Annotated in this window: 56 protein-coding genes (2 of these 56 only partly in view); 31 read left to right on the top strand and 25 right to left on the bottom strand. The window is 63.6% G+C overall.

The window, feature by feature from the left end; translation table 11 throughout:
* Both ACY8GK_RS16610 and ACY8GK_RS16605 read left to right on the top strand, forming a co-directional pair.
* On the top strand, positions 1–287 hold the 3' end of the coding sequence (locus tag ACY8GK_RS16610) for an NAD(P)/FAD-dependent oxidoreductase (protein WP_196175182.1). 1,006 nt of this gene lie to the left of the window's left edge; 287 of the gene's 1,293 nt are visible here — the last part of the coding sequence; the start codon falls outside the window, past its left edge; it ends in the stop codon at positions 285–287.
* A gap of 88 nt (positions 288–375) precedes the next feature.
* Positions 376–1,929 (top strand): phospholipase D family protein, encoded by a 1,554-nt coding sequence (locus ACY8GK_RS16605; RefSeq protein ID WP_462401659.1) that lies wholly within the window; start codon positions 376–378, stop codon positions 1,927–1,929.
* On the opposite strand, the gene ACY8GK_RS16600 is transcribed toward ACY8GK_RS16605, so the two are convergent.
* Positions 1,895–3,055 (bottom strand): MFS transporter, encoded by a 1,161-nt coding sequence (locus ACY8GK_RS16600; RefSeq protein ID WP_462401658.1) that lies wholly within the window; start codon positions 3,053–3,055, stop codon positions 1,895–1,897. The two genes, ACY8GK_RS16605 and ACY8GK_RS16600, sit on opposite strands and share 35 nt — an antisense overlap.
* A 91-nt stretch (positions 3,056–3,146) precedes the next feature.
* On the bottom strand, positions 3,147–4,640 hold the full coding sequence (locus ACY8GK_RS16595; protein ID WP_196175188.1) for an aldehyde dehydrogenase: 1,494 nt from the start codon (positions 4,638–4,640) through the stop codon (positions 3,147–3,149).
* A gap of 192 nt (positions 4,641–4,832) precedes the next feature.
* Here ACY8GK_RS16595 and ACY8GK_RS16590 point away from each other — a divergent pair, with 192 nt between their 5' ends.
* Positions 4,833–5,192 (top strand): cupin domain-containing protein, encoded by a 360-nt coding sequence (locus tag ACY8GK_RS16590; protein WP_196175190.1) that lies wholly within the window; start codon positions 4,833–4,835, stop codon positions 5,190–5,192.
* A 106-nt stretch (positions 5,193–5,298) separates the two neighbouring features.
* On the opposite strand, the gene rpmG is transcribed toward ACY8GK_RS16590, so the two are convergent.
* Entirely contained in the window at positions 5,299–5,454 is a 156-nt protein-coding gene (gene rpmG / locus ACY8GK_RS16585) for a 50S ribosomal protein L33 (protein WP_012703270.1), read from the bottom strand.
* 10 nt (positions 5,455–5,464) lie between these two features.
* Entirely contained in the window at positions 5,465–5,701 is a 237-nt protein-coding gene (rpmB, locus tag ACY8GK_RS16580) for a 50S ribosomal protein L28 (protein WP_085987254.1), read from the bottom strand.
* A gap of 361 nt (positions 5,702–6,062) precedes the next feature.
* Here rpmB and ACY8GK_RS16575 point away from each other — a divergent pair, with 361 nt between their 5' ends.
* Complete coding sequence (locus ACY8GK_RS16575; protein WP_196175192.1) at positions 6,063–7,652, top strand: ABC transporter substrate-binding protein; 1,590 nt, start codon at positions 6,063–6,065, stop codon at positions 7,650–7,652.
* Here the strand turns inward: ACY8GK_RS16575 and radC are convergent.
* Positions 7,636–8,322, bottom strand: a complete 687-nt coding sequence (gene radC / locus ACY8GK_RS16570) for a RadC family protein (protein WP_462401657.1) — start codon at positions 8,320–8,322, stop codon at positions 7,636–7,638. The two genes, ACY8GK_RS16575 and radC, sit on opposite strands and share 17 nt — an antisense overlap.
* A 126-nt stretch (positions 8,323–8,448) precedes the next feature.
* Here radC and coaBC point away from each other — a divergent pair, with 126 nt between their 5' ends.
* The 4 genes from coaBC to argB all read left to right on the top strand — a co-directional run bounded on the left by coaBC (position 8,449) and on the right by argB (position 12,558).
* Entirely contained in the window at positions 8,449–9,660 is a 1,212-nt protein-coding gene (gene coaBC / locus ACY8GK_RS16565; protein ID WP_196175195.1) for a bifunctional phosphopantothenoylcysteine decarboxylase/phosphopantothenate--cysteine ligase CoaBC, read from the top strand.
* A gap of 5 nt (positions 9,661–9,665) precedes the next feature.
* The gene (gene dut / locus ACY8GK_RS16560; RefSeq protein WP_196175197.1) at positions 9,666–10,121 is read left to right on the top strand and encodes a dUTP diphosphatase; all 456 of its coding nucleotides are present in this window, start codon (positions 9,666–9,668) and stop codon (positions 10,119–10,121) included.
* A gap of 103 nt (positions 10,122–10,224) precedes the next feature.
* A complete protein-coding gene (locus tag ACY8GK_RS16555; protein ID WP_196175199.1) occupies positions 10,225–11,622 on the top strand; it encodes a phosphomannomutase/phosphoglucomutase in 1,398 nt (465 codons plus the stop codon).
* A gap of 30 nt (positions 11,623–11,652) precedes the next feature.
* Positions 11,653–12,558 (top strand): acetylglutamate kinase, encoded by a 906-nt coding sequence (argB, locus tag ACY8GK_RS16550; protein WP_196175201.1) that lies wholly within the window; start codon positions 11,653–11,655, stop codon positions 12,556–12,558.
* A 57-nt stretch (positions 12,559–12,615) separates the two neighbouring features.
* Here argB and pyrE read toward each other — a convergent pair whose 3' ends face one another.
* Positions 12,616–13,257, bottom strand: a complete 642-nt coding sequence (gene pyrE / locus ACY8GK_RS16545; protein ID WP_196175203.1) for an orotate phosphoribosyltransferase — start codon at positions 13,255–13,257, stop codon at positions 12,616–12,618.
* A 79-nt stretch (positions 13,258–13,336) separates the two neighbouring features.
* Between pyrE and ACY8GK_RS16540 the strand changes: the two genes are divergently transcribed.
* Positions 13,337–14,116: an exodeoxyribonuclease III gene (locus tag ACY8GK_RS16540; protein ID WP_196175205.1), complete on the top strand. Its 780-nt coding sequence runs from the start codon at positions 13,337–13,339 to the stop codon at positions 14,114–14,116.
* 67 nt (positions 14,117–14,183) lie between these two features.
* On the opposite strand, the gene rph is transcribed toward ACY8GK_RS16540, so the two are convergent.
* Complete coding sequence (gene rph / locus ACY8GK_RS16535; RefSeq protein WP_196175207.1) at positions 14,184–14,906, bottom strand: ribonuclease PH; 723 nt, start codon at positions 14,904–14,906, stop codon at positions 14,184–14,186.
* Positions 14,907–15,125: 219 nt separating this feature from the next.
* Between rph and ACY8GK_RS16530 the strand changes: the two genes are divergently transcribed.
* Positions 15,126–15,989 (top strand): YicC/YloC family endoribonuclease, encoded by an 864-nt coding sequence (locus tag ACY8GK_RS16530; RefSeq protein WP_196175209.1) that lies wholly within the window; start codon positions 15,126–15,128, stop codon positions 15,987–15,989.
* A gap of 13 nt (positions 15,990–16,002) precedes the next feature.
* Entirely contained in the window at positions 16,003–16,623 is a 621-nt protein-coding gene (gmk, locus tag ACY8GK_RS16525) for a guanylate kinase (protein ID WP_196175211.1), read from the top strand.
* Positions 16,624–16,754: 131 nt separating this feature from the next.
* Here the strand turns inward: gmk and ACY8GK_RS16520 are convergent, their stop codons facing one another.
* The 3 genes from ACY8GK_RS16520 to ACY8GK_RS16510 form a co-directional block, all read right to left on the bottom strand.
* Complete coding sequence (locus tag ACY8GK_RS16520; RefSeq protein WP_196175214.1) at positions 16,755–18,293, bottom strand: APC family permease; 1,539 nt, start codon at positions 18,291–18,293, stop codon at positions 16,755–16,757.
* A 116-nt stretch (positions 18,294–18,409) separates the two neighbouring features.
* The gene (locus ACY8GK_RS16515) at positions 18,410–18,607 is read right to left on the bottom strand and encodes a hypothetical protein (protein WP_196175216.1); all 198 of its coding nucleotides are present in this window, start codon (positions 18,605–18,607) and stop codon (positions 18,410–18,412) included.
* Between the two features lie 4 nt (positions 18,608–18,611).
* The gene (locus ACY8GK_RS16510; RefSeq protein ID WP_196175218.1) at positions 18,612–19,994 is read right to left on the bottom strand and encodes a glutamine synthetase family protein; all 1,383 of its coding nucleotides are present in this window, start codon (positions 19,992–19,994) and stop codon (positions 18,612–18,614) included.
* A gap of 210 nt (positions 19,995–20,204) precedes the next feature.
* On the opposite strand from ACY8GK_RS16510, the gene ACY8GK_RS16505 reads away from it, so the two are divergent.
* The 5 genes from ACY8GK_RS16505 (at position 20,205) to ACY8GK_RS16485 (ending at position 24,890) form a co-directional block, all read left to right on the top strand.
* Entirely contained in the window at positions 20,205–21,080 is an 876-nt protein-coding gene (locus ACY8GK_RS16505; protein ID WP_196175220.1) for a LysR family transcriptional regulator, read from the top strand.
* A gap of 189 nt (positions 21,081–21,269) precedes the next feature.
* A complete protein-coding gene (gene rpoZ / locus ACY8GK_RS16500) occupies positions 21,270–21,533 on the top strand; it encodes a DNA-directed RNA polymerase subunit omega (RefSeq protein WP_016394025.1) in 264 nt (87 codons plus the stop codon).
* Between the two features lie 60 nt (positions 21,534–21,593).
* A complete protein-coding gene (spoT, locus tag ACY8GK_RS16495) occupies positions 21,594–23,702 on the top strand; it encodes a bifunctional GTP diphosphokinase/guanosine-3',5'-bis pyrophosphate 3'-pyrophosphohydrolase (protein WP_196175222.1) in 2,109 nt (702 codons plus the stop codon).
* A gap of 23 nt (positions 23,703–23,725) precedes the next feature.
* Entirely contained in the window at positions 23,726–24,106 is a 381-nt protein-coding gene (locus ACY8GK_RS16490; RefSeq protein ID WP_196175224.1) for a RidA family protein, read from the top strand.
* Between the two features lie 46 nt (positions 24,107–24,152).
* Positions 24,153–24,890 (top strand): hypothetical protein, encoded by a 738-nt coding sequence (locus tag ACY8GK_RS16485; protein ID WP_196175226.1) that lies wholly within the window; start codon positions 24,153–24,155, stop codon positions 24,888–24,890.
* Positions 24,891–24,893: 3 nt separating this feature from the next.
* On the opposite strand, the gene ACY8GK_RS16480 is transcribed toward ACY8GK_RS16485, so the two are convergent.
* Positions 24,894–25,751 carry an SDR family oxidoreductase gene (locus ACY8GK_RS16480; RefSeq protein WP_196175228.1) on the bottom strand — a complete coding sequence of 286 codons (858 nt, stop codon included), beginning with the start codon at positions 25,749–25,751 and terminating at the stop codon, positions 24,894–24,896.
* A gap of 189 nt (positions 25,752–25,940) precedes the next feature.
* On the opposite strand from ACY8GK_RS16480, the gene exbB reads away from it, so the two are divergent.
* The 6 genes from exbB to ACY8GK_RS16450 all read left to right on the top strand — a co-directional run bounded on the left by exbB (position 25,941) and on the right by ACY8GK_RS16450 (position 32,667).
* Complete coding sequence (exbB, locus tag ACY8GK_RS16475; protein ID WP_196175230.1) at positions 25,941–26,933, top strand: tonB-system energizer ExbB; 993 nt, start codon at positions 25,941–25,943, stop codon at positions 26,931–26,933.
* 3 nt (positions 26,934–26,936) lie between these two features.
* Positions 26,937–27,365 carry a TonB system transport protein ExbD gene (gene exbD, locus ACY8GK_RS16470; protein WP_462401656.1) on the top strand — a complete coding sequence of 143 codons (429 nt, stop codon included), beginning with the start codon at positions 26,937–26,939 and terminating at the stop codon, positions 27,363–27,365.
* Entirely contained in the window at positions 27,362–28,090 is a 729-nt protein-coding gene (locus ACY8GK_RS16465; RefSeq protein ID WP_462401655.1) for an energy transducer TonB, read from the top strand. Before exbD ends, ACY8GK_RS16465 begins: the two co-directional genes overlap by 4 nt.
* A gap of 91 nt (positions 28,091–28,181) precedes the next feature.
* On the top strand, positions 28,182–29,108 hold the full coding sequence (locus ACY8GK_RS16460) for a hydrogen peroxide-inducible genes activator (protein ID WP_196175236.1): 927 nt from the start codon (positions 28,182–28,184) through the stop codon (positions 29,106–29,108).
* A gap of 2 nt (positions 29,109–29,110) precedes the next feature.
* Positions 29,111–31,189, top strand: coding sequence for an ATP-dependent DNA helicase RecG (recG, locus tag ACY8GK_RS16455; protein ID WP_196175238.1), 2,079 nt, complete (start codon positions 29,111–29,113; stop codon positions 31,187–31,189).
* Between the two features lie 74 nt (positions 31,190–31,263).
* Entirely contained in the window at positions 31,264–32,667 is a 1,404-nt protein-coding gene (locus tag ACY8GK_RS16450; protein WP_462401654.1) for an HDOD domain-containing protein, read from the top strand.
* 73 nt (positions 32,668–32,740) lie between these two features.
* Here ACY8GK_RS16450 and ACY8GK_RS16445 read toward each other — a convergent pair whose 3' ends face one another.
* Entirely contained in the window at positions 32,741–33,034 is a 294-nt protein-coding gene (locus ACY8GK_RS16445; protein ID WP_196175242.1) for an HU family DNA-binding protein, read from the bottom strand.
* 318 nt (positions 33,035–33,352) lie between these two features.
* Here ACY8GK_RS16445 and ACY8GK_RS16440 point away from each other — a divergent pair, with 318 nt between their 5' ends.
* Both ACY8GK_RS16440 and ubiA read left to right on the top strand, forming a co-directional pair.
* On the top strand, positions 33,353–33,910 hold the full coding sequence (locus ACY8GK_RS16440) for a chorismate--pyruvate lyase family protein (protein WP_196175244.1): 558 nt from the start codon (positions 33,353–33,355) through the stop codon (positions 33,908–33,910).
* Entirely contained in the window at positions 33,910–34,800 is an 891-nt protein-coding gene (ubiA, locus tag ACY8GK_RS16435; protein WP_462401653.1) for a 4-hydroxybenzoate octaprenyltransferase, read from the top strand. The genes ACY8GK_RS16440 and ubiA overlap by 1 nt, the downstream gene beginning before the upstream one ends.
* A gap of 48 nt (positions 34,801–34,848) precedes the next feature.
* Here ubiA and ACY8GK_RS16430 read toward each other — a convergent pair whose 3' ends face one another.
* A complete protein-coding gene (locus ACY8GK_RS16430) occupies positions 34,849–35,220 on the bottom strand; it encodes a COG4315 family predicted lipoprotein (RefSeq protein ID WP_462401652.1) in 372 nt (123 codons plus the stop codon).
* Between the two features lie 173 nt (positions 35,221–35,393).
* Between ACY8GK_RS16430 and phoB the strand changes: the two genes are divergently transcribed.
* From phoB to ACY8GK_RS16415, 3 genes are all read left to right on the top strand, one after another.
* On the top strand, positions 35,394–36,083 hold the full coding sequence (gene phoB / locus ACY8GK_RS16425) for a phosphate regulon transcriptional regulator PhoB (protein WP_196175250.1): 690 nt from the start codon (positions 35,394–35,396) through the stop codon (positions 36,081–36,083).
* A gap of 298 nt (positions 36,084–36,381) precedes the next feature.
* Entirely contained in the window at positions 36,382–37,653 is a 1,272-nt protein-coding gene (gene phoR / locus ACY8GK_RS16420) for a phosphate regulon sensor histidine kinase PhoR (protein ID WP_230375457.1), read from the top strand.
* Between the two features lie 112 nt (positions 37,654–37,765).
* Positions 37,766–39,106: a hemolysin family protein gene (locus tag ACY8GK_RS16415; protein WP_196175254.1), complete on the top strand. Its 1,341-nt coding sequence runs from the start codon at positions 37,766–37,768 to the stop codon at positions 39,104–39,106.
* A 102-nt stretch (positions 39,107–39,208) separates the two neighbouring features.
* On the opposite strand, the gene ACY8GK_RS16410 is transcribed toward ACY8GK_RS16415, so the two are convergent.
* The 7 genes from ACY8GK_RS16410 to ACY8GK_RS16380 all read right to left on the bottom strand — a co-directional run bounded on the left by ACY8GK_RS16410 (position 39,209) and on the right by ACY8GK_RS16380 (position 48,750).
* Positions 39,209–40,102 (bottom strand): response regulator, encoded by an 894-nt coding sequence (locus ACY8GK_RS16410; RefSeq protein ID WP_462401651.1) that lies wholly within the window; start codon positions 40,100–40,102, stop codon positions 39,209–39,211.
* A gap of 239 nt (positions 40,103–40,341) precedes the next feature.
* Positions 40,342–41,100, bottom strand: coding sequence for a phosphate signaling complex protein PhoU (gene phoU, locus ACY8GK_RS16405; RefSeq protein WP_196175258.1), 759 nt, complete (start codon positions 41,098–41,100; stop codon positions 40,342–40,344).
* A gap of 157 nt (positions 41,101–41,257) precedes the next feature.
* The gene (gene pstB, locus ACY8GK_RS16400) at positions 41,258–42,091 is read right to left on the bottom strand and encodes a phosphate ABC transporter ATP-binding protein PstB (RefSeq protein WP_196175260.1); all 834 of its coding nucleotides are present in this window, start codon (positions 42,089–42,091) and stop codon (positions 41,258–41,260) included.
* Positions 42,092–42,182: 91 nt separating this feature from the next.
* Positions 42,183–43,853 carry a phosphate ABC transporter permease PstA gene (gene pstA / locus ACY8GK_RS16395; RefSeq protein ID WP_462401650.1) on the bottom strand — a complete coding sequence of 557 codons (1,671 nt, stop codon included), beginning with the start codon at positions 43,851–43,853 and terminating at the stop codon, positions 42,183–42,185.
* A gap of 17 nt (positions 43,854–43,870) precedes the next feature.
* The gene (locus tag ACY8GK_RS16390) at positions 43,871–45,922 is read right to left on the bottom strand and encodes an ABC transporter permease subunit (protein WP_462403034.1); all 2,052 of its coding nucleotides are present in this window, start codon (positions 45,920–45,922) and stop codon (positions 43,871–43,873) included.
* 376 nt (positions 45,923–46,298) lie between these two features.
* Positions 46,299–47,297 carry a phosphate ABC transporter substrate-binding protein PstS gene (locus tag ACY8GK_RS16385; RefSeq protein WP_196175266.1) on the bottom strand — a complete coding sequence of 333 codons (999 nt, stop codon included), beginning with the start codon at positions 47,295–47,297 and terminating at the stop codon, positions 46,299–46,301.
* Positions 47,298–47,460: 163 nt separating this feature from the next.
* Positions 47,461–48,750, bottom strand: coding sequence for an MFS transporter (locus ACY8GK_RS16380; protein WP_196175592.1), 1,290 nt, complete (start codon positions 48,748–48,750; stop codon positions 47,461–47,463).
* Positions 48,751–49,012: 262 nt separating this feature from the next.
* On the opposite strand from ACY8GK_RS16380, the gene ACY8GK_RS16375 reads away from it, so the two are divergent.
* Together ACY8GK_RS16375 and ACY8GK_RS16370 are read left to right on the top strand one after the other, a co-directional pair.
* Complete coding sequence (locus tag ACY8GK_RS16375) at positions 49,013–49,411, top strand: acyl-CoA thioesterase (RefSeq protein WP_462401649.1); 399 nt, start codon at positions 49,013–49,015, stop codon at positions 49,409–49,411.
* A gap of 64 nt (positions 49,412–49,475) precedes the next feature.
* Positions 49,476–50,384 (top strand): D-hexose-6-phosphate mutarotase, encoded by a 909-nt coding sequence (locus ACY8GK_RS16370; protein WP_196175270.1) that lies wholly within the window; start codon positions 49,476–49,478, stop codon positions 50,382–50,384.
* A gap of 58 nt (positions 50,385–50,442) precedes the next feature.
* Here the strand turns inward: ACY8GK_RS16370 and ACY8GK_RS16365 are convergent, their stop codons facing one another.
* The 4 genes from ACY8GK_RS16365 to purE all read right to left on the bottom strand — a co-directional run bounded on the left by ACY8GK_RS16365 (position 50,443) and on the right by purE (position 52,950).
* Positions 50,443–50,976, bottom strand: coding sequence for a DUF3299 domain-containing protein (locus tag ACY8GK_RS16365; protein ID WP_196175272.1), 534 nt, complete (start codon positions 50,974–50,976; stop codon positions 50,443–50,445).
* Between the two features lie 48 nt (positions 50,977–51,024).
* Positions 51,025–51,270 (bottom strand): GlsB/YeaQ/YmgE family stress response membrane protein, encoded by a 246-nt coding sequence (locus ACY8GK_RS16360; protein ID WP_196175274.1) that lies wholly within the window; start codon positions 51,268–51,270, stop codon positions 51,025–51,027.
* 94 nt (positions 51,271–51,364) lie between these two features.
* The gene (locus tag ACY8GK_RS16355; protein WP_196175276.1) at positions 51,365–52,447 is read right to left on the bottom strand and encodes a 5-(carboxyamino)imidazole ribonucleotide synthase; all 1,083 of its coding nucleotides are present in this window, start codon (positions 52,445–52,447) and stop codon (positions 51,365–51,367) included.
* A gap of 11 nt (positions 52,448–52,458) precedes the next feature.
* Positions 52,459–52,950 carry a 5-(carboxyamino)imidazole ribonucleotide mutase gene (purE, locus tag ACY8GK_RS16350; protein ID WP_196175278.1) on the bottom strand — a complete coding sequence of 164 codons (492 nt, stop codon included), beginning with the start codon at positions 52,948–52,950 and terminating at the stop codon, positions 52,459–52,461.
* A gap of 260 nt (positions 52,951–53,210) precedes the next feature.
* Here purE and ACY8GK_RS16345 point away from each other — a divergent pair, with 260 nt between their 5' ends.
* On the top strand, positions 53,211–53,834 hold the full coding sequence (locus ACY8GK_RS16345; protein ID WP_462401648.1) for a hypothetical protein: 624 nt from the start codon (positions 53,211–53,213) through the stop codon (positions 53,832–53,834).
* Here the strand turns inward: ACY8GK_RS16345 and ACY8GK_RS16340 are convergent.
* Positions 53,823–54,743, bottom strand: a complete 921-nt coding sequence (locus ACY8GK_RS16340) for a LysR substrate-binding domain-containing protein (RefSeq protein ID WP_196175282.1) — start codon at positions 54,741–54,743, stop codon at positions 53,823–53,825. The genes ACY8GK_RS16345 and ACY8GK_RS16340 overlap by 12 nt on opposite strands.
* Before the next feature lie 180 nt (positions 54,744–54,923).
* Between ACY8GK_RS16340 and aspA the strand changes: the two genes are divergently transcribed.
* On the top strand, positions 54,924–54,971 hold the 5' portion of the coding sequence (gene aspA / locus ACY8GK_RS16335) for an aspartate ammonia-lyase (protein WP_196175284.1). Its footprint extends 1,377 nt past the window's final position; only the first 48 of its 1,425 coding nucleotides appear in the window; the start codon lies at positions 54,924–54,926; its stop codon lies off the right edge, out of view.

Raw genomic sequence — 54,971 nt, 5'->3', positions numbered from 1 at the left:
ACTACCAATGGGGTGGCATGATCGGCATCGGTGCCAATCGCCTGCCACAGATCGGCCGCCTCGCCAGCCATCCCAACGTTTTCTACGCCCAAGCCTATTCCGGGCACGGCGTGAATGCCACGCACCTGGCCGGACGGCTGCTGGGCGAGGCCATCAGCGGCCAGGCCAGTGGTCGTTTCGAGCTGTTCGCCAAGGTGCCACACATGACGTTTCCTGGCGGCAAGCTGCTGCGCTCGCCCCTCCTGGCGCTGGGCATGCTCTGGCATCGATTGAAGGAGCTGGCCTGACAGGTTTTCAGCGATCGAGCCTGGCCGATAACTTTCTGACCTGCTTGACGGTCCATATCGATTGTCCCGATCGCACAGGATGATCTTCTTGAAATTCCAGCACGCCTTGCTTGTCTTGCCGACGCTGTTGCTGGCCTTGGCCGGCTGCGCCCAGGTCACGCCTGCTCGTGACACCAGCCATGCCTTGCCCGCCAGCGAATCGGCGCTGGGCCGTTCGATCCAGCGCGAGGCGGCGGCCCACGACGGGCGCTCAGGCTTGCGGCTGCTACCCAACAGCACCGAAGCCTTCCACGCTCGCGCCGAACTGCTCCGCAACGCCCGTTCGAGCATCGACCTGCAATACTACATCGTGCATGACGGCCTGAGCACTCGCATGCTGGTGCATGAGCTGCTGCTGGCTGCCGACCGGGGCGTCAGGATACGCATCCTTCTCGACGACACCACCAGCGACGGGCTGGACAGCCTGATCGGCACGCTCGCCGTGCATCGCAACATCCAGATCCGCGTGTTCAACCCCTTGCACCTGGGGCGCAGCACCGTTATCACGCGGGCCATGGGGCGATTGTTCAACCTGTCGCTGCAGCATCGGCGGATGCACAACAAGCTGTTCCTGGTCGACAACAGCATGGCCATCGTCGGCGGGCGCAACCTGGGCGACGAATATTTCGATGCCGAACCCAACCTGAACTTCACCGATATCGACCTGCTCGGGGTCGGTCCTGTCGCCGAACAGCTGGGCCACAGCTTCGATCAGTATTGGAACAGTGCCTTGAGCCGGCCGATCGGCGAGTTTCTCTGGTCCACCCCGGATGCTGCTGACCTGCGTGCCAGCCGCCAGCGTCTCGAAGCCTCCCTGGACGAGGCGCGAGTCGAGCGCAAGCCGCTGTATGACCGCCTGATGGCCTATCGGTCGCAACCAAGGCTGGCGAAGTGGCGTCAGGAACTGATCTGGGCGCCGGCCCAGGCGTTATGGGATGCGCCCAGCAAGGTGCTGGCCGATGACGAACCGGACCCGCGGCTGCTGATGACTCGACAGCTCGCACCGCAGCTCAAGGACGTGCGGCATGAGCTGATACTGGTGTCCGCCTATTTCGTCCCCGGCAACTATGGCCTGTCGTACCTGACCAGCCAAGCCGATGCCGGCATATCGGTCAAGCTGCTGACCAACTCCCTCGAGGCCACCGACGTGCCGGCGGTACACGGCGGCTATGCGCCCTACCGCAAGGCCTTGCTCAGGCATGGCGTGCAGTTGTTCGAGCTGCGTCGTCAGCCTGGCGATCCAACCGGTTCCAGACTGAGTTTCCAGGGCAGTTCCAATTCCAGCCTGCACAGCAAGGCCATTGTCTTCGACAGACAGAAGACGTTCATCGGCTCGTTCAACTTCGATCCCCGCTCGGTGCTATGGAACACCGAAGTCGGCGTCATGGTGGACAGCCCGCGCCTGGCGGAGTACACCCGGGCCTTGGCACTGCAAGGCATGTCGCCGGCCTTGAGCTACCAGCCACGGCTGCAGGATGGTCAGCTGGTGTGGATCACCGAGGACGATGGCCAGCTCCATACGCTCGAGCGCGAGCCAGGCGGCGCCTGGCGACGCTTCAACGCCTGGATCAGCAAGGCCGTTGGCCTGGAGCGCATGCTCTAGGCTCGAAAGCGTCCTGGCGCCGGGTCAGCAGCACCAGACCGAACGCACCGGCAGCCATCAGCAATGGCAGGGCATGCCCGCTGATCCATTGGCCGCCCGCACCCGCCAACAGGGGCCCAAGCAGGCAGCCGATGCCCCACAGCTGCGCCACATGGGCATTGGCTCGCACCAGGGCATCATCGCGGTAGCGCTCACCGATCAGCACCAGCGACAAGGTGAACAGGCCACCAGCGCTGGCGCCGAACAGTACCCACAGCGGCCAGATCGCCGGCGTGTGCAGCAGCAGCGGGATCGCCAGGCTGGAGCACAGCAGCACCAGGGCACAGCCACTGAACAGGAGGCGACGCGATACCCGATCGGCCAGCGCGCCAATCGGCAACTGCAACACCGCATCGCCTACCACCACCGTGCTGACGACGAACATGGCCAGCTCGGCACTGAAGCCCTGCTGCAAGCAGTAGACCGGCAACAGCGTCAGGATCATCGCCTCGAAGGCAGCGAACAAGGCGATCGCCCAGGCGATCACCGGCAGACGTCGGCAGAAACCGAACAAGTCCCTGAACGACACGCTGCAGGCCTCGGTACTCGGTGCACCGCTGCGCCCGAACAGCAACAGCGGGGCAAAGACCAGCAAAACGGTCGCCGCCCAGAATCCGAAATCGTCATCGGACCCCAACAGCGCGAGCACCAGCGGGCCGGCCAACTGGCTCAGTGCGTAACTGCTGCCATAGAGCGCTACCAGCCGGCCGCGCCATTGCTCCACCACCAGCTGGTTGATCCAGCTTTCGCCGAGGATGAAGACCACCGTCAGGCTCATGCCGATCGACAGGCGCAGCAGCAGCCATAGCGCATAGCCAGGCAACAGCGCCAACAGGCCGATCGACACCGCCGCGCTCCACAGGCACAGCCGCATGGCCGCTGGCACGCCGACCCAGCCGGCCAGGCGACTGGCCAGGCTGGCACCGAGCAGGACACCGACCGCAGGCATGGCCGCCATCACGCCGATCGCGAAGGCCCCGTACCCCCATCCCTCCAGGCGCAACGACACCAGCGGCATGCTGACACCCAGCGCCAGCCCGACACTGAGCACCGCGCTCAGGACGGCGAAATAGGTCCCCCAACGCATGACTGCCTCCATTGCAGTGAAAGGTGACCGATAGACGCGATGCAGCCGGGGCGGCGGAACCGACCCGGCTGCGCGGTTGCCCCAGACGTGGTCAGAGCTTGATCCAGGTCGCCTTGAGCTCGGTGTACTTCTCCAGCGCATGCAACGACTTGTCACGACCGTTGCCCGACTGCTTGAAGCCGCCGAACGGAGCAGTCATGTCGCCACCGTCGTACTGGTTGACCCAGACACTGCCGGCACGCACGGCGCGCGCCGTCTGGTGCGCCTTGGAAATGTCGGCGGTCCAGATGCCCGCAGCCAGGCCGTAGGGCGTGTCGTTGGCAATGGCGACGGCTTCCTCGGCGGTGTCGAAGGTGATCACCGACAGCACCGGGCCGAAGATTTCTTCCTTGGCGATCTTCATGGCGTTGGTCACACCGTCGAAGATGGTCGGTTCGACATAGGTGCCACCAGTTTGCTCGAGGGTACGCTTGCCACCGGCCAGCAGCTTGGCGCCATCCTTGTGACCGGCATCGATGTAGGAGAGCACGGTGTTCATCTGCTGGGTGTCGACCAGCGCGCCGACATTGGTCGCCGGATCCAGCGGATTGCCTGGCTTCCAGGCCTTAAGGGCCTCGACCACCATGGGCAGGAAGGTGTCCTTGATCGAGCGCTCGACCAGCAGGCGCGAGCCGGCGGTGCAGACTTCGCCCTGGTTGAAGGCGATGGCGCTCGCGGCAGCCTCGGCGGCGGCCTTCAGGTCAGGCGCATCGGCAAAGACGATGTTCGGGCTCTTGCCGCCGGCCTCGAGCCAGACGCGCTTCATGTTCGATTCGCCCGCGTAGATCATCAGTTGCTTGGCGATCTTGGTCGAGCCGGTGAACACCAGGGTGTCAACGTCCATGTGCAAGGCCAATGCCTTGCCGACGGTATGACCATGGCCTGGCAGCACGTTCAGCACGCCGGCGGGGATGCCCGCCTCGATCGCCAGCTGGGCGACGCGGATGGCAGTCAATGGCGACTTCTCGGAAGGCTTGAGTACCACCGAGTTGCCGGTTGCCAATGCCGGACCCAGCTTCCAGCTGGCCATCAGCAACGGGAAGTTCCAAGGTACGATGGCGGCAACCACGCCTACTGGCTCGCGCGTCACCAGCCCCAGCTGGTCATGCGGCGTCGGCGCGACTTCATCATAGACCTTGTCGATGGCTTCGGCGGTCCAGTGAATGGCATTGGCGGCACCGGGAATGTCAATGGTCGAGGAGTCACCGATCGGCTTGCCCATGTCGAGGGTTTCCAGCAGCGCGAGTTCTTCGACATGCTCGCGCAGCAGGTTGGCGAAACGGATCAGTGTCGCCTTGCGCTTGGCTGGCGCCAGCCGCGACCATGCGCCGGACTCGAAGGTGGCCCTGGCATTCTCGACCGCGCGATTGGCATCGGCCAGATCGCAGCTTGCGATTTTGGCCAGGAAGCGACCATCGACCGGGCTGATGCAGTCGAAGGTTTCGCCGGATATGGCATGGGTGTATTCGCCATTGATGAAGGCACGACCTTCGATGTTCAGCTGCTGGGCACGCTGTTCCCAGTCTGCACGCGTCAGGGTGGTCATGTGAAACTCCTCCTCTTGTTAAGGTGCAACGCCATACCGAGGCATCATGGACGTTGTCGGAATGCTGGCCGGGCGGTATGCGCGCGGGTGCCAGCCACCCTAAACCAGGCCACTTAAACTATCAATATATTTGACAAAAAACGCTCAAGCACCATTCTACGTTCATTTTTTTAAACAAACGTGAGGCGTATCATGAGTATCCACACCCTAGTTGATTTCGCCCAGGTGATCACCGAAGCCGAACGCTACCGGCCGGCAGCGGAAAAGATCATCGCCGGGGACCCGCAGCAACTGGTCTACAACCACTATGCCAGCCCCTGTGGCCAGTTCGCGGCCGGGGTCTGGGAAGGTGCCGTCGGTCAATGGACCGTGAACTATACCGAGCATGAATACTGCGAAATCGTCCAGGGTGTTTCGGTGTTGCGTGATACCGAAGGCAATGCCAAGACTCTGCGGGCCGGCGATCGCTTCGTCATCCCTGCCGGATTCCAGGGCACCTGGGAGGTACTCGAGGCGTGCCGCAAGATCTATGTGATGTTCGAGTCGCGTTGAACGAAGTCGAGCCTGACCGACCTGAGCAAGGCAAGCGTCGACCTGTCGCCAGCCAGGCAAAAAAAAACCGCATCCGAGGATGCGGTTTTTTCTGGCAGCCGATCAATTACTTGATCTTGGCTTCCTTGTAGATCACGTGCTTGCGGACGACCGGATCGTATTTCTTGATCTCGATCTTGTCCGGGGTGGTGCGCTTGTTCTTGTCGGTGGTGTAGAAGTGGCCGGTACCGGCGCTGGACACCAAACGGATCAGTTCACGCATGACAGTCTCCTTAAACCTTTTCGCCGCGAGCACGCAGCTCGGACAGCACGACTTCGATACCACGCTTGTCGATGATGCGCATGCCCTTGGCGGAAACGCGCAGACGAACGAAGCGCTTCTCGGCCTCAACCCAGAAACGGTGATGCTGCAGGTTAGGCAGGAAACGACGACGGGTTTTGTTGTTTGCGTGGGAAATGTTGTTCCCGGTTACCGGACCCTTACCGGTAACTTGACAGACTCTCGACATGCCTCAGCCCTCTAAAACCACATGCCCAACCCGGCATGGGTTGGCCGCTTAATCTCTCAGTCTTTGGCGCCAGGCGCCGTGTTTCCCGAGGTCTTATCGACCGGAATCGCCAAGGCGACAGGCCGAGCCCCTAGAAAAGAGCGCTGCTTTATACCAGAAAGACCGCGCCACAACAACAGGCTATCTGCTTGCACCGCTGGCTGATCGAGTGCGGCCAGCATAGCGACAGGGTCGGATGAGTGTCGACCACTCGTCGCCGGATTTGTAAAAAAGGATGTGGTCATTTGCCGTCAGCCACTCTACGGTAGACCGTTTCCAGACTGCATCGGCAGATGGGCCATCGACCAGCCAAGGAGCACCCATGCGTTGCGCTGCCTTTTCCCTCTTGTTCGCTTCATTGTTCACCTCGGCCATGGTCCAGGCCGCGCCCTTGAGTGTCTGTACCGAAGCCAGTCCCGAAGGCTTCGATGTGGTGCAGTACAACTCCCTGACCACCACCAATGCCTCGGCCGACGTGCTGATGAATCGCCTGGTCGAGTTCGATGCCGGGCAAGGCAAGGTCGTGCCTGGTCTGGCCGAAAGCTGGACGGTGTCCGACAATGGCCTGGTCTATGATTTCAAGCTGCGCCAGGGCGTGAAGTTCCACACCACTGCCTATTTCAAGCCAACCCGCCCCCTGGACGCCGATGATGTCCTGTTCAGTTTCCAGCGCATGCTCTATCCGGCCCATGCCTGGCACAAGACCGCGCCAGGCGGCTATCCACATGCCCAGTCGCTGCAGCTGGGCAGCCTGATCAAGCTGATCGAGGCGCCGGATCCGGGCAGCGTGCGCTTCACCCTCGCTCATCCGGATGCCACCTTCCTGGCTACCTTGAGCATGGGCTTCGCCTCGATCTACTCCGCCGAGTACGCCGACAAGCTGCTCAAGGCCGGTACGCCTGAGAAGCTCAACAGCCAGCCGATCGGCACCGGCCCCTTCGTCTTCCAGCGTTTCCAGAAAGACGCCGTGGTGCGCTATCGCGCCAACCCGGACTATTTCGCCGGCAAGCCCGCGGTCGACCCGCTGATCTATGCGATCACCCCGGATGCCAATGTCCGGCTGCAAAAGATCAAGCGCAACGAGTGCCAGATCGCCTTGTCGCCGAAACCGCTGGATATCGCCGACGCGCGAGACAACGCCGACCTGAAGGTAGAGAGCACGCCGGCCTTCATGACTGCCTTCGTGGCGATCAACAGCGAGCACCCACCGCTGGACAAGCCCGAGGTGCGCCAGGCCATCAACCTAGCGTTCGACAAGGCCAGCTATCTCAAGGCCGTCTTCGAAGACACCGCGACAGCCGCCGAAGGCCCCTACCCACCCAACACCTGGAGCTATGCCAAGGATCTGCGCGGCTACGCCAACGATACAGCCAAGGCCAAGGCCCTGCTGGCCAAGGCAGGCCTTGCCGATGGCTTCGACACGACCATCTGGACACGTCCTTCGGGCAGCCTGCTCAACCCCAACCCCAACCTGGGCGCGCAGATGTTGCAGGCCGACCTGGCCAAGGTCGGCATCAGGGCCCAGATCCGCGTCATCGAATGGGGAGAGCTGATCCGGCGCGCCAAGGCCGGTGAACACGACCTGTTGTTCATGGGCTGGGCTGGCGACAATGGCGATCCGGACAACTTCCTGACCCCGCAGTTCTCCTGTGCCGCGGTGAAGTCGGGGACCAACTTCGCCCGCTATTGCGACAACCGTCTCGACCAGCTGATCAACGCTGGCCGTACCACCAACGACCAGAGCGTGCGCAGCCGCCTCTACCAGCAGGCCCAGACCTTGATCCAGCAACAGGCGTTGTGGCTGCCGTTGGCCCACCCCACGGCGGCGAGCCTGGTGCGCCAGAGCGTCGACGGCTACCAGGCCAGCCCGTTCGGCAGGCTGGACTTGGCCAAGGTCAAGGTGAGCCGCTGATCCAGCCGTGCTCGACCATCGACAACGGTTCGCCGTCGCCGACGATGACATGATCGAGCACGCGCACGTCGACCAGTTTCAAGGCGTCGCGCAGCATGCGGGTGAGCTGCACCTCCTCCCGGCTCGGCTCGCTGTTGCCCGAAGGATGGTTGTGGCAAAGGATCAGTGCCGCCGCGTTGTGCGCCAGCGAGCGGCGCACCACTTCGCGCGGGTAGACACTGGCGCGATCGATCGAGCCGCGAAACAGCACCTCGAAAGCCATCGGGCGGTGCCGCGTATCGAGGAACAGGCAGCCGAAGACCTCGCTGCGCTCGTGGCGCAGCATCGCCTTGAGGTAGCGGCGTACGGCCTGCGGCCCTTGCAGGGCGGGCTCGCGCTCGATCGACTCGGCCAGGTGGCGACGTCCGATCTCGAGCAATGCCTGCAGCTGCGAGTAGCGCACCGGACCAAGACCGGTCTCGCCGAGAAAGGCGGCGCGATCGGCCTCGAGCACCTGACGCAGGCTGCCGAAACGCACCAGCAGACCGCGGGCCAGCTCCACCACGTTTCGGCCCTTGACTCCGGAACCGAGCAGCACCGCCAGCAGCTCCGCATCCGACAGGCTGGCCGCACCGCGCTGCAGCAGCTTCTCCCTCGGCCGCTCCGTGATCGGCCATTCCCTGATGTTCATGCCCCCTCCTTGCGTGTACTGCGGCGCATTTGTGCGCTGTGTTAATCTATCCCGTCCCGTTCATGCGACGTTCTGCCGCAGGCAGCGCTCGTCGCCGCACGTTTTCACTGAACAAAAGGCAGGCCTATGCAGCGGCTGTATCGCAAGCGCATCGTCCTCGGCGTAGGTGGCGGCATTGCCGCCTACAAGAGTGCCGAACTGATTCGCCGACTCCTCGAACATGGCGCCCAGGTTCGCGTCGTCATGACCCGCGGCGGTGCCGAGTTCATCACGCCCCTGACCCTGCAGGCGCTGTCCGGCCACCCGGTCCACCTGGACCTGCTCGACCCGGCGGCCGAGGCCGCCATGGGCCATATCGAACTGGCCAAGTGGGCCGACCTGGTGCTGATCGCCCCGGCCACGGCCGATCTCATGGCCCGCCTGGCCCAAGGCATGGCCGACGACTTGCTGACCACCCTGGTGCTGGCCACCGACGCCGCGATCGCCGTGGCGCCGGCGATGAACCAGGCCATGTGGCGCGACCCGGCCACCCAGGCCAACCTGGACCTGCTGAAAAACCGTGGCATCAAGGTCTTCGGACCGGCGTCCGGCAGCCAGGCCTGTGGCGATGTCGGCCTTGGCCGCATGCTCGAACCTGCCGACCTGGCCTGGCATGCCGCCGAGAGCTTCAAGCGCCAGGCGCTGACCGGAAAGCACGTGCTGATCACCGCCGGTCCGACCCAGGAAAACATCGACCCGGTGCGCTACATCACCAATCATAGCTCCGGGAAGATGGGCTTCGCCCTGGCCGAGGCGGCGGTGGAAGCCGGTGCTCGGGTGACCCTCGTCACCGGCCCGGTGCACCTGCCGACCCCCGACCGGGCCACGCGGATCGACGTGGTGAGCGCGCGCGACATGCTCGCGGCCTGCGAGGCCGCCATGCCCTGTGACCTGTTCATCGCCTCGGCCGCGGTGGCGGACTACCGCCCCGAGGTCATCGCCCCACAGAAACTCAAGAAGGATCCCACCACCGGTGACGGCATGCTGCTGCAGATGGTGCGGAATCCGGATATCCTCGCCACTCTGGCCAGTCGTCCAGACCGGCCGTTCAGTGTCGGTTTCGCCGCCGAGACCGAACACTTGCTTGATTACGCCACCCGCAAGCTCAAGGACAAGAATCTCGACCTGATCGTCGCCAATGACGTGGCCAACCCCAGCATTGGCTTCAATAGCGAGGAGAACGCCTTGACCGTGATCGATCGCCAGCAGCACCAGACTCTTTTCGCGCAGACCAGCAAGGGCAAGATTGCCCGCCAACTGGTCGCCTTCATCGCCGAACGGCTCAACCAGGTTCCATAAGCTCCATGCACGCTCTTCAAGCCAAGATCCTCGACCCTCGCCTGGGCAACGAATTCCCCCTGCCCCACTATGCAACTCCTGGCTCCGCCGGGCTGGACCTGCGTGCCATGCTGCAACAGGACCTGATCCTGGAGCCTGGCCAGACCGTGCTGATCCCTACGGGCCTTGCGGTGTACATCGGCGACCCGGGCCTGGCCGCGCTGATCCTGCCCCGCTCGGGGTTGGGCCACAAGCATGGCATCGTGCTGGGCAACCTGGTCGGCCTGATCGATTCGGACTACCAGGGCGAGTTGATGGTCTCCTGCTGGAACCGTGGCCAGACCGCCTTCACCATCACCGTCGGCGAGCGCATCGCCCAGCTGATGCTGGTACCGGTCGTCCAGGCCCACTTCGATATCGTCCAGGACTTCGATGAAACCCAGCGTGGCACTGGCGGCTTCGGCCATTCCGGTACCCGCTGAACGGCACTGAAATTGCGCCAGGATGGCGAACCGTGCGTTCGATCCGTCGTCCAAGCGAGCTGTTCGCACCGCCCAACCTTCCAATGACTGGAGCCTGTTCGAGATGAAGCATCTGGCCCGCCCGATTCCGGCCTTGCCGCAAAGCATCTTCCGCGCCTATGACATCCGTGGCGTGGTGGGCCAGACGCTCGATGGCGAAACCGCCTACTGGATCGGCCGCGCCGTGGGCGCGCAAAGCCTGTCGCAAGGCGAGCCATGCGTGTCGGTCGGCCGCGACGGTCGCCTGTCCGGCCCGGTGCTGGTCGAGCAGTTGATCCAAGGGCTGGCCGATGCCGGCTGCCAGGTCAGCGATATCGGCCTGGTGCCCACGCCTGTGCTGTACTACGCGGCCCATGTGCTGGCTGGCAGGACGGCGGTGATGCTCACCGGCAGCCACAACCCGGCCGACTACAACGGCTTCAAGATCGTCATTGCCGGCGACACCTTGGCCAACGAGCAGATCCAGGCGCTGGCGCAACGCCTGCATGCCGGCGATCTGAGCGAAGGCCGAGGCGGGGTCGAACAGGTGGCGATCCTCGAGCGCTACCTTGCCCGCATCACTTCAGACGTGAGGCTGGCCAGGCCTCTGAAGGTGGTGGTGGACTGCGGCAATGGCGCTGCCGGAGTGATCGCGCCGCGCCTGCTCGAAGCCTTGGGTTGCGAGGTCGTTGCGCTGTTCTGCGAGGTCGATGGCAGCTTTCCCAATCATCATCCGGACCCAGGCAAGCCGGAAAACCTTCAGGACCTAATCGCCAAGGTCCGCCAAACCGGTGCCGATGTCGGCCTTGCCTTCGACGGCGACGGCGACCGGGTCGGCGTGGTGACCAACGCGGGCAGCGTGGTCTATCCAGATCGACTGCTGATGCTCTTCGCCGTCGACGTGCTGCAACGCAATCCGGACGCGCAGATCATCTATGACGTCAAGTGCAGTCGCCGCCTGAAGCCGCTGATCGAACAGCACGGTGGCCGCGCGCTGATGTGGAAGACGGGCCATTCGTTGATCAAGAAGAAGATGAAGCAGACCGGTGCGTTGCTCGCGGGAGAAATGAGCGGGCACATCTTCATCGCCGAGCGCTGGTATGGCTTCGATGATGGCCTCTACAGTGCCGTGCGCCTGCTCGAGATACTTGCCGCGAGCACAGCGGACGCCGAAGCGCTGTTCGCCGCGTTCCCGGACGATATTTCCACGCCGGAAATCAACATTGATGTGACCGACGAGCGTAAATTCAGCATCATTGATGCATTGCAACGCGATGCCGCCTGGGGCGATGCCGAGCTGACCAGCATCGATGGCATGCGGGTCGACTACACCCATGGCTGGGGCCTGGTGCGCGCCTCCAACACCACACCGGTGCTGGTGCTGCGGTTCGGAGCCGAAAGCGACGTCGAGCTGCAACGTATCCAGGCTGTTTTCCGCACGCAGCTGTTGCGGGTCGCCCCCGACCTGCAACTGCCGTTCTGACCGACCAACCGTTCCTTGCTGGAGCCCTGCATGACCCTCGATCGCGACGCCGCTTCCCATGTTGCCCAGGTGCTGTCCGAAGCGCTGCCCTACATTCGCCGCTTTGTCGGCAAGACCCTGGTGATCAAGTACGGCGGCAACGCGATGGAGAGCGAAGAGCTCAAGATCGGCTTCGCCCGCGACATCGTGCTGATGAAGGCCGTCGGCATAAACCCGGTGGTCGTCCATGGCGGCGGCCCGCAGATCGCCGACCTGCTCAAGCGCCTGTCGATCGAGAGCAGTTTCATCGACGGCATGCGCGTCACCGATTCGCAGACCATGGACGTGGTGGAAATGGTGCTTGGCGGCCAGGTCAACAAGTCCATCGTCAACCTGATCAACCGCCATGGCGGTCGCGCCATCGGCCTGACCGGCAAGGACGCGGAACTGATCCGCGCCAGGAAGCTGACCGTCAGTCGCCAGACCGCCGACATGAGCAGCCCGCAAATCGTCGACATCGGTCAGGTCGGCGAGGTCGCGCAGGTCAATACCGACCTGCTGGACATGCTGGTCCAGGGCGACTTCATCCCGGTCATCGCGCCGATCGGGGTCGGTGCCGATGGCGAGTCCTACAACATCAACGCCGACCTGGTCGCCGGCAAGGTCGCCGAGGCCCTCAAGGCCGAAAAGCTCATGCTGCTGACCAACATCGCCGGCCTGATGGACAAGCAGGGCAACGTGCTGACCGGCCTGACCACCGAGCAGGTCAACGGCCTGATCGCCGATGGCACCATCTATGGCGGCATGCTGCCGAAGATCAGGTGCGCGCTGGAGGCGGTACAAGGTGGCGTCAACAGCTCGCACATCATCGACGGCCGAGTGCCGAACGCCGTGCTGCTGGAGATCTTCACCGACACGGGCGTGGGCACACTGATCACCAATCACAAGCCCCACTGAGCGCAGCGCAAATGAAAAAGGCGACCTTCGGGTCGCCTTTTTCATGGTCGCGCCAGCTCAGATGCCGTACTGCGCCCGATAGGCTTCGACAGCCGGCAGGTGCTGCTTGAGCTGGGGGTCATCGGCGAGGAATTCGAGTACCTGGGTCAGCGAGACGATGCTCACTACCGGGATGCCGAAGTCGCGCTCGACTTCCTGGATCGCCGAAAGCTCGCCATTGCCACGCTCTTCGCGGTTGAGCGCGATCAGCACCCCGGCGGCCCTGGCCTGCTGGGCCTGGATGATCTGCATGACTTCACGGATGGCGGTGCCCGCGGTGATCACGTCGTCGATGATCAGCACATCGCCAGCCAGCGGGGCGCCAACCAGGCTGCCACCTTCGCCGTGATCCTTGGCTTCCTTGCGGTTGAAGCACCAAGGCACGTCGAGGCCGTGCTGCTCGGCCAGCGCCACGGCCGTGGCGGCCGCCAGGGGAATACCCTTGTAGGCGGGCCCGAACAGCACGTCGAACGCAAGCTTGCCATCGACGATCGCGGCGGCATAGCAGCGACCCAGCTGGGCCAGGGCCGAACCGCTGTTGAACAGGCCGGCGTTGAAGAAGTATGGGCTGGTACGCCCCGATTTCAGGGTGAATTCACCGAAGCGCAGCACGCCGCGATCGATGGCAAAACGGATGAAGTCGCGCTGATACGGCTGCATGAGAGTCCCGGATACCACGGATTTAGCTAAATGAGTTGAGCTCGGGTATCATACACGCACGAGATTTTTGGGGCCATTTATGCGGATCATCAGTGTGAACGTGAATGGCATTCAGGCTGCGGCCGAGCGTGGATTGCTCAGCTGGCTGCAAGCCCAGAATGCCGACGTCATCTGCCTTCAGGATACCCGCGCCTCGGCCTTTGAACTCGACGACCCGGCTTTTCAGCTCGATGGCTACTTCCTGTACGCCTGCGACGCGGAAGTGCCCGCCCAAGGTGGCGTGGCGCTGTATTCGCGGATGCAGCCCAAGGCAGTCATCACTGGCCTGGGCTTCGAGACAGCCGACCGCTATGGGCGTTACCTGCAGGCCGATTTCGACAAGGTAAGCATCGCCAGCCTGCTGCTGCCTTCGGGAATGAACGGCGACGAAGACTTGAACCAGAAATTCAAGTTGATGGACGACTTCGCCAAGTACCTGGACAAGCAGCGGCGCAAGCGGCGCGAGTACATCTACTGCGGCTCGCTCTACGTGGCGCAGCAGAAGCTCGACATCAAGAACTGGCGCGACAGCCAGCAGTCGCCTGGCTTCCTGCCGCCCGAGCGCGCCTGGATGGATACCATCATCGGCGACATGGGCTACGTCGATGCCTTACGCGAGGTCAGTCGCGAGGGCGACCAGTACAGCTGGTGGCCGGACAACGAACAGGCCGAGATGCTCAACCTCGGCTATCGGTTCGACTACCAGGTTCTCACGCCTGGCCTGCGCCGCTTCGTGCGCAATGCCCGTCTGCCCCGTCAGCCGCGATTCTCGCAGCACGCGCCGCTGATCGTGGACTACGACTGGACGCTGACCATCTGAGCCTGCGCAAGCCATGAAAAAGCCGACTTCACGTCGGCTTTTTCATGGCTGCGGCGCGACTTTAGGATCAATCGGCCAGCACGGCACGCTGCTGCTCGAACAGCTCTCCCATGCCCTTCTGCGCGAGCGCCAGCATGGCATTGAGTTCGGCCGGCTGGAACGGCGCGCCTTCGGCGGTGCCCTGCACCTCGATGAACCCACCGGCGCTGGTCATGACCACGTTCAGGTCGGTCTCGGCCGCGGAATCCTCGAGGTAATCCAGATCCAGAACCGCCTCGCCCTGGTACATGCCGACCGAAACCGCGGCGATCATGTACTTCAGCGGGTCCCCGGCCTTGAGGCCACCGCGCTTCTTGATCACCCGCAGCGCATCGACCAGCGCGACCATGGCGCCGGTGATGGAGGCGGTGCGAGTCCCGCCATCGGCCTGGATCACGTCGCAGTCGACATACAAGGTGACGTCGCCCAGCTTGCTCATGTCCAGCGCCGCGCGCAGGGAGCGACCGATCAGGCGCTGGATTTCCAGGGTACGGCCTCCTTGCTTGCCGCGACTGGCCTCGCGCTGGTTACGCTCGCCGGTGGAGCGCGGCAGCATGCCGTACTCGGCGGTGAGCCAGCCTTGACCCTGGCCCTTGAGAAAGCGTGGGACACCATTCTCGACGCTGACCGTGCAGACGACCTTGGTGTCGCCAAACTCGACCAGTACCGACCCCTCGGCGTGCTTGGTGTAGTTGCGGGTGATGCGGATCGAGCGCAGCTGATCGGCAACGCGACCACTTGGACGTTTCATGTGGGATACCTGTACCGGGACTTGAATCTGTCGAGCATTATAGAGCCCGCGGCCCGCCGAGGACATGCCTATCGTCGCGGCTGGCCGCTGACCACGGAGCGCCGCCGGCTGCGCGGGCGATGCGCGAGGCCGGATTGGGCGCCAGCGTCGCACTGCGCTACAATCCTGCGCCTTGCAGCCGAAAGGCTTACTTTCCCCTGACTTACGCGAGGTACACCCATGGTGCACAGCATGACCGCTTTTGCTCGAGTCGAGCGCGCTGGCCGCCAAGGTACCCTGGTCTGGGAATTGCGCTCGGTCAACCACCGCTACCTCGAACCCCACCTGCGCCTCCCCGAGGCATTGCGCGACCTCGAGGGCGCGGTGCGCGAAGGGCTGCGCCAAGGCCTCTCGCGCGGCAAGATCGAATGCACGCTGCGCCTGAGCGAGGACAGCGCCGGCAAGCCGCTGCAGGTCGACCGGGAGCGCGCCGCCCAACTGGTCGCTGCCGCCGAGACGGTCGCGGACCTGATCAGCCAGCCAGCGCCGCTCAACCCGCTCGAAGTGCTGGCCTGGCCAGGCGTGCTGGTCGCCGACGCCAGCGATCCCCAGGCCTTGGGCGCCGAAGCCATGGCGCTGTTCGACGAAGCCCTGGCCCAGCTCAAGGCCGGGCGGGCGCGCGAAGGCGTCGAGCTGGCGCGCCTGATCAACGAACGACTGGACAGCATGGCCAGCGAAGTGACCACCCTGCGCGCGCTGGTGCCTCAGATGCTGGCTGCCCAGCGCCAGAAACTGCTGGACCGCTTCGCCGACCTGCGGAGCGAACTCGACCCGCAGCGCCTGGAACAGGAGATGGTCATCCTGGCCCAGAAAAGCGATGTCGCCGAAGAGCTCGATCGTCTCAGCACCCATGTCGCCGAAGTACGTCGGGTCCTCAAGTCAGGCGGCGCCACCGGCCGGCGCCTGGACTTCCTGATGCAGGAGCTCAATCGCGAGGCCAACACCCTGGGCTCCAAGGCCTTCGACCCGCGTAGCACGCAAGCGGCGGTCAACCTCAAGGTGCTGATCGAACAGATGCGTGAACAAGTACAGAATATCGAGTAAGGCCATCGCCACCATGAACCACACCAGCGGCACCCTCTACATCGTCTCGGCACCCTCCGGGGCCGGCAAGACCAGCCTGGTCAAGGCACTGACCGACGCCGACCCGTCGATCCGCGTTTCGGTATCGCACACCACCCGGAGCATGCGCCCGGGCGAGCAGCACGGCGTGAACTACCACTTCGTCGAGCGCGAGGCATTCCAGGCCCTGATCGCCGAGGGCGACTTCCTCGAGCACGCCGAAGTGTTCGGCAATTTCTACGGCACCTCGCGCAGCGCCTTGCAGCAGACCCTCGACCAGGGCCATGACCTGATCCTCGAGATCGACTGGCAAGGCGCGCAGCAGGTGCGCAAGCTGATGCCCCAGGCGCGCTCGATCTTCATCCTGCCGCCAAGCCGACAAGCCCTGCGCCAGCGGCTGGACAATCGTGGACAGGACAGCGACGAGATCATCGACGGGCGCATGCGCGAAGCCGTCAGCGAAATGGCGCACTATCACGAGTACGACTACATCATCATCAACGATGAATTCGCCGTGGCCCTGGAAGACCTCAAGGCCATCTTCCGGGCCAATCGCCTGCAGTCGAAGAGCCAGCAGCAGCGCTACACCGCGCTGCTCGAACAGCTGCTGGCCTGAGGTCAGGGTTTCCAGGCGCGTCACCGGGGCAGCGGCGCAAGTTGCAGGGCCGCCTCGCGGCCCATCGTCAGGTCTGCAGGGAGCGGCCCGCCCCGGCTGCAGCCGCTCCCTGCATCTGCACGCCCCTTCCTTCAGCGCTCCTGCAGGTGCAAGGTCGCCTGCTGTTCCAGCGTGGCGCCAAGGAAATAGGCCGGCGCGCGCAATCGCGACAGGCCCATCAGGACGATCCCCAGCAGCGAAATGATCATGGCGATCACGAACACCAGGCCCAGCCCACCGACATGCGAGCCGCTGCCGAAGTCAGGCGATGCGCTGTCGATCGCCGTCCGCACGAAGATCACCGAGAGAATCGCGCCGCCAAGCAGCGGGCAGAGTCCGCGCATCAGGAAATTGCGCAGGCTGCTGAACAGGCTGCGGCGGAAATACCACACGCAGGCATAGGCCGTCAGCGAGTAGTAGAAGCAGATCATCATCCCCAGCGCGGTGATGGTATCGGCCAGCACGTTCTCGCTGAGCGTGCGCATGGTCACGTAGAACACCCCGGCAGCGATGCCGGCGCAGATGGTGGCATAGCGTGGCGTCTGCGAACGCGGGCAGACCTTGGCGAAGCGCCGAGGTACCGCACCGTAGTAGCCCATGGCGAGCAAGGTGCGCGCCGGCGAGACGAAGGTCGATTGCAGGGAGGCTGCGGTGCTGGCCAGCACGGCGATGGACATCAGGATCGCGAGTGGCCCCATGACCGGACCGGCCAGGTGGGCGAACACGTTTTCCTGGATGCGCGGATTGCCAAGCCCCAGCCCGACATCGCTGATGCCAGCGAACTGCAGCGTGGCTATGCCGGTGAGCAGGTACAGGCCAAGGATCAGCAGCACGGTCCAGGTGGCCGCCTTGCCCGGTACCTCCGCGCTGCCTACCGATTCCTCGCTCACGGTCAGGCACACGTCCCAGCCCCAGAAGATGAAGATCGACAAGGACAGGCCGGCGGCGAAGGCCGAGAACGAATCGACCCCGAACGGGTTGAACCAGTCGAAGTCGAACGCCAGCGGTGGCGGTGCGGTTGTCTCGCCGAAGGCGGCGAAGGCGAAGCCGATCAATACCAGCAGTTGCAGCGCTACCAGCCCGTACTGCACGGTCATGGTGGTCCCCATGCCTCGACAGCATATCCAGACCGCCAGGGCGATGAAGACGCAACAGGTGATGATGTTGACCAGCAGGTTGTCGCTCAGCGCGACCACCGCCTCGCTACCGGTGACCTGGCCGAGGAACAGGTAGAAGAAGTCCACCGCCACGCCAGCCAGGTTGGAGAGCACGATGGTGGTCGCCGTGACCAGGCCCCAGCCACCGATCCAGCCGATCATCGGTCCGAAGGCCCGTGCCGACCAGGTGAAGGAAGTTCCGCTGTCCGGCTCCGCGGCGTTGAGCTCACGGTAGCCCAGGGCCACGAGCAGCATGGGCAGGAAGCCGACGATGAACACCGCCGGAAGGTGGGCGCCGACCTCGCGCACGGTCGGGCCGAGCGCGCCGGTCAGGGTATAGACCGGGGCGATGGTGGAGATGCCGAGCACCACGCTGGCTAGCAGGCCCAGGCTGCCCTTGGCCAGGCCCTTGCCGGCCCGGCCGTTGTCTGTCGCCGCGTCGGGCGGGCGACCGGATTCAGTGTATTCGCTCATGAGTATCTGCCGTCGATATTGGTATTGTTCTACGAGCCTTCGCAAAGGCCCGCTTTCACTCATTCGAAGCTTGCTGCTGGGACAGGCTTGCCCGTCCATGCGTGGTCAGGATGCTTTCAGCGCTGCTCCTCCCGCTGTCGATAGCCGATGAGGGTTTCGTCGAAAGCCAGGGAAACCGGCTCGGACCCGATGGCCGGCCAGTCGCGGTGGGCCGGCCATTGTAATGATGTGGCTCGACATTTGAAGGCGAGCCATGGAAAAGACGCCTGGCAGCAGGCGCGGGTAGCGATCATCGAAGGCATGTTCGCGCTCATGGGTTCACACCGTGTGCAGGTACCAGTTGTACTCGAGGTCGGAAATCGACACCTCGAACTCGGCCAGCTCGCTTTCCTTGCAGGCGACGAAGATGTCGATGTAGTCCGGACTGATGTACTGGTTGAGGATTTCGCTGTCGTCCAGGGCGCGCAAGGCATCGCGCAGGTTGTTCGGCAGGCTCTGCCCGAGCTGCTCGTAGGCATTGCCTTGCACCGGCTCGCCAGGCTCCGTGGCATGGGTCAGGCCGTGGTGGATACCTGCGAGGATCGCCGCCAGCATCAGATAGGGATTGGCGTCGGCGCCAGCCACCCGGTGCTCGATGCGTACGGCATCGCTGCTGCCGGTAGGCACGCGCACGGCGACGGTGCGGTTGTCCAGGCCCCAGCTGGGTGCGTTGGGTACGTAGAACTGCGAGCCGAAACGGCGATAGGAGTTGATGTTCGGGCAAAGAAAAGCCATGGATGCCGGCAAGGTTTCCAAGATGCCGCCCACCGCATGGCGCAGCGATTCGTTGTGCGACGGCTGCTCGCTGGCGAAGATGTTCCGGCCAGTCTTGCGATCGAGCAGCGAGATGTGCACATGCAGGCCATTGCCCGCCTGGTCCGGATAGGGCTTGGCCATGAAGGTCGAGTCCATCTCGTGGTCATAGGCGATGTTCTTGATCAGCCGCTTGAGCAGGATGGCATGGTCGCAGGCCTTGAACGGATCGGCGATGTGCCTGAGATTGACTTCGAACTGGGCCGGCGCGCTTTCCTTGACGATCGCGTCGGCCGGCAGGCCCTGCTCCTTGGCCGCTTCGAGCATGTCCTGGAGACACTCGGCATACTCGTCCAGGTCATCGATCAGGTAGACCTGCGTCGAGCGCGGGCGCTTGCCTGAAAGCGGCGAACGTGGCGGCTGCGGGCGGCCGTTGAGATTGTCCTGGTCGATGAGGTAGAACTCCAGCTCGAACGCCGCGCAGACATCCAGCCCCATGTCGTCGAACCGGCTCACGACCTGGCGCAGCACCTCTCTCGGATCGGCGAAGAATGGCGCCCCGTCGAGCTCATGCATGGTCATCAGCAACTGGGCGGTGGGGCGCTTCTGCCAGGGTTCGTTGGACAACGTGCCAGGAATCGGAAAACAGATGCGATCGGCATCGCCGATGTCCAGGCCAAGGCCGGTGCTCTCGACGGTCGAGCCGTTGATGTCCAGCGCGAACAGCGACGCTGGCAGGTTGATGCCGCGTTCGTAGACCTTGTGCAGGCTCGCCCGCTCGATACGCTTGCCGCGGACCACGCCATTCATGTCGGATATCAGCAAGTCGACGAACTGTGTGTCCGGGTGAGCCTTGAGAAACTCGTTCATCTCGCTGGAATGGCTGGCGCACGGGGAGACCGACGTCATGACGTACATCCTTTGATGGCAATGGAGCAGCGATGTGGGAGGCGGCGGAGCGTGCCTCGAAAGTGACGATGGATGGAGCTGTTGTTCTTTTCACTGTCCCATCGGGGGAACTGGTTCGCCCCAGGAGGATTTGCTAACCGGGCGCCGTTTCACTATAAAATGGCCCCCACGCAACAGATATTGGCATTCCGGCAAGCAGAGCGTGCACTCATGCAATACCAGATCTCTCATGCCGACCTTTCGCTGGTCCTCGCCCTGGAACGTGGCCGTTCGCTGGCCAAGGCAGCCGAGCTGCTCAAGGTCGACGTTTCGACCGTTTTCCGCTCCGTTCGCCGCCTGGAGTCGGCGCTCGGCACGGCGCTGTTCATCAAGAGCCGCAAAGGCTACCTGCCGACCGATACGGCCCAGGCCCTCGCCGAACAGGCCGAGCGCGCCGAACAGGCCCTGGAGGCCGCGCGCATCGCCCTGACGAGCGGCGAGCAAGTGGTCAGCGGCACCGTCCGGCTGACCTGTACCGAAGCCGTGCTGCACAGCCTGCTGCTGCCGGCCCTGGCCAGCTTCATGCCTGGCTATCCAGCCCTTTCCCTGGAACTGGGGACTTCCAATACCTTCGCCAACCTCAGCCGTCGCGATGCCGACATCGCCCTGCGCCTGACCAATACGCCACCGGAACACCTGGTCGGCAGATGCCTGGGCTCGACCTCCTATGTGATCTGCGGTCGTCCCGAATGGCGCGAGCGCCTGGCCCAGGCGCCGACCAGCGTTCCCTGGATCACGCCTGACGACTCGATGCAGGACCATCCGACCGTGGTCTGGCGCAATCAGCAGTATCCCGGGCTGGTGCCGCGCTACCAGTGCAGTGGCATGTCCACCCTGGCCCAGCTGGCCAGCACTGGCATGGGCGTGGCCGCCGTGGCGGACTACATGGTCAGCAGCCTGCCGGGCGTCGAGGCACTGAGCGGGCCGCTGCCCGGCTGCGATACCCAGCTATGGCTGCTGACGCGCCCGGACTGCCGGGCCTTGCGCTCGGTCCAGACCTTGTTCGAGGAACTCACGCCGCGCCTGCGTGACGCGTTGTTGCGCTGAAGCCACGCCAGCCTGTTCAAGCATCCCGCGAGCCGGTATGTTCGGTGGGTGGCAGGCTATCCCGAGCCGCCCGTCCGACGGCGGCCTGCAAATCAACGCTTCCCTATTGGCTGGTGATTTTTTAAACTGTCGAGTCCGCCAGCCCGTCCTGGGCTGCTTGCATACCGTATTCTGCTACCGAGGAAGACCATGGCCCGCGTAACCGTTGAAGACTGTCTAGAACACGTGGATAACCGCTTCGAGCTGGTCATGCTCTCGACCAAGCGTGCTCGCCAGCTGGCCACCGGTGGCAAGGAGCCGCGCGTGGCATGGGAAAACGACAAGCCGACCGTGGTCGCCCTGCGCGAAATCGCCGAAGGCATCGTCACGCCCGAGTTCATCGCCGCTGAAGAGATCGTGACGGAAGACCCGGTCTTCGCCGCGTTCGAGGATGAGTCCAACGAGGCCGTCTGACAGCATGCCGGGTCGAAGTCGCGAGGTACACATTCCCCTTGCCGGGCTGGAGATTCGCTCATGCCGAGCATAGACGTCCTCGCCGACCGGCTGTCGACCTACCTGGGTCCGGAACAGGTCAACCTGGTCCGACGGGCCTATTTCTACGCCGAACAGGCCCACGACGGCCAACGCCGTCGTAGCGGCGAGCCCTACGTCACCCATCCCCTGGCGGTGGCGAACATCCTTGCCGACATGCACATGGACCATCAGAGCCTGATGGCCGCCATGCTGCATGACGTGATCGAAGATACCGGCATCGCCAAGGAAGCGCTCAGCCAGCAGTTCGGCGAGACCGTCGCCGAACTGGTCGATGGGGTCAGCAAGCTGACCCAGATGAACTTCGAGACCAAGGCCGAGGCGCAGGCCGAGAACTTCCAGAAGATGGCCATGGCCATGGCCCGCGATATCCGCGTGATCCTGGTCAAGCTGGCCGACCGGCTGCACAACATGCGTACGCTGGAGGTGCTGTCCGGGGAGAAGCGCCGCCGCATCGCCAAGGAAACCCTGGAGATCTACGCACCCATCGCCAACCGCCTGGGCATGCACAATGTGCGCGTGGAATTCGAGGACCTGGGCTTCAAGGCCATGTACCCGATGCGCTCGGCGCGCATCCACCAGGCAGTCAAGCGCGCCCGTGGCAATCGCAAGGAAATCGTCGCCAAGATCGAGCAGTCGCTGGCCCACTGCCTAGTCGTGGATGGCATCGAGGGCGAGGTGAGCGGTCGCCAGAAGCACCTCTATGGCATCTACAAGAAGATGCGTGGCAAGCACCGCGCCTTCAACGAGATCATGGATGTCTATGCCTTCCGCATCATCGTCGACAAGGTCGATACCTGCTATCGGGTGCTTGGCGCGGTGCACAACCTCTACAAGCCGCTGCCCGGCCGCTTCAAGGACTACATCGCGATTCCCAAGGCCAACGGCTACCAGTCCCTGCACACCACCCTGTTCGGCATGCATGGCGTGCCCATCGAGATCCAGATCCGCACCCGCGAGATGGAAGAGATGGCCAACAACGGCATCGCCGCTCACTGGCTGTACAAGTCCAGCGACGACGAGCTACCCAAGGGCAATCATGCCCGCGCGCGGCAGTGGGTCAAGGGCGTGCTCGAATTGCAGCAGCGCGCAGGCAACTCGCTGGAATTCATCGAGAGCGTGAAGATCGACCTGTTTCCCGACGAGGTCTACGTCTTCACCCCCAAGGGCCGCATCATGGAGTTGCCCAAGGGCTCGACCGCGGTGGACTTCGCCTATGCGGTCCATACCGACGTCGGCAACAGTTGCATCGCCTGCCGCATCAACCGCCGCCTGGCACCGCTGTCCGAGCCCCTGCAAAGCGGCTCGACGGTGGAGATCGTCAGCGCTCCAGGCGCGCGCCCAAACCCGGCCTGGCTCAATTTCGTGGTCACCGGGAAAGCCCGCACGCACATTCGCCATGCCCTGAAGCTGCAACGTCGCTCCGAGTCGATCAGCCTCGGCGAACGGCTGTTGAACAAGGCGCTCACCGGTTTCGACAGCAGTCTCGACAAGATCCCCATCGAGCGCATCCAGGCGATCCTGGCCGAGTACCGGCTGGAACTGGTCGAGGACCTGCTCGAGGATATCGGCTTGGGCAATCGCATGGCCTATGTGGTCGCCCGGCGTCTGCTCTCGGCCGAGGGCGAACAGCTTCCGGCGCCTGAAGGTCCCCTGGCGATCCGCGGCACCGAAGGCCTGGTGATGAGCTATGCCAAATGCTGCACACCGATTCCGGGCGATCCCATCGTCGGCCATCTGTCGGCCGGCAAGGGCATGGTGGTTCACCTGGACAACTGCCGTAACATCAGCGAAATCCGCCACAATCCGGAAAAATGCATCCAGCTTTCCTGGGCCAAGGATGTCTCCGGCGAATTCAATGTCGAGCTGCGCGTGGAACTCGAGCACCAGCGTGGCCTGATCGCCTTGCTGGCCAGCAGCGTGAACGCTGCCGACGGCAACATCGAGAAGATCAGCATGGACGAACGCGACGGCCGTATCAGCGTGGTCCAGCTGGTGGTCAGCGTACGCGACCGCGTGCATCTGGCCCGTGTGATCAAGAAACTGCGTACCCTGCTTGGCGTGGTGCGGATCACCCGCATGCGTACGTAGTCCGTCAACCGCAAGGAGTCAACATGACCAAGACCGTCATCAACAGCGACAAGGCCCCTGCCGCCATCGGCACCTACTCCCAGGCGATCAAGGCCGGCAATACCGTGTACATGTCCGGGCAGATTCCGCTGGACCCGAAAACCATGGAGCTGGTCGAGGGCTTCGAGGCCCAGACCGTGCAGGTCTTCGAGAACCTCAAGGCAGTGGCCGAGGCGGCTGGCGGTTCGTTCAAGGATATCGTCAAGCTCAACATCTTCCTGACCGACCTGGGCCACTTCGCCAAGGTCAACGAAGTCATGGGCCGTTATTTCGAACAGCCTTATCCAGCTCGTGCCGCCATCGGCGTCGCTGCGCTGCCCAAGGGCGCCCAGGTCGAGATGGACGCCATTCTGGTCCTGGAGTGAAATCCTGGCGACGGGGCTTCCCGTCGCCTTGCCGAGGGGCCTTGTCATGCGATACGCATTGTTTCCCGTACTGGCCGTGCTGTGCCTGGTCGGCTGCGCGAGCCATGAACCCCAGGACTTCGACGGTACCTGGATAAACCAGCAGGCCATCGAGGCCGCCGCCAAGGGCGACAGTCTGCGCCAGGCATTGGCCAGTCATGGACCGGTCTTCGAGTGGCGGGTCGATACCGCTCACCGCCAGGCCCGCTATGGCAATGGCTTCGAAGTGGTCCAGGGTCGCCTGGAGAACGTCGATGGCGACCACTGGCAAGCGACCTTCGACGATGCCCGATCGGCACAGCTGAGCCTAGACGGCAAGACGCTCGTGCAGGCGCCGGGCACCTCCAGCCAGGCGCTCGAGTTCGAACGAGCCGCCTCTGCGGCGTCGGACCAGGCGCCTGTAGGCGCCAGTTTCGAAAAGGCCCTCTATGCCAGCTACCTCGGTGGTGAATGGGCAATCGTCGAAGGTCCCGGCCAGGGCGGCCGGGTGCGCTTCCATGACGATGGAACGGTCGAGGGGCTGCCCGCGCTGGACCGCTATGCTCTGTGCCTGGCGGGCGCCTGCACGTCGCTGAGCGGCGAGCACGACAGTCTCTGGCTGGAGCGCGAGCGTCGCGGCGGCCCATGGATCTTCAAGCGCGAAGGCGACACCCTGGAAATCCTGCAAGCCATCAACAGCGCCCGACCAGACGAGATGCCTCGACTGACGCCAGGTGCTCGCCAGTGGCTGCTGGAGCGTGACTGACCGTCACTCTCGCCCCTCGAGAATGGCGGCATAGCCCTCCCTGTAGCTCGGATAGCGAGGCGCCCAGCCCAGCGCCTTCGCCCTGGCATTGCTGCAGCGCTTGCTGCCGGTGCGTCGGACCCGCTGCTCATCGGACCAGTGGCTGACGCCCAGGTACTGGCGTAGCCAGGCCACTACCTCGGCCAAGGGTGCCGGATCGTCATCGACGCCCAGGTAGATATCCTGCAATGCCTGGCCGCGAGCATCGCCCTGCAGCAGGAAGGCCAGCAAGCCCGCGGCATCCTCGGCATGAATGCGGTTGCCATACAGCGGCGGCTTCTCGCTCACCCGATAGCCCTGGCGCACCTGGCCCAGCAGCCATTCGCGGCCCGGCCCGTAGATCCCGGTCAGGCGCACCACGGTACCGGCCAGGCCGCTATCGAGCGCCAGACGCTCCGCCTGCAGCATCGTCCGTCCCGAATAGCCCTGGGGTACGGTGGCAGAGCGCTCGTCGACCCATTCGCCGTCCTGCTGGGCATACACACTGCTGCTGGAGACGAAGAGCAGTCGCCTGGGTCGCTGGCGGTGTGACGCCAACCAGGCCAGGACATGGCGCAAGCCGTCGACATAGGCAACCTGGTAGCCCGCTTCATCGTGCTGACTGGCTGCCACGCAATAGACCAGGTAGTCTGGCGAGCGACTCGGCCAGGCCGCGGGGCAACGGCTATCGGAAAGATCGGCGGCAATCGGCAGCACACCCGGCGGCAGTTCGGCGACCGAGCGGCGCAGGCCGCTGACCTGCCAGCCGGCATCGAGCAGCTGGCGAGCCAGGCGTCCGCCGACATCGCCGCAGCCGACGATCAATGCATTGGGAACAGCCATTGGTGGACTCCATGATGAAAGCTCAAGGCTATCCTGCACAGACGATGGACGGGAGGCAAAGCGTAAAAAAAAGCTACTTTATTACTTCTGCTAACAAGAATTAATTGCAATAATGCTGACCTGCCTTTTCTCGGCCAGCATCGGCCGTGAGGAACATCAACCTTCATTTCTTCATCAGGTCCGGCCAGCATGACACGTACCCAACCTTCCGCTTCGCCAACCACGTCGCGCGCCTGGCGTGCCATTGCCGCGCTGACATTCAGCCTGGTGCTGGCGCCCGTAGCCCTGGCGGATGAACCTGCCAACCAGGCCGCCACCGCCCCGACCGCCGCCGCGGCACCGGCGTCGGGCAGCGACGTGGCGAACCCTGCCGCGCCCGCTGCCAGCCAGCCAGCTCCTGCCGCCAATCCGGCAGCCAGCCCGGCCCCGGCAGGCACGGCTGAAAACCTCGAGGCAGCGGCTCAGGACACCACCCTCGGCATGGCACACGACCTTTCGCCGTGGGGGATGTACAAGAATGCCGACGTGGTGGTCAAGGCGGTCATGATCGGCCTGGCCATCGCCTCGATCATCACCTGGACCATCTGGATCGCCAAGGGCTTGGAACTGCTCGGCGCCAAGCGCCGCCTGCGTGGCGAAATCGCCATGCTGAAGAAGTCGGCCAGCCTCAAGGACGCCAGCGAAGCGACGAACAAGGAAGGCACCTTGGCACATACCCTGGTCAACGATGCCCTGGAAGAAATGCGCCTGTCGGCCAACGCGCGTGAAAAGGAAGGGATCAAGGAGCGTGTCAGTTTCCGTCTGGAGCGCCTGGTCGCCGCCAGCGGTCGCAACATGAGCAACGGCACCGGCGTGCTGGCCACCATTGGCTCCACCGCCCCCTTCGTCGGCCTGTTCGGCACCGTCTGGGGCATCATGAACAGCTTCATCGGCATCGCCAAGACCCAGACCACCAACCTGGCCGTGGTCGCCCCCGGGATCGCCGAAGCCTTGCTGGCGACGGCCCTGGGCCTGGTCGCGGCGATCCCGGCCGTGGTGATCTACAACGTCTTCGCGCGTTCCATCGCCGGCTACAAGGCACAGGTTTCGGACGCTTCGGCCCAGGTGCTGCTGCTGGTCAGCCGTGACCTGGACCACCAGGGCAGCGAGCGCGCCGCCCCCCACATGGTGAAAGTGGGGTAAGCCATGGGCCTGCATCTCAACGAAGGTGGCGATGATCTCGCCGAAAACCACGAAATCAACGTCACACCGTTCATCGACGTGATGCTGGTGCTGCTGATCATCTTCATGGTCGCGGCACCCCTGGCCACGGTCGACATCAAGGTCGACCTGCCAGCCTCGACCGCCAAGCCCGCGCCGCGCCCGGAAAAACCGGTGTTCGTCAGCGTCAAGGCCGACCAGAAGCTCTACGTCGGCGATGATCAGGTCCCGCAGCCCAGCCAACTGGGCGCGATGCTCGATGCCAGGACCAAGGGCGACAAGGAGACCACCATCTTCTTCCAGGCCGACAAGGGTGTCGACTACGGTGACCTGATGGAAGTGATGAACACCATGCGCGCGGCCGGCTACCTCAAGGTCGGCCTGGTCGGACTCGAGACGGCAGCCAAGAAATGACCAAGACCCGGCATAACCTGGCGCGTTACAGTGGCAGCCTGGCTATCGTCCTGGGGATCCATGCCGTCGCTGTGCTGCTTGCCCTGGACTGGTCGGTGCCCAAGGCCGTCGAATTGCCATCGGCAGCGATGGTGGTCGAACTGGCACCGTTGCCCGAGCCCGCGCCGCCACCGCCCCCCAAGGTCGTCCCGCCGCCACCGGCACCGGTCGAGGAGCCGCCATTGCCGAAGGTGGCAGAGGCGCCCAAGCCCAAGATCGCCGTGGCCAAGCCCAAGCCCAAGCCGAAACCGCAGCCGCCCAAGCCTGAGAAGAAGCCTGAGCCGCCGCAGGAAAAGCCGCCGGCCGAACAGGTGGTGGACACGCCTCCAGCCAAGACACCGCCGCAGAAGTCCGCCGCTCCGGCGCCGAGCGTCGCCTCCAACAGCAAGGCCCTGCCGACCTGGCAAAGCGACCTGCTGCGTCATCTGGCGAAGTACAAGCGCTATCCGGAAGACGCTCGTCGGCGCGGCTTGCAAGGCATCAATCGCCTGCGCTTCGTGGTCGATGCCAACGGCAAGATCCTCTCCTACTCGCTGGCTGGCGGCTCGGGCAGTGCCTCGCTGGACCGCGCGACACTGGAGATGATCCGTCGCGCGCAACCGGTGCCCAAGCCACCGCAGGAGCTGTTGAACAACGGCAGCATCGAGGTGGTCGCGCCTTTCGTCTACTCGCTGGATCGCCGCTGACGGTCGCCCTGTCACAAAAAGGCAACTCTGATAACGTGCGTCTATCAATTGCAGCCGCTATGCTGGGGCCGCAACTTCATGGACGCACGTTATGACCCTTACCGAACTACGCTACATCGTCACCCTTGCCCAGGAGCAGCACTTCGGGCACGCCGCCGAACGCTGCCATGTCAGCCAGCCGACCTTGTCGGTCGGGGTCAAGAAGCTCGAGGACGAGCTTGGCGTGCTGATCTTCGAACGCAGCAAGAGCGCGGTGCGCCTGACCCCCGTGGGCGAGAGCATCGTCGCCCAGGCGCAGAAGGTACTGGAGCAGGCCCAGGGCATCCGCGAACTGGCCCAGGCCGGCAAGAACCAGCTCACCGCCCCGCTCAAGGTCGGTGCCATCTATACCGTCGGCCCCTACCTTTTCCCCCACCTGATCCCGCAGTTGCATCGGGTGGCGCCGCAGATGCCGCTGTACATCGAGGAGAACTTTACCCATGTGCTGCGCGAGAAGCTGCGCAACGGTGAGCTGGACGCGGTCATCATCGCCCTGCCGTTCAACGAGGCCGACGTGCTGACCCTGCCGCTCTACGACGAGCCGTTCTATGCACTCATGCCCAGCGGGCATCCCTGGACCGCCAAGAAGAGCATCGATGCAGGCTCGCTCAACGACAAGAGCCTGCTGCTGCTCGGCGAAGGCCACTGCTTCCGCGACCAGGTGCTCGAGGCCTGTCCGACGCTCACCAAGGGCGGCGAGGGCTCCAAGCACACCACCGTCGAGTCCAGCTCGCTGGAAACCATCCGCCACATGGTGGCCTCAGGCCTGGGCGTCTCGATCCTGCCGTTGTCGGCGGTCCACAGCCATCACTATGCGCCCGGCGTGATCGAGGTCAGGCCGCTGACGGCCCCCTCCCCGTTCCGAACCGTGGCGATCGCCTGGCGTGCCAGCTTCCCGCGACCCAAGGCCATCGAGATCCTCGCCGATTCGATACGCCTGTGCTCCGTGGCCAAGCCGCCGCTGGAACAGTCGGCCTGATCATGACCGAGCTGTCGAAGGTCCCGGTCACGGCGCTCAAGGGTGTCGGCGAGGCCATGGCGCAGAAACTCGCCAAGGTCGGCCTGGAAACCCTGCAGGACCTGCTGTTCCACCTGCCGTTGCGTTACCAGGACCGTACCCGGGTGATCCCCATCGGTGCCTTGCGCCCTGGCCAGGATGCGGTGATCGAGGGCGTGGTCAGCGGTGCCGATGTGGTGATGGGCAAGCGCCGCAGCCTCATCGTGCGCCTGGGGGACGGCAGCGGCGTGATCAGCTTGCGCTTCTATCATTTCAGCAATGCGCAGAAGGAGGGGCTCAAGCGTGGGACCCACCTGCGTTGCTACGGCGAGGCCCGGCCGGGGGCTTCGGGCCTGGAGATCTATCATCCGGAATACCGCGCGCTCAACGGCACCGAGCCGGCCCCGGCGGTCGAGCAGACCCTGACGCCAATCTACCCGACCACCGAGGGCCTGACCCAGCAACGCCTGCGCCTGCTGTGCCAGCAAGCCCTGGCCCAGCTCGGTCCGCGCAGCCTTCCGGACTGGCTCCCCGAGGAGCTGGCGAGGGACTATCGCCTCGCCCCCCTGGATGCCGCCATCCGCTACCTGCACAATCCGCCAGCCGATGCCGACATCGACGAGCTGGCCGAAGGGCATCACTGGGCGCAGCACCGCCTCGCCTTCGAGGAGCTGCTGACCCACCAGCTATCCCAGCAGCGCGTGCGCGAGAGCTTGCGCACATTACGCGCGCCGGTATTGCCGAAGGCCAGCCGCCTGCCAGCTCTGTACCTGGGCAACCTGGGCTTCACCCCCACGGGTGCGCAGCAGCGGGTCGGCAACGAAATCGCTCATGACCTGAGCCAGGGCGAGCCAATGATGCGTCTGGTGCAAGGCGACGTGGGCGCCGGCAAGACCGTCGTCGCCGCGCTCGCGGCCTTGCAGGCACTCGAAGCCGGTTACCAGGTCGCCCTGATGGCACCGACGGAGATCCTCGCCGAGCAGCATTTCATCACCTTCAAGCGCTGGCTCGAACCCCTCGGCATCGATGTCGCCTGGCTTGCCGGCAAGCTCAAGGGCAGGGCCAGGGTCGCCGCCCTGGAGCAGATTGCCAATGGCGTGCCCATGGTGGTCGGGACCCACGCGCTGTTCCAGGACGAGGTCAGGTTCAATCGCCTGGCGCTGGCCATCATCGACGAGCAGCACCGTTTTGGCGTGCAGCAGCGGCTGGCATTGCGCCAGAAAGGCGTCGCCGGCGAACTGTGCCCGCATCAGCTGATCATGACCGCCACGCCGATTCCAAGGACGCTGGCGATGAGCGCCTATGCCGACTTGGACACCTCCGTGCTCGACGAACTGCCCCCTGGCCGTACGCCGGTGAACACCGTGCTGGTGGCCGACAGCCGCCGCTTCGAAGTCGTCGAGCGGGTACGCGCCGCCTGTGCCGAAGGCCGCCAGGCCTATTGGGTCTGCACCCTGATCGAAGAGTCCGAGGAGCTGACTTGCCAGGCCGCGGAGAGCACCTACGAGGATCTTCAGGCAGCCTTGGGCGAGCTGAGCGTGGGGCTGATCCACGGGCGCATGAAACCGGCCGAGAAAGCCGCGGTCATGGCCGAATTCAAGGAAGGCAAGCTGCAGCTGCTGGTCGCCACCACGGTCATCGAGGTGGGCGTGGACGTACCCAATGCCAGCCTGATGATCATCGAGAATCCCGAGCGGCTCGGGCTCGCCCAGCTTCACCAGTTGCGCGGGCGCGTCGGTCGCGGCAGTGCCGTGAGTCATTGCGTGTTGCTCTACCACCCCCCACTGTCGCAAATCGGTCGCGAGCGCCTGGGTATCATGCGCGAAACCAACGACGGTTTCGTCATCGCCGAGAAGGACCTGGAGCTGCGCGGTCCCGGCGAGATGCTTGGCACCCGGCAGACGGGCCTGTTGCAGTTCAAGGTCGCGGACCTGATGCGTGATGCGGATCTGCTTCCCCCGGTGAGGGATGCCGCCCAGGCACTGCTGGCCCGCTGGCCACACCATGTCAGCCCGCTGCTCGATCGCTGGCTGCGTCATGGGCAACAGTACGGGCAAGTGTGATAGAGCTCAGGAACAGGACTAGCCAAATGGTGGGACTGGTTATACTTTGCGTCTGAATATCCTGGACATCGCCCATGACCGAAGCTGCTCTGGAAAACGCGCCCGCCCATGTACCACCGGTGATTCGGACCTTGCTCGAAAAGCTTGGCGTCGCCTATCGCGAAGTGCAGGAGGGCTCGGCCGTTGCGGCAGGCAACCGGATCCAGGCGATCCTGCTCGAAGATGCTGTCGGCGCGCTGCTAGTGCTGTTCCCGGCAAGCCAGCTGCTCGATCTCAAGCGGCTCACCGAGCTGACCGGACGCAAGCTGGTCGCCGTCCCGGCCGCACGGCTCAAGCAGATGCTCGACAAGCACGGACTCAAAGCCCTCCCTGGCATTCCTGCGCTGACCAGCTCGCCTTGCCTCTATGAACAGGATCTTGTCGAGACCGAGACGCTGTTCATCCATTCGGGCGAGCCGGGGGTGATGCTGGCGATCGAGCGCGAAGCCTTCAAGCGCCTGCTGAACAAGGCCAGCGCGGGCAAGTTCGGCGAACCCGTGAAAGGCATCCGGCCCAATTTCGATCGCCCCACGGACGATTCGCAGGAAATCACCCAGGCCGTGCAGGCCTTCACTGCACGGCGCATCCAGCAGCGGCTCGAGCAGACCATCGAGATACCGCCACTGGCCGATACCGCGCAGAAGATCATCAAGCTGCGGGTAGATCCCAACGCCAGCGTCGATGACATCACCTCGGTAGTGGAAACCGATCCTGCCTTGGCCGCCCAGGTCGTCAGCTGGGCCGCATCACCCTACTACGCATCGCCTGGCAGGATTCGCTCGGTGGAAGATGCCATCGTGCGCGTGCTGGGCTTCGACCTGGTGATCAACCTGGCGCTGGGGCTGGCGCTGGGCAAGACCTTGAGCCTGCCCAAGGACCATCCGCAGCAGGCAACGCCCTACTGGCAGCAGTCGATCTACACAGCAGCGGTCATCGAGGGGCTTACCCGGGCGATGCCACGCGCCGAACGCCCGGAAACCGGCCTGACCTATCTGGCCGGTCTGCTGCACAATTTTGGCTATCTATTGCTCGCGCATGTCTTTCCGCCGCATTTCTCGCTGATATGCAGGCATCTGGAGGTCAATCCGCACCTGGACCACACCTATGTGGAACAGCACCTGCTCGGCATCAGCCGCGAACAGATCGGCGCCTGGTTGATGGGTGTATGGGACATGCCACAGGAACTGGTCACCGCGCTGCGCTTCCAGAACGACCCCGAGTACAGCGGCGAGCATGCGCCGTTTGCCAACCTGGTCTGCCTGGCTACCCGTCTGCTACGCACCCGCGGCATCGGATCGGGCCCCGACGTCGGCGTCCCCGATGCGCTGCTCGAACGTCTGCACCTGCCCCGGGAAAAGGCCGAACAGGTGGTCAACCGCGTCCTGGAAGCCGAGGCCCTGTTGCGCGAGCTGGCAGCCCAGTTCAACGTAACCCATTGAAGTCGTTCCAGGCGATGACCACACAAGCCCGGTACATCTGAAGGTACCGGGCCAAGACCATCCAGGTGGCCGCTTAGCGCGATGCCGAGCCGCCCTCGGCATTGATGCTGTCCCTGAGATTCTTGCCAGGCTTGAAAGCCACCGTGTTGCTTGCCCTGATCTTCACCGGCTCGCCTGTCTGCGGATTCTTGCCAGTGCGTGCTCCCCGATGCCGTTTTTCGAAAGTGCCGAAGCCGACCAGCGTGACCGTATCCTTGTCGAGCGCTCCGGTGATCGAATCGAGAATCGCGTTGAGTACCTCGTTGGCCTTCTCCTTGGTGAGATCGGCCCGTTCGGCGATAGCGGCGGCGAGATCTGGTTTGCGCATGTGTGAAGCCTCTTTGACGGATTTTTCTTGTTATTGCCGTGCTATTCCACTGGAACAGCGTTCAAGGCGCCGCAGGCTCTACACTGCGGCAGACGCAACTGAGAATGGCATGCTCGTCGAGGCCGCGCCAGTACCGATGGGTGTCAATGACCCGAGGGTTGAAGGCCATATGCGACACATGACGAGCCAATCATGCCATTACGGCTGGCCAAGACCGTAAAGCGCAGCGAAGACAGGGATCCCGTTCGAGTCGCCTGCAAGCGCTCCAGGCAATCGTGCTAAGCTCAGCGCTCCTAGGCCTGCAACAAGCATATCGACGTGCCGTACGAAACTTCGCAAGCAGCCACGGTCACGTGGCAGTCTTACTTCCAGGTCGCATCCGAGCTCCAGGAACCGATCCGCCAATGGCTGTTCGACGAAGGCTCCCTCACCCGCCGTCTCACTCGGCTTTCTGGCGACCAGTTTTCCGTCATGCCGGTACATGAGGGCTGGCAGCCACTGCGTGACGATGAATGTCTGGCGCTTGGCCTGTCACCGGGCGAGCCGGGATGGGTCAGGGAAGTGTTCTTGCTTGGGCATGGCCAACCTTGGGTATTCGCCCGCAGCGTGGCTTCGCGCCAGGCACTGGCACGGGGCGGACTGGACATGGAAAGCCTGGGCAGTCGCTCCCTGGGCGAGCTGCTGTTCTGCGACCAGGCCTTCACCCGCCATCCCATCGAGGTATGTCGATACCCCCGGGCCTGGATGCCCGCACCCGAACCGACCCAGCCGCTGTGGGCCCGTCGATCACGTTTCGAGCGTGATGGGCTGAGCCTGCTGGTCGCCGAGGTCTTTCTGCCCGCGTTATGGCAGGCGGCAGCCAAGGAGCCGTGCTGATGTACCTGCAGTTGCTCAAATCGCTCAACCGGCTGCATCCACGGGCCTGGGACTTCATCCAGCTCAGCCGGATGGACCGGCCGATTGGCATCTACCTGCTGTTGTGGCCGACGCTATCGGCCGTCTGGATCGCGGCGCAGGGCCAGCCTACGCTGGCCAATGTGCTGATCTTCGGGCTTGGTGTGGTGCTGATGCGCGCGGCCGGCTGCGCGATCAACGACTACGCCGATCGCAAGGTAGATGGGCACGTCAAGCGCACGGCCGACCGTCCGCTGGCCAGTGGCAGGGTCAAGGGGCGCGAGGCGCTCATGCTGTTCGTCATCCTCGTCGCGGTGAGCTTCTTGCTGGTGCTGTGCACCAATGCCCGGACCGTATGGCTTTCCTTCGGTGCGGTGGCCCTTGCCTTCTGCTACCCGTTCATGAAGCGCTACACCTATTATCCACAAGTCGTGCTGGGTGCCGCGTACTCCTGGGGTATTCCCATGGCCTTCACGGCGGCCGGGCACGAACTGCCAGCCGCGGCATGGCTGCTCTACATCGCCAACCTGCTCTGGACGGTCGGCTACGACACCTACTACGCCATGGTCGACCGTGACGACGATCTCAAGATCGGGGTCAAGTCCACCGCCATCCTGTTCGGCGAGGCCGACCGCAACATCATCCTCGGCCTGCAGATGCTGTCGCTGGGTTGTCTGTTGTTGGCCGGCCAACGCTTCGAGTTGGGCGGTTGGTTCCACCTCGGCCTGCTGGCCGCCGCGTGCTGCTTCGCCTGGGAATACTGCTACACCCGCAAGCGCGACCGCGAGTCCTGCTTCAAAGCCTTCCTGCACAACCACTGGGCTGGCTTCTTGATCTTCATCGCAGTGGTGGTGGACTACGCTGCGCGCTGACCGGCAAAGCGCCGCGCCGGTCGCTGGCGCGGCCCATGCCGCCTGGTGTCAGGGCTTGGCGACATGCCAGATGCCGCGCATGCCATCACCCGTCTTGTCCGTGGTGATCTTGTCCTTGATGAAGGTATACAGCGGCTTGCCGTCATAGGCCCATTGCATCGCGCCATCATCGCGCCGTACCTGGGTCCACCTGCCCTGCGCCGCCTCTTCGCCCGGCTTGACCAGCAAGGGCGGCCAGTTCTTGGCGCATTCGCCGGTACAGACCGATTTGTTGCGGGTGTCCTTGTCGAAGGTATAGAGCGTCATGCCATCGGCATCGACCCAGATGCCGTCCTGTTCAGTGGCCGGTTGCCCCCAGGCCAGCTTCGGCAACGTCAATGCCCCGAGCAGGATCATCCAGCCCAGCGTGTATCGAGTCATGGTCATACCCTCCAGTACAGGTGATTGGCGCTGCAAGCCATTGGCCGCAAGCTCTCCTGAAGCCTAGCCAAGCCAGGTCGACTCGCCAGCATGGACAAGATCCTGTCACACAGCTGCAATAATTCCGTTATCTAATGCGGACCAAGACATCGTTCCCAGGAGAGGTTTTGAGCATGGTAGGCAGGAGTATTCTGATCGTTGACGACGAAGCGCCCATTCGCGAGATGATCGCCGTTGCATTGGAAATGGCCGGCTATGACTGCCTCGAAGCAGAAAACTCGCAGCAGGCGCACGCGATCATCGTCGATCGCAAGCCGGACCTGATCCTGCTCGACTGGATGCTGCCGGGCACATCGGGAATCGAGCTGGCCCGACGCCTCAAGCGTGACGAACTCACCGGCGACATTCCGATCATCATGCTCACGGCCAAAGGCGAAGAGGACAACAAGATCCAGGGGCTGGAGGTTGGCGCCGACGACTACATCACCAAGCCGTTCTCGCCTCGCGAACTGGTGGCCCGGCTCAAGGCCGTGCTGCGCCGTACAGGCCCCAGCGACAGCGAAGCGCCCATCGAGATTGGTGGCCTGCTGCTCGACCCCATCAGCCACCGGGTCACCATCGATGGCAAACCGGCTGAAATGGGCCCCACTGAATACCGCCTGCTGCAGTTCTTCATGACCCATCAGGAACGCGCCTACACGCGCGGCCAGTTGCTCGACCAGGTATGGGGAGGCAACGTCTATGTCGAAGAGCGCACGGTCGACGTGCACATCCGACGCCTGCGCAAGGCCTTGGGCGAAGCCTACGAAAACCTGGTACAAACCGTGCGCGGCACAGGTTACCGCTTCTCCACCAAGAGCTAGGCTTTGTACGAAAAGTCGCCGAGCGGCGATCAGGCAAGGCGAAAACAGGCGAAGAACGGCCGGGGTCGCGCTCGACTTTACTGGTGGTAAATGAACATTCCGAGCCTGTTTTCAACGTAGCCTGATCGTCGCGCAGGCACTTTCCGTACAAAGCCTAGGGGCAGGCGGCAAGCGCGACGGCACGCGCGCCTTGCAGATACGACACGGACATACTTGAAGCTCGAGGCTTGCAGCTTGCAGCTGCCCTCCCAAGGACCGGAAATTGAACCAGAACTGGCACGCGACCCTGATTCGCCACATGTTCCTGCTGGTCTCGGTCTGCCTGATCGGCGGATTGGCCAGTGGACACTACGGCTGGAGCCTGGCCATCGGCCTGGCCTTGTACCTGGGCTGGACGCTCAAGCAGTTGCTGCGCCTGCATCACTGGCTGAGCAACCATCAGCCCGACGAGGCGCCACCGGACGGTTATGGCCTGTGGGGCGAAGTGTTCGACAGCATCTATCACCTGCAACGCCGCGACCAGCGCGTGCGGGGTCGGCTGCAAGCAGTGATCGATCGGGTCCAGGAATCCACCGCCGCGTTGCGCGATGCGGTGGTCATGCTCGACAGCGAAGGCAACCTGGAGTGGTGGAACCGCGCGGCGGAAACCCTGCTCGGGCTGAAGACGCCGCAGGACGTGGGACAGCCGATAACCAACCTGGTCCGCCATCCGCGCTTCAAGGAGTACTTCGAACACGAGGACCACGCCGAGCCGCTGGAAATCCCGTCACCGGTCAATGATCACCTGCGTATCCAGCTGCATATCACCCGCTACGGCAACAACGAACACTTGATGCTGGTACGCGACGTCACCCGTATCCATCAGCTCGAGCAGATGCGCAAGGACTTCGTCGCCAACGTGTCCCACGAGCTGCGCACGCCCCTCACCGTGATCACCGGCTACCTGGAGACGTTGCTGGACAATGTCGAGGCGGTCAATCCGCGCTGGATTCGCGCCTTGCAACAGATGCACCAGCAGGGCGAACGGATGCAGGCACTGCTCAACGACCTGCTGCTGCTGGCCAAGCTGGAAGCCACCGACTATCCCTCGGAAAGCCAGCCAGTGGCCGTGGATGCGTTGCTGCAGACGATCAGAGGCGATGCCATGGCGCTGTCGGGCGAGCGCAACCACTCCATCAGTCTGGAGGCGACTGCAAGCGTGCTCAAGGGCAGCGAGGCCGAACTGCGCAGCGCTTTTTCCAACCTGGTATTCAACGCCGTGAAATACACGCCCGCCGGCGGCCAGATCCGTATCCGCTGGTGGACCGATGCGCAAGGCGCGCACCTGAGCGTGCAGGATTCGGGCATCGGCATCGATGCCAAGCATCTGCCACGCTTGACCGAACGCTTCTACCGGGTCGACTCCAGCCGCGCGTCGAATACCGGCGGTACCGGCTTGGGCCTGGCCATCGTCAAGCATGTGCTGCTACGTCACCGGGGCCGCCTGGAGATCAGCAGCGTGCCAGGCCATGGCAGCACGTTCACCTGCCATTTCGCCCCGGCGCAGGTGATCGCACGAGTAGCCTGCTGAGCACGGGTCTTTGCATTTGGGGCCTCAACCGCTACATTGGGTATCCCGCGCCGGCCTTGTCCGGTGCGCACTTTCTTCTTTCCTCTGCAGACGGACCCCGTAACCCCCGATCATGGACCCTTCCCCTGGTATCAGTCTCGCCTCTCTGTTCGCCGATTTCGGCATGATTCTTTTTGCCTTGTTCCTGGTGCTGCTCAACGGTTTCTTCGTAGCCGCCGAGTTCGCCATGGTCAAGCTGCGCGCCACCCGGGTGGAGTCGATCGCCGAGCAGCATGGCTGGCGTGGCAACATCCTGCGCAAGGTACACAACCAGCTCGATGCCTACCTTTCGGCTTGCCAGCTGGGCATCACGCTCGCCTCGCTCGGCCTCGGCTGGGTCGGTGAGCCCGCCTTCGCCCACCTGCTCGAACCTCTGCTGGCAGCGGTTGGGGTGGACACGCCCGAACTGATCAAGGCCATTTCGTTCTTCGTGGCCTTCTTCGTGATCTCCTACCTGCATATCGTGGTCGGCGAACTGGCGCCCAAGTCCTGGGCGATCCGCAAGCCGGAGCTGTTGTCGCTCTGGACCGCGGTCCCGCTGTACCTGTTCTACTGGCTGATGTACCCAGCCATCTACCTGCTCAACGCCAGTGCCAATGCCATCTTGCGCATCGCCGGCCAGGGCGAGCCAGGGCCTCACCATGAGCATCACTACAGTCGCGAGGAACTCAAGCTGATCCTGCATTCCAGCCGCGGCCAGGACCCCAGCGACCAAGGCATGCGGGTACTCGCCTCGGCGGTGGAGATGGGTGAGCTGGAAGTCGTCGACTGGGCCAACTCGCGCGAAGACATGATCAGTCTCGATGCCCATGCCCCGCTCAAGGAAATCCTGGCGATGTTCCGTCGCCACAAGTTCAGCCGCTATCCGGTCTACGACGCCGAACGCGGTGAGTTCATCGGCCTGCTGCACATCAAGGATCTGCTGCTGGAGCTGGCTGAACTGGATCATCTGCCCGAAACCGTCGACCTGGACGACCTGGCCCGCCCACTGGAACGTGTCTCGCGACATATGCCGCTCGCGCAGCTGCTCGAGCAGTTCCGCAAGGGCGGCGCGCACTTCGTGCTGGTCGAGGAAGCCGACGGCAAGGTGATCGGCTATCTGACCATGGAGGATGTGCTCGAGGTGCTGGTCGGCGACATCCAGGACGAGCATCGCAAGGCCGAGCGCGGCATCCTCGCCTACCAACCAGGCAAGCTGCTGGTGCGTGGCGATACGCCGCTGTTCAAGGTCGAGCGCCTGCTGGGCGTCGACCTGGATCATATCGAGGCCGAAACCCTTGCCGGCCTGGTCTACGAGACACTCAAGCGCGTGCCTGAGGAAGAGGAAGTGCTGGAAGTCGAAGGCCTGCGCATCATCATCAAGAAGATGAAGGGCCCGAAGATCGTGCTGGCCAAGGTATTGCTGCTCGACTGATGGACGGGACATCGGGACCACCCGGCGGCCCCGGGATCCCGCTGACGAGCGCATGCCCCATGGACCTCCCGGCGCGATCCCGGCTGGCCCCTTGCCGCAGGCTCAGGCACCGGGCGTGAAGTGCTTTTGCGCCGTGCCACGCGCGATCAAACGGGACAGGTAGTCGAGCTTCTGTGCGTCTTGGTCGACGAACCTGAACGTCAACTGCAACCAATCGCTGTCGGGCTTGGGCTCCAGGGCAGCGATGGCATGCAGGTAGCCATTGAGCCGGGCTACTTCGGCTGTCTCGCCCTGCTCCAGGTCAAGCACGGCACTTTCGAGCACCTGCGGCAAGGCTTCGCTGCGGCGTACCACCAGCAGTGCCTCCTTCAGGCTCAAGGCCTTGATCATGCAGGCGCGTGTCCCGCTGGCCAGACGCAGCTGGCCTTGCCCACGGCCTTGCGCAGGGGCGCTGCCTGGCGAAGACACTGGCGGCTTCGGCGCTGCCGGCGGCACGGCTACGCTCGCTGTGGTACGAACGGTCTCGGCACGGCCACCGGTCAGTGCATTCAAGGAGTCGTTGGCGGTCGAGGCGTTCACTCGTGGCAGTGCATTGCCGACCAAATCGCCAAGCTTGCCGATCTTGCCCACGGCCTTCTTGACCTTGCCCAGCAACTGTTCGTTGGTGAACGGCTTGCCGACGAAATCGGAGACCCCCGCCTGGATGGCCTGGATCACGTTCTCCTTGTCCCCGCGGCTGGTAACCATGATGAATGGCATGTTCGCCATCGCCGGCTGCTGGCGACACCAGGCAAGCAGTTCCAGGCCTGACAGCTCGGGCATTTCCCAGTCGCACAGGACCAGATCGAACGGTTCGCGGGTCAGCAGAAGCTGGGCCTTGCGTCCGTTGACCGCATCTTCGACCATCACGCCGGGAAAGGCATTGCGCAGGCATTTCCTGACCAGATCACGGATGAATGGCGCATCATCCACGACCAGCACTTTGACTTTACTCATCATCACTCCTTCCGACCCGGGGACTAGCATACCGTCGAGTGATGGCATTTTGCCAAAACCCTCAGGCCAAGCGTCCCGCCTGCCGCGGATGGAGCGTGCCGGTGAAGCGTTCGGCCAGGTGACAGAAGGCCGTCAGATACCGCTCACGTCTCGCGCGATGGATCTGAAGCCTTCGAGATCGACGACAAGAACTGGACGCAGAGGCTGATCCCAGCCACCCGCGTCCACTCGGGACAGACTTATTTATCGTCCGGTTCGGCTGGAACATTAGCCAGCAGATCGCTACCTTCGACTTCCGCCTTCATGCGCTTGAGGCCCATGTGGCGAACATCGGTGCCGCGTACCAGGTAGATCACCAGTTCGGAAATGTTGCGCGCATGGTCGCCGATCCGCTCCAGCGAGCGCAGGGCCCAGATCACGCTGAGCACACGCGAGATGGAGCGTGGGTCTTCCATCATGTAGGTGACCAGCTCGCGCAAGGCCGTCTTGTACTCGCGATCGATGGTCTTGTCGTATTGCGCCACGGACAAAGCCAGGTCGGCGTCGAAGCGGGCGAACGCGTCGAGCGCATCCCGTACCATGTTGCGCACTTGATCGCCAATGTGCCGGACTTCCACGTAGCCACGCGGTGACTCCCCCTCCTCGCACAGCTGGATGGCGCGTCGGGCAATCTTGGTCGACTCGTCGCCAATGCGTTCCAGGTCGATCACCGACTTGGAGATGCTGATGATCAGGCGCAGGTCCGAGGCCGCCGGTTGGCGGCGCGCCAGGATGCGCACGCACTCCTCGTCGATGTTGCGCTCCATCTGGTTGATCTGCTCGTCGACATCGCGCACCTGCTGGGCAAGGCCCGAGTCGGCCTCGATCAGGGCGGTGACCGCATCGTTGACCTGCTTCTCGACCAGGCCGCCCATGGCCAGCAAGTGGCTGCGCACCTCTTCGAGCTCGGCGTTGAACTGCTGGGAGATATGATGCGTGAGACTTTCTTTGTTGATCATGTCCTGCTCCGCCAGGAAGCTCCAAGCTGTCAGCCTCGAGCTTCAGGTTTGTCCGTGTCTGGAAGGTGCTAGCTGCAAGCTGCAAGCAGATCGTGCAGTCGATGCGTTCCGCTTCTGCTTGTGGCTTGCAGCTTGAAGCACACCGCTCGCCGCCGCCCTAGCCGTAACGACCCGTGATGTAGTCTTCGGTCTGCTTCTTCGCCGGGTTGGTGAACAGCGTATCGGTATCGCCGAATTCCACCAGCTTGCCCATGTACATGAACGCCGTGTAGTCCGATACCCGGGCCGCCTGCTGCATGTTGTGGGTCACGATGACGATGGTGTACTTGGACTTGAGCTCGTAGATCAGCTCCTCCACCTTGAGGGTCGAGATCGGGTCCAGCGCCGAGCACGGTTCGTCGAGCAGCAGGACTTCCGGCTCCACGGCGATGGTACGGGCGATGACCAGGCGCTGCTGCTGGCCACCGGACAGCCCCAGCGCCGAATCATGCAGGCGATCCTTGACCTCGTCCCACAGCGCGGCGCCCTTGAGTGCCCACTCGACCGCCTCGTCCAGGGTACGCTTCTTGTTGATGCCCTGGATGCGCAAGCCATAGACCACGTTCTCGTAGATGGTCTTGGGGAACGGGTTGGGCTTCTGGAACACCATGCCGACGCGCCGGCGCAGCTCGGCCACGTCCTCGCCCTTGCGGTAGATGTTGTGGCCGTACAGGTTGATGGCGCCTTCCACCCGGCAACCGTCGACCAGGTCGTTCATGCGGTTGAAGGTCCGCAGCAAGGTCGACTTGCCACAGCCCGACGGTCCGATGAAGGCAGTCACGCGCTGCTTGGGAATGTTCATGCCGACATCGAACAGGGCCTGCTTGTCGCCGTAGAACAGGCTCAGGCCAGGCACTTCGATGGCCACGGTTTCTTCGGCCAGACGCAGGCTCTGCTTGTCGCGTCCCAAGGCTGCCATGTCGATGCCGTGGGAATGGGTATCGTGTTGCATGATCTCTCCGTCTGTAGCTGCAAGCTACAAGCTGCAAGTTAGAGCAAGGCGGCAATCTGCTTGAGTTGCCGCTCGTGGCTTGAGACTCGAATCAGCTGTCGAGCGCCTTGTACTTCTCGCGCAGGTGGTTGCGGATCCATACCGCCGACAGGTTGAGCGTGGCGATGACCAGCACCAGCAGCAGCGCGGTGGCATAGACCAGCGGACGCGCGGCTTCGACGTTGGGGCTCTGGAAGCCGACATCGTAGATGTGGAAGCCCAGGTGCATGATCTTCTGATCCAGGTGCAGGTACGGGTAGTTGCCGTCCAGCGGCAGCGACGGTGCCAGCTTGACCACCCCTACCAGCATCAGCGGCGCGACTTCGCCGGCGGCACGCGCCACCGCCAGGATCATGCCGGTCATCATGGCCGGGCTGGCCATGGGCAGGACGATCTTCCAGAGTGTCTCGGCCTTGGTCGCGCCCAGCGCCAGCGAGCCTTCGCGCACCGTGCGCGGGATGCGCGCCAGACCTTCCTCGGTGGCGACGATCACCACCGGCACGGCCAGCAGCGCCAAGGTCAGGGATGCCCAGAGCAACCCCGGGGTACCGAGCGTCGGCGCAGGCAATGCCTCGGGGAAGAACAGCCGGTCGATCGAGCCGCCCAGTACGTAGACGAAGAAGCCCAGGCCGAATACCCCATAGACGATCGCCGGTACGCCAGCGAGGTTGTTGACGGCGATGCGGATCAGCCGGGTCACCGGACCCTGGCGGGCATATTCGCGCAGGTAGACGGCCGCCAGCACACCGAACGGCGTCACGATCACGGCCATGATCAGGGTCATCATCACGGTGCCGAAGATGGCTGGGAAGATGCCGCCCTCGGTGTTGGCTTCACGCGGATCGTCGCTGAGGAATTCCCAGACCTTGCCGAAGTAGGTGGTCATCTTGGTCATGCCCGACATGGCGTTGGGCTGGTAGGCGTGGACGACCTTGCTCAGGTTGATCTCCACCTCGCGCCCATTGCCGTCGCGCGCCACCAGGGCATCTCGGGCGAACGCCTGGTGCAGGCTGCCCAGACGCTCCTCGATGGCCTGATAGCGGCTGTTGAGCTCGGCGCGCTCGGCCTCCATGTCAGCCTGGGCGGCCGCGTCCAGCTTGCCCTCCAGCTCCAGCTTGCGTCCGTGCAGGCGCAGGCGTTCGAGGCCGTGGTTGATGGCACCGATATCGCTCTTTTCCAGCGTCTGCAGCTCGTCGGCCAGTTGGCTGGCACGCTTGAGGCGCGCCTGCAGCTCGCCCCAGGCCGCCTGGCCCTCGGCCACGACACGACCGTCTTCCTTGACGCTGACCAGGTAGCCATAGAAGTTGCCCCACTCGCGACGCTCCAGGGCGATCAGCTCGGCAGGCTTGCGCTGATCGACCAGCCATTCGCCCACCACCCAGGTGAAGTCGCTGCCGTTGAGGTCGCGGTTGCCGACCTTGACCAGCTCTCGGGTCATGAATTCCGGGCCTTCGTCCGGCACCGGCAGCCCTGCCCCCTTGAGGCGGGCACGCGGGACTTCTTCGGCCTGGACCACTTCACCGATGATGACGTGGTCCGCCTGGCCGGGCACCTTGTAGGTAGCCTGGATCAGGTCGGCTGGCCAGAAGTGGCCCAGCCCACGAACGGCGATCACGGCCAGCAGACCCACGGTCATGATCACTGCGATGGCTACCGCGCCACCGCTGATCCAGACGCCGGGGGCGCCGCTCTTGAACCAGCCTTTGAGGGAATCCTTTTTCACGGATCTCTACCTTTCTATCAAAGCGACGAGTATTTCTTGCGCAGACGCTGGCGAATCAGCTCGGCCAAGGTGTTCATCACGAAGGTGAACATCAGCAGCACCAGCGCGGCGAGGAACAGCACCCGGTAGTGACTGCCACCGACTTCGGATTCGGGCATCTCCACCGCGACGTTGGCGGCCAGGGTACGCATGCCTTCGAACAGGTTCAGCTCCATGACTGGCGTGTTGCCGGTGGCCATCAGCACGATCATGGTCTCGCCCACCGCCCGGCCCATGCCGATCATCAGCGCCGAGAAGATCCCTGGGCTGGCCGTCAGGATGACTACCCGGGTCAAGGTTTGCCACGGCGTGGCACCCAGCGCCAGGGAACCCAGGGTCAGGCTGCGTGGCACGCTGAACACGGCGTCCTCGGCAATGGAGTAGATGTTCGGAATGACCGCGAAGCCCATGGCGATACCGACCACCAACGCGTTGCGCTGGTCGTAGGTGATGCCCAGGTCGTTGGTGATCCAAAGGCGCATGTCGCCGCCGAAGAACCAGGTTTCCAGGAACGGGCTCATGTAGAGAGCGAACCAGCCGGTCAACAGGATCACCGGGATCAGGATCGCCGCTTCCCAGCCGTCCGGAACGCGCAGGCGCAGCGACTCGGGCAGGCGGCTCCAGACGAAGCCGGCCAGCAGGATGCCCACCGGCAGCAACAGGAACAGACTGAACACGCCAGGCAGGTGGCCTTCCAGGTAAGGGGCCAGGAACAGGCCGGCGAAGAAACCGAGAATGACCGTCGGCATCGCTTCCATCAGCTCGATCACCGGCTTGACCTTGCGGCGCATCCCCGGTGCCATGAAGTAGGCGGTGTAGATGGCCGCGGCGATCGCCAGCGGCGCCGCCAGGATCATCGCGTAGAACGCGGCCTTCAAGGTACCGAAGGTCAGCGGCGAAAGGCTCAGCTTGGGTTCGAAGTCGGTGTTGGAAGCGGTCGACTGCCAGACGTATTTCGGCTCGTCATAGTTCTCGTACCAGACCTTGCTCCACAAGGCGCTGAACGAAACCTCCGGATGCGGGTTGCTCAGGCTCAGCGGCAGCAGCTTGCCACCTTGCTCGATGAAGATGCGATTGGCACGTGGCGACAGCGCCAGCACGCCCCCGGCTTCGGCGACCGGCTCGACGAGCAGGGTGCGATGCGCGGTACTGTGGAAGACCCCCAGCTTGCCTTCGCTGTCCAGGGCGATGAAGCCCTTGCGGCGCTCCTCGGCATCGATCTGCACCACCGCCGCCTTGCCCAGCTGGAAGGTACGGATCTGCTTGAAGCGCTGCTCTCCATCCGGGTCGCGGGCCATGAACCACTGGCTCAGGCCGCCCTTGGAGTCGCCCAGGATCAGCGAGATGCCCCCTACCAGCTGGGCACTGGCGGTGATTTCGGCATTGCCGTCCTCGAGCAGCTTGTAGCGGCCGTTGAGATTCTTCTCGCGCAGACTGAAGACATCGGCATTGGCGCGGCCATTGAGCACATACAGCCACTGCTGGCGTGGGTCGATGTAGATCGCCTTCACGGCTTCGGTCATCTGCGGCAGGTCGATGCGCGCCTGCTCGGTGCTGACTTCACCGGTCATCATGTTCTCTTCCCGCGTCAGCGACAGCACTTGCAGGTGCGAACCCGTGGAGCCAGCCAGCACCAGGGTATCGCCATTGACGCTGAGGCTGACATGATCGAGCGGCCGGCCCTGATCGTCCAGGGTGAACGGCGCCTGCCCGTACGGGTAGCCGATCGCCGAGTTGATGGTCTTCCTGTTGTCCGGGTAGGTGATCTTGTAGGTGTGGTCGAACACCAGGGCCTGGCCATTGCTCAGGCCGAGCACCACCAAGGGACTGCCTGGCTGGTCTGCGCTGATCGAGCTGACCTGGGTTCCGGCCGGCAGCGGCAGGTCGACGCGCTTGAGCTCGTCACCGGTCTTGGTGTCGAAGAACAAGGCCTGGCCCCTGTTGGATACCCGCATCCCCACCAGGTTCTGCTCTTCGAGCGCGATCATCAGCGGCTTGCCGGCATCCTGCTGCAGCCAGGCCGGCTCCATGGCCTTCTTGCTGGTCAGCTCGGCGCCCTGGAACAACGGCAGGACCACATAGGCCAGGTAGAAGAAGATCAGGGTGATGGCCGCCAGCACGGCGAGCCCGCCAACCAGGACGTACCAGCGGGTCAGGCGATCCTTGAGGGCGCGCATGCGGCGCTTGCGCTGTAGCTCAGGCGTATTGAAATCAATGCGCACCGGGGGAGGATTTTGAGTCATTGTGGAGTTGGCCAGATCATTCATGCGCACACCCTAGCGGTCCCGTATGACAGAAACATGACAATGCAGTGACGCAAAAAAGCCCGCTGCTCAGGCATCCTGGCCGCGGACTGCAGAATTCATGGAAGAAGCTGGCACTCGGCCAGCTTCTTCCGTTCTAGACTTACTGCTTGGCGACGTTGGCGCCGTGGGTCAGGCCCAGGTCAGCCAGGGTCTTGTCCACTACCTTGGCCGGCAGCGGGATATAGCCATCCTTGACCACTACCTGCTGGCCTGCCTGCGAAAGCACCAGCTTGACGAACTCGGCTTCCAGCGGAGCCAGAGGCTTGTTCGGGGCCTTGTTCACGTAGACGTAGAGGAAGCGCGACAGCGGATAGGTGCCGTTCAGGGCGTTGGCTTCGTTGTCCTCGACGAATTCCCCGCCTTCCTTCTTGGCCAGGGGAACGGTCTTGACGCTGGCGGTCTTGTAGCCGATGCCCGAGTAGCCGATGCCGTTGAGCGAGCTGCTGATCGACTGCACGACCGAAGCCGAGCCAGGCTGTTCGTTGACGTTAGGCTTGAAGTCGCCCTTGCACAGGGCTTCTTCCTTGAAGTAGCCATAGGTACCGGAGACTGAGTTGCGACCGAACAGCTGGACCGGCTTGTTGGCCAGGTCGCCGGTGACGCCCACATCGCCCCAGGTCTTGACTTCGCTCTTGCCACCGCACAGGCGGGTGGAGGAGAAGATCGCGTCGACCTGAGCCATGGTCAGGCCCTTGATCGGGTTGTCCTTGTGCACGAACACGGCCAGGGCATCGACGGCGACCGGGATGGCGGTCGGCTTGTAGCCGTACTTCTGCTCGAAGGCCTGCAGCTCGACGTCCTTCATCTTGCGACTCATCGGACCGAGGTTGGCGGTGCCTTCGGTCAGCGCGGGCGGCGCGGTGGAAGAGCCGGCCGCCTGGATCTGGATGTTTACGTTCGGATATTCCTTCTTGTAGGCCTCGGCCCACAGGGTCATCAGGTTCGCGAGGGTGTCGGAACCGACGCTGGAGAGGTTGCCCGACACACCGGTGGTCTTGGTGTAGGTCGGGATCGCAGGGTCGACAGCGGCTACCGCATTGGCGGTGGCAACGCCAGCGGCGGCGAAGGTGAGGGCCGCCATCAAACGCTTCAGTTTCATGCCTTGCTCCTAGCAGGAATATTGGGTGTGCTGGATGGATCGGGCCCAAGTATCTGCAGGCCGCATGAATACGATATGACCTGAATATGACAATTGGATGAAAGGCCAGTACGAGACTGGCCTTCACCGTTGCAGGATTTCTCTGGCAGCCGGGCGCCGGGCGTCAGCGCTTCCTGGCCAGCAGGTACACGCCCACCAGCAGCCCTACCGCGCAGAGACCGGCTACATAATAGGCAGGCGCCATCGGGCTCAACTTGAGCAGCGCGGTGACCACCATCGGAGTCAGGCCACCGAAGATGGCGTAGGCCAGGTTGTAGGAGAACGACAGGCCGCTGAAACGCACCATGGGCGGAAACGCCTTGACCATCACATAGGGCACGGCGCCGACGATGCCCACGCACAGGCCAGTCACGGCATACAATGGGAAAAGCAGGTCGGGGCGGCTCGCCAGGCTGTGGTAGAAGATCCACGAGCTGGCCAGCAACAGCAGGCTGCCGACGATGAACACCCGCCCGGCCCCCAGGCGATCGGCCAACGAACCGGCGACGATGCAGCCGAGGCTGAGCAGGACGATCGCCAGGCTATTGGCCATGAGCGAGTCGGTCGGGCTCACCTGATAGAGACTTTGCAACAGGGCCGGGGTCATGAGGATCACCACCACGATGCCGGCCGACAGCAGCCAGGTCAGCAGCATGGACAGGATGATCGCGCCGCGATGATCGCGCAGCACCGCGCGCAGGGGCAGCTCTTCGGCCAGGGCCTTGCGTGCCTGCATCTCGGCGAACACCGGGGTTTCGTGCAGCCAACGTCGCAGGTAGACCGAGAACAGGCCGAACACACCGCCGAGCAGGAACGGGATACGCCAGGCATACTCGGCGACTTCGTCCGGGCTGTAGATGCCGTTGATCAGCGTCGCCACCAACGAGCCGAGCAGGATGCCCGAAGTCAAGCCGGCGGTCAGGGTACCGCAGGCATAGCCAGTATTGCGCTCGGGCACGTGTTCGGACACGAATACCCAAGCCCCGGGGACTTCGCCGCCGATGGCCGCGCCCTGGATGACCCGCATCAGCAACAGCAGGATCGGGGCCAGCAGGCCAATCTGCTGATAGGTTGGCAGCAGCCCCATCACCAGGGTGGGCAGGGCCATCATGAAGATGCTCAAGGTGAACATCTTCTTGCGTCCGAGCAAGTCACCGAAGTGGGCCATGACGATCCCGCCCAAGGGACGCGCCAGATAACCCGCAGCGAAGATGCCGAAGGTCTGCATCAGGCGCAGCCACTCGGGCATGTCGGCTGGAAAGAACAATTTGCCGACCACCGTGGCGAAGAACACGAAGATGATGAAATCGTAGAATTCCAGGGCACCGCCAAGCGCCGACAGGGAAAGGGTCTTGTAGTCGCTGCGGGTCAGCGGCCGTGGAGGCTGCTCGATACTGCTCGGCACGGAAGTCATCGGATTCTCTATCGGGCTCATGCAGGCCGCTCGTATTGCGGCTTCTGGTGGAAAACGGCCAAGATAGCAAATTGCCGAGCGAGGCTCATAGCGCCCAGGAAACCGCAAGATTGGTTTCCCCTGGAGCGGACCTGCCGGCTGCAGTTGTTCGCCCAGGCGCCCGCCGAGGCAAAATCAGCGTAGTATGTTTTGCTGAACGGTTTTCCACGATGTCCGTCCAAGCGCCAACAACGAAGCGTCACGGGTCAGAGGCCCCCACGGCATGATTGAGCTCGAACAAGAAGATCCCATTCCGCAAGGCGACCTGGCCTTGCAGATCACCGCACTACCTAGGGAAACCAACGGTTTCGGCGATATCTTCGGCGGTTGGCTGGTCGCCCAGATGGACCTCGCCGGCACCGCCATGGCCAGCCGTGTGGCCGGTGGTCGCGTCGCCACGGTCGCGATCGACCGCATGACCTTCCTGGTACCCGTGGCCGTTGGTGCCCAGCTCTCGTTCTATACCCAGACCCTGGAGATCGGTCGTAGCTCGATCCGCATGATGGTCGAGGTGTGGAGCGATGACCCGCTGTCGAGCGAATGGCGCAAGGTGACCGAAGCGGTGTTCGTGTTCGTGGCCATCGATGGCAGTGGTCGTACCCGTTCGGTGCCCCGCCGCTGAAAACCTGACGACGATGGCTTCGTGCCCAGGCATCAGGGCCAGTACAATTCAACGAGAGACGAGCATGGCTAGCGCAAAGGTCGAAGTAGAGCGACACGGCGAACTCAACTGCTGGCGCATTACCAGCGCACATGCCGAGCTGCTGGTGGCCCAGCAGGGCGCGCAGGTGCTGAGCTACCAGCGATTGGGTCAGCCGCCCTTGTTGTGGCTGAGCGACCAGGCCATCTTCCGCGCAGGCAAGTCGGTGCGTGCCGGTGTGCCGATCTGCTGGCCCTGGTTCGGCAACCTGCAGCGCAACCCGTCATCGGTCCGCGCCATGTACCTTGGCGAGGCAGCACCAGCCCATGGCCTGGCCCGGACCCGCGACTGGCAGTTGCTGGGCATCGACCAGGCGGGGGATGCCTTGCGTATCGAGCTGCGCCTGCCCGAAGCCGAAGGCCAGCTGCCGGACTGGCCACACACGGTCGAACTGCAACTGCTGATCGAGCTGGACGATCATCTGCGACTGACGCTCACCAGCCATAACCGGGGACAAGACAGCGTTACCCTCAGCCAGGCCCTGCACAGCTACTTCGCAGTCAGCGACGTGCGCCAGGTACATGTCGAAGGCGTCGAGGGCCTCGACTACATCGAGACCCTGGCCGACTGGCAACGACGTACACAGCAAGGCTCGCTGGGCTTTTCCGGCGAGACCGACCGTATCTACCTGCACGCCCCCGAACGCCTGGGCATCGTCGATCCGCGCTGGAACCGGCGGATCAGCCTGCAGACCAGCGGCTCGCGCTCGGCGGTCATCTGGAACCCCTGGACCGAGCGGGCGCGCGAACTGCCAGACATGGCCGATGATGGCTGGCAGCGCATGCTGTGCATCGAGACCGCGAACGCCTGGGACGATGTGGTGACTCTGGCCCCCGGCGGCGAACATTCACTGAGCGTCAGGATCACCAGCGAAGAGCTTCAGGCCCAACCCTGAGATCGCCGGCCGGAGCAGCCGCCGCCGGGACGCCGGAGCGCCCCGCGGGCTCTTAGAATCAGAGGTCGGCATCCTCCACCACGCGGACCTTGCCGGCATCGAGCGCATAGGCGGCATCGGCCAGGTCATTGCTGACCTTTTCGATCTTCAGCGTTCCGCTGACCCACAGCGGCGTATAGATATCGTCGATCCTCAGGCCCTTGGGATAGCGCACCAGCACCAGCTGGTTCGGCGGCGGCGGCGGAACATGGATGCAGGCCCCCGGATAAGGCACGAGGAAGAACAGGGTGCTGTTGCCCTTGGCATCGCTCTCCAGCGGGACCGGATAGCCACCAAGGCGGATCTGCTTGCCGTCGAGCCTGGCCACGGTCCTGGTGGAGTACATGACCGCTGGCAAGCCCTTGCCTTGCTTGAGGCCACCCTTCTCGGTGAACGTACCCTGGGCTTCGGGCGAGTCGTGGTCGATTTCCGGCATCTGCTCCAAGGCTTGCTGGTCCGATCGGGGCATCAGTTCCAGCCAGTCGGTCTCGGGCAGTTCGGCATGAGCCAGAGTGCTGGCCAGCAACAGGGAGATCAGGAAGGGAACGCGCATGGGGAAGGCTCGGCAACTCGAATGAATTGCCGGGCATTCTAGCCGCAATCAGCGTTTCTTGATGAACCCGTAGATCACCAGAAGAATGATGGCACCGACCAATGCACCAAAGAACCCGGCGGCTTCGCCAGCTCGGTAGATGCCCAGCGCCTGGCCACCATAGGTAGCGAGCAGCGAGCCGGCGATGCCGAGGAGGATGGTCATGATCCAGCCCATGCTGTCGTCTCCGGGTTTCAGGAAACGAGCCAGCAGGCCTACGATCAAGCCGATGAAGATGGTTCCGATGATGCCCATGACAATTCCTCTGCGATGAAGTGGAACAGACCGAAGCCGAACAGCGCTTCGGCGTGTTGCCATTTCAGAGGGTCGCTTGGCGACGGAGGTTCCATCAGTTGCCGATCAGCGTCTCTACTTCGTCGATCCGCGCGCGCAGGGTAGGCAGGTCCACGCAACGCAGGGTGGCATGGCCTACCTTGCGCCCGGCCTTGAAGGCCTTGCCATAGTCATGCAGATGGCAGCCGTCGATGGCGATGACCTTTTCCGCCGCCGGCACTTCACCGATGAAGTTGAGCATGGCGCTCTCGCCGACCTTGGCGGTCGAGCCGAGCGGCAGGCCGGCCACTGCGCGCAAGTGGTTCTCGAACTGGCTGCATTCGGCGCCTTCGATGGTCCAGTGCCCGGAGTTGTGCACCCGTGGAGCGATTTCGTTGGCCTTGAGACCGCCGTCGACCTCGAAGAACTCGAAAGCCATGACGCCAACGTAGTCTAGTCGCTCCAGCACACGTGCGACATAGTCTTCGGCCAGCGCCTGCAGCGGGTGCGCCTGGCTGGCCACGGATAGACGCAGGATGCCGCTTTCGTGGGTGTTGTGTACCAGCGGGTAGAAGCGCGTCTGGCCATCACGGGCACGTACGGCGATCAGCGAGACCTCGCCGGAGAACGGCACGAAGCCTTCCAGCAGGCACGGCACGCTGCCAAGTTCGGCGAAGGTGCCTGCAACGTCCTCGGCGCTGCGCAGGACCTTCTGGCCCTTGCCGTCATAGCCCAGGGTACGGGTCTTGAGCACTGCCGGCAGGCCAATGCTGGCCACGGCGGCCTCCAGGTCCGCCTGGGACTGGATATCGGCGAAGGCAGGCGTCGGGATGCCCAGGTCGCGGAACATGCTCTTCTCGAACAACCGGTCGCGCGCGATGCGCAGGGCCTCGGCACTGGGGTAGACCGGCACGAACTGCGAAAGGAAGGCTACCGTCTCGGCCGGAACGCTTTCGAACTCGAAGGTCACCAGGTCTACCTGGTCGGCCAGCCGACGCAGGTGCTCCTGGTCGTCGTAGTCGGCACGCAGGTGCTCGCCGAGGCGGGCGGCGCAAGCATCCGCGGCCGGATCCAGGAAAGCGAAGTCCATGCCCAGCGGAGTCCCCGCCAGGGCCAGCATGCGGCCCAGCTGGCCACCCCCGATTACACCGATCTTCATGTCGACTCTCCTCAGGCCTGGCGCGGATCCGGATTGTCCAGGACGGTTTCGGTCTGTTCGTTGCGGAACCGCTTGAGCGCCGCGTGATAGTCCGGATACTTGGCGCCCAGGATGCTGGCGGACAGCAAGGCGGCATTGATCGCCCCGGCCTTGCCAATGGCCAGAGTAGCCACCGGGACGCCGGCCGGCATCTGCACGATCGACAAGAGCGAATCGACACCGGACAGCATCGATGATTGCACCGGCACGCCAAGCACCGGCAGGTGGGTCTTGGCAGCGCACATGCCAGGCAGATGGGCTGCGCCACCGGCTCCGGCGATGATCACCTCGATGCCACGCTCCTCGGCCTGCTCGGCATACTGGAACAGCAAGTCCGGGGTACGGTGGGCGGAAACCACCTTCACCTCGTAGGGAATGCCGAGTTTCTCCAGCATATCGGCGGTGTGGCTAAGGGTGGACCAATCGGACTTGGAGCCCATGATCACGCCAACCAGTGCACTCATCGTCGAGCCTCTCCTGTAAGCGCCACGCGGCGCACCAAAAGCAACAAGCCACGCTCGGGTACCGGCGTGGCTTGTCATACGGATTCAGAATCGACCGAGTGGTCGAAGGCGCGGGATTATAGCCTATGCCCTGGCATGCCGCCCACCCCCGCAAGGCACTTGCCAGACAAGCAGCCCATGCCGACGACGAAGCCTTTCCGGCTGCCTGCCTGGCCGCGGCGGTTCTAGCCTCGAGGTCCCCTTCCGCCATGGAGACTCCCATGTCCAGACGAATCCTCATGTTCCTTTTCCTGCTGGGTGCGTTGCCCCTGGCACCTGCCACGGCAGCGCGCTCGCTGGTCGTGACGGTCTACCCTCACGATGAAATGCGCGACCTCAGCGATGGCCAGCTGCGCGAAGCGTATTTCCAGCATTGGCTCGACGAAATGCGCAGCTTCACCCACCATCCCATCGAACTGGTCTTCAGGCGTGATGTACCGGGCATCACCGACATGGACTATACCGGCCTAGGCTCCCAGCAGATCCTCGAGCGGTTCACCGAGGAGCTCGGCTTTCGCTCGGCCAATCGGCCTTTTTCCTTTCTCGACAAGCACCTGCTGCTGACCCGCGGCGTCTATGACCGCACGGGGCTGAACTACAGTGCCGGGCTGGCGCGCTACAAGGGCACCACGGCGATTGCCTCGCTGGATGCTTATAGCGCGCCGGCCCATGAGATCGGCCACCTGCTCGGCGCCACCCATGAACAGGCCGAACTCAGGTTCAACGGCTGGGTCTGTGAAACCTACACCCACCCGCGGGTGCCGCTGCGCTCGAACTGCTATCGCTACAGCGACGCCAATCGGTCGAACATCGTCGACTACCTGCGCGCCAACTCAGGTGCCTGAAGCCTCGCCCGCGACATTCGAGGCTTCCAATTTGCGCCACAGCAGGCGGACGTTGGCCTTGCGCACCAGCGCGCAGCGGTACAGCCTGATTTCCAGCGGAACGTGCCAATGGCTTGCTCCGCAGACCGCAAGCTCGCCGCGTTCGAGCTCGGCACGTACCGACAGGCGAGGCACCCAGGCGATGCCCAGCCCCTCCAGTGCCATGCTCTTGAGACTGTCGGCCATCGCGGTCTCATACACCGTGGTATAGCGCAACTTGCGCTGGCGCAGCAGCAGGTTGACCGAGCGTCCCAGGAAGGCCCCGGCGCTGTAGGCCAGCAGGGGCACGCTGCCGTCGCTCTCCAGGTCGAAGAGCGGCTGCCCTTGGACATCAACGGCGCAGACCGGAAGCATTTCGGTCGTGCCCATGTGCAGCGAAGGAAAGATCTCGGCATCCATCTGCAGTGCCGCATCCGGATCGTAGAAGGCCAGCATCAAGTCGCAGCCGCCTTCGCGCAAGGCATGCACCGCATCGCCGACGTTGGTCGCCACCAGGCGCGTGGCGATGTTCAGGCCGTCATTGCGCAGCTGAGCGACCCAACGCGGGAAGAAACCCAAGGCCAGCGAATGGGCCGCGGCAATCTGCACGACCTCCCCCTGGCCGCCCTCCAGATGATGGAGATGGCGGAGAACTTCGGCCAACTGGTCGACAACCGTACGCGCCGTTACAAGGAACAGCTGGCCCGCCTCGGTCAGCTCGATCGGCGTCCGGGACCTGTTCACCAAGGTCAGGCCCAATGCCGCTTCCAGGCTGCGAATACGCCGGCTGAAAGCCGGCTGGGTCACGAAGCGTTTTTCCGCTGCCTGGGAAAAGCTACGGGTCGCGGCCAAGGCGCTGAAATCTTCCAACCACTTGCTTTCAAGGTTCATGCACTTGCCTCGCGGAATGCACCAGAATGGAACACGCTCGAAACCAGTCTGGCGTCACACTCATCATTATGCCGTTTGTGCATAGGTTAGCGTGCAACAGCATTGGCCGACAATCGCTGCTAACCCTAGCATTGGCGCCATTCCGGCATGTGCCGGGCCTAAATCGAGATGATATCCGTCATGTCCTCCGCTGCATCGTTCCGCGTCGAAAAAGACCTGCTTGGTACC

The organism is Pseudomonas sp. Marseille-QA0332 (assembly GCF_054950175.1).
Note: the sequence above shows the minus strand (reverse complement) of the source record. Positions and strands in the feature narration are given on the sequence as shown.

What these genes read in the sequence shown, in the direction of transcription:
- ACY8GK_RS16600 (WP_462401658.1), bottom strand. Translation starts at nt 3,055, where the DNA reads ATGCGTTGGGGGACCTATTTCGCCGTCCTGAGCGCGGTGCTCAGTGTC.
- ACY8GK_RS16595 (WP_196175188.1), bottom strand. Translation starts at nt 4,640, where the DNA reads ATGACCACCCTGACGCGTGCAGACTGGGAACAGCGTGCCCAGCAGCTG.
- ACY8GK_RS16590 (WP_196175190.1), top strand. Translation starts at nt 4,833, where the DNA reads ATGAGTATCCACACCCTAGTTGATTTCGCCCAGGTGATCACCGAAGCC.
- rpmG (WP_012703270.1), bottom strand. Translation starts at nt 5,454, where the DNA reads ATGCGTGAACTGATCCGTTTGGTGTCCAGCGCCGGTACCGGCCACTTC.
- rpmB (WP_085987254.1), bottom strand. Translation starts at nt 5,701, where the DNA reads ATGTCGAGAGTCTGTCAAGTTACCGGTAAGGGTCCGGTAACCGGGAAC.
- ACY8GK_RS16575 (WP_196175192.1), top strand. Translation starts at nt 6,063, where the DNA reads ATGCGTTGCGCTGCCTTTTCCCTCTTGTTCGCTTCATTGTTCACCTCG.
- radC (WP_462401657.1), bottom strand. Translation starts at nt 8,322, where the DNA reads ATGAACATCAGGGAATGGCCGATCACGGAGCGGCCGAGGGAGAAGCTG.
- coaBC (WP_196175195.1), top strand. Translation starts at nt 8,449, where the DNA reads ATGCAGCGGCTGTATCGCAAGCGCATCGTCCTCGGCGTAGGTGGCGGC.
- dut (WP_196175197.1), top strand. Translation starts at nt 9,666, where the DNA reads ATGCACGCTCTTCAAGCCAAGATCCTCGACCCTCGCCTGGGCAACGAA.
- ACY8GK_RS16555 (WP_196175199.1), top strand. Translation starts at nt 10,225, where the DNA reads ATGAAGCATCTGGCCCGCCCGATTCCGGCCTTGCCGCAAAGCATCTTC.
- argB (WP_196175201.1), top strand. Translation starts at nt 11,653, where the DNA reads ATGACCCTCGATCGCGACGCCGCTTCCCATGTTGCCCAGGTGCTGTCC.
- pyrE (WP_196175203.1), bottom strand. Translation starts at nt 13,257, where the DNA reads ATGCAGCCGTATCAGCGCGACTTCATCCGTTTTGCCATCGATCGCGGC.
- ACY8GK_RS16540 (WP_196175205.1), top strand. Translation starts at nt 13,337, where the DNA reads ATGCGGATCATCAGTGTGAACGTGAATGGCATTCAGGCTGCGGCCGAG.
- rph (WP_196175207.1), bottom strand. Translation starts at nt 14,906, where the DNA reads ATGAAACGTCCAAGTGGTCGCGTTGCCGATCAGCTGCGCTCGATCCGC.
- ACY8GK_RS16530 (WP_196175209.1), top strand. Translation starts at nt 15,126, where the DNA reads ATGGTGCACAGCATGACCGCTTTTGCTCGAGTCGAGCGCGCTGGCCGC.
- gmk (WP_196175211.1), top strand. Translation starts at nt 16,003, where the DNA reads ATGAACCACACCAGCGGCACCCTCTACATCGTCTCGGCACCCTCCGGG.
- ACY8GK_RS16520 (WP_196175214.1), bottom strand. Translation starts at nt 18,293, where the DNA reads ATGAGCGAATACACTGAATCCGGTCGCCCGCCCGACGCGGCGACAGAC.
- ACY8GK_RS16515 (WP_196175216.1), bottom strand. Translation starts at nt 18,607, where the DNA reads ATGAGCGCGAACATGCCTTCGATGATCGCTACCCGCGCCTGCTGCCAG.
- ACY8GK_RS16510 (WP_196175218.1), bottom strand. Translation starts at nt 19,994, where the DNA reads ATGACGTCGGTCTCCCCGTGCGCCAGCCATTCCAGCGAGATGAACGAG.
- ACY8GK_RS16505 (WP_196175220.1), top strand. Translation starts at nt 20,205, where the DNA reads ATGCAATACCAGATCTCTCATGCCGACCTTTCGCTGGTCCTCGCCCTG.
- rpoZ (WP_016394025.1), top strand. Translation starts at nt 21,270, where the DNA reads ATGGCCCGCGTAACCGTTGAAGACTGTCTAGAACACGTGGATAACCGC.
- spoT (WP_196175222.1), top strand. Translation starts at nt 21,594, where the DNA reads ATGCCGAGCATAGACGTCCTCGCCGACCGGCTGTCGACCTACCTGGGT.
- ACY8GK_RS16490 (WP_196175224.1), top strand. Translation starts at nt 23,726, where the DNA reads ATGACCAAGACCGTCATCAACAGCGACAAGGCCCCTGCCGCCATCGGC.
- ACY8GK_RS16485 (WP_196175226.1), top strand. Translation starts at nt 24,153, where the DNA reads ATGCGATACGCATTGTTTCCCGTACTGGCCGTGCTGTGCCTGGTCGGC.
- ACY8GK_RS16480 (WP_196175228.1), bottom strand. Translation starts at nt 25,751, where the DNA reads ATGGCTGTTCCCAATGCATTGATCGTCGGCTGCGGCGATGTCGGCGGA.
- exbB (WP_196175230.1), top strand. Translation starts at nt 25,941, where the DNA reads ATGACACGTACCCAACCTTCCGCTTCGCCAACCACGTCGCGCGCCTGG.
- exbD (WP_462401656.1), top strand. Translation starts at nt 26,937, where the DNA reads ATGGGCCTGCATCTCAACGAAGGTGGCGATGATCTCGCCGAAAACCAC.
- ACY8GK_RS16465 (WP_462401655.1), top strand. Translation starts at nt 27,362, where the DNA reads ATGACCAAGACCCGGCATAACCTGGCGCGTTACAGTGGCAGCCTGGCT.
- ACY8GK_RS16460 (WP_196175236.1), top strand. Translation starts at nt 28,182, where the DNA reads ATGACCCTTACCGAACTACGCTACATCGTCACCCTTGCCCAGGAGCAG.
- recG (WP_196175238.1), top strand. Translation starts at nt 29,111, where the DNA reads ATGACCGAGCTGTCGAAGGTCCCGGTCACGGCGCTCAAGGGTGTCGGC.
- ACY8GK_RS16450 (WP_462401654.1), top strand. Translation starts at nt 31,264, where the DNA reads ATGACCGAAGCTGCTCTGGAAAACGCGCCCGCCCATGTACCACCGGTG.
- ACY8GK_RS16445 (WP_196175242.1), bottom strand. Translation starts at nt 33,034, where the DNA reads ATGCGCAAACCAGATCTCGCCGCCGCTATCGCCGAACGGGCCGATCTC.
- ubiA (WP_462401653.1), top strand. Translation starts at nt 33,910, where the DNA reads ATGTACCTGCAGTTGCTCAAATCGCTCAACCGGCTGCATCCACGGGCC.
- ACY8GK_RS16430 (WP_462401652.1), bottom strand. Translation starts at nt 35,220, where the DNA reads ATGACTCGATACACGCTGGGCTGGATGATCCTGCTCGGGGCATTGACG.
- phoB (WP_196175250.1), top strand. Translation starts at nt 35,394, where the DNA reads ATGGTAGGCAGGAGTATTCTGATCGTTGACGACGAAGCGCCCATTCGC.
- phoR (WP_230375457.1), top strand. Translation starts at nt 36,382, where the DNA reads ATGTTCCTGCTGGTCTCGGTCTGCCTGATCGGCGGATTGGCCAGTGGA.
- ACY8GK_RS16415 (WP_196175254.1), top strand. Translation starts at nt 37,766, where the DNA reads ATGGACCCTTCCCCTGGTATCAGTCTCGCCTCTCTGTTCGCCGATTTC.
- ACY8GK_RS16410 (WP_462401651.1), bottom strand. Translation starts at nt 40,102, where the DNA reads ATGAGTAAAGTCAAAGTGCTGGTCGTGGATGATGCGCCATTCATCCGT.
- phoU (WP_196175258.1), bottom strand. Translation starts at nt 41,100, where the DNA reads ATGATCAACAAAGAAAGTCTCACGCATCATATCTCCCAGCAGTTCAAC.
- pstB (WP_196175260.1), bottom strand. Translation starts at nt 42,091, where the DNA reads ATGCAACACGATACCCATTCCCACGGCATCGACATGGCAGCCTTGGGA.
- ACY8GK_RS16390 (WP_462403034.1), bottom strand. Translation starts at nt 45,922, where the DNA reads ATGGAGCCGGCCTGGCTGCAGCAGGATGCCGGCAAGCCGCTGATGATC.
- ACY8GK_RS16385 (WP_196175266.1), bottom strand. Translation starts at nt 47,297, where the DNA reads ATGAAACTGAAGCGTTTGATGGCGGCCCTCACCTTCGCCGCCGCTGGC.
- ACY8GK_RS16380 (WP_196175592.1), bottom strand. Translation starts at nt 48,750, where the DNA reads ATGACTTCCGTGCCGAGCAGTATCGAGCAGCCTCCACGGCCGCTGACC.
- ACY8GK_RS16375 (WP_462401649.1), top strand. Translation starts at nt 49,013, where the DNA reads ATGATTGAGCTCGAACAAGAAGATCCCATTCCGCAAGGCGACCTGGCC.
- ACY8GK_RS16370 (WP_196175270.1), top strand. Translation starts at nt 49,476, where the DNA reads ATGGCTAGCGCAAAGGTCGAAGTAGAGCGACACGGCGAACTCAACTGC.
- ACY8GK_RS16365 (WP_196175272.1), bottom strand. Translation starts at nt 50,976, where the DNA reads ATGCGCGTTCCCTTCCTGATCTCCCTGTTGCTGGCCAGCACTCTGGCT.
- ACY8GK_RS16360 (WP_196175274.1), bottom strand. Translation starts at nt 51,270, where the DNA reads ATGGGCATCATCGGAACCATCTTCATCGGCTTGATCGTAGGCCTGCTG.
- ACY8GK_RS16355 (WP_196175276.1), bottom strand. Translation starts at nt 52,447, where the DNA reads ATGAAGATCGGTGTAATCGGGGGTGGCCAGCTGGGCCGCATGCTGGCC.
- purE (WP_196175278.1), bottom strand. Translation starts at nt 52,950, where the DNA reads ATGAGTGCACTGGTTGGCGTGATCATGGGCTCCAAGTCCGATTGGTCC.
- ACY8GK_RS16345 (WP_462401648.1), top strand. Translation starts at nt 53,211, where the DNA reads ATGTCCAGACGAATCCTCATGTTCCTTTTCCTGCTGGGTGCGTTGCCC.
- ACY8GK_RS16340 (WP_196175282.1), bottom strand. Translation starts at nt 54,743, where the DNA reads ATGAACCTTGAAAGCAAGTGGTTGGAAGATTTCAGCGCCTTGGCCGCG.